Origin of the sequence: Marinobacterium ramblicola (assembly GCF_019084545.1) — a bacterium.
GTDB classification, from domain to species: Bacteria; Pseudomonadota; Gammaproteobacteria; order Pseudomonadales; family Balneatricaceae; genus Marinobacterium_D; species Marinobacterium_D ramblicola.
In genome coordinates this window covers 1-49,862 of the sequence record NZ_JAHREP010000031.1, presented here as the reverse complement: position 1 = coordinate 49,862, position 49,862 = coordinate 1, and the positions used below count along the sequence as shown (strand labels likewise).

General features: G+C 59.9%; 45 protein-coding genes. 25 read left to right on the top strand and 20 right to left on the bottom strand.

Features of this window, described 5'->3' with window-relative positions; translation table 11 throughout:
• Positions 1-162: 162 nt before the first annotated feature.
• On the top strand, positions 163-429 hold the full coding sequence (locus KQ940_RS19755; RefSeq protein WP_217415836.1) for a hypothetical protein: 267 nt from the start codon (positions 163-165) through the stop codon (positions 427-429).
• A 16-nt stretch (positions 430-445) separates the two neighbouring features.
• Here KQ940_RS19755 and KQ940_RS19750 read toward each other — a convergent pair whose 3' ends face one another.
• The 3 genes from KQ940_RS19750 to KQ940_RS19740 are packed head-to-tail and all read right to left on the bottom strand — an operon-like array spanning position 446 to position 2,814.
• Positions 446-1,285, bottom strand: coding sequence for a 23S rRNA (adenine(2030)-N(6))-methyltransferase RlmJ (locus tag KQ940_RS19750; protein WP_217415833.1), 840 nt, complete (start codon positions 1,283-1,285; stop codon positions 446-448).
• Positions 1,286-1,323: 38 nt separating this feature from the next.
• Positions 1,324-2,022, bottom strand: coding sequence for a hypothetical protein (locus KQ940_RS19745; protein WP_217415821.1), 699 nt, complete (start codon positions 2,020-2,022; stop codon positions 1,324-1,326).
• Between the two features lie 12 nt (positions 2,023-2,034).
• Positions 2,035-2,814 carry a response regulator gene (locus tag KQ940_RS19740; protein ID WP_217415819.1) on the bottom strand — a complete coding sequence of 260 codons (780 nt, stop codon included), beginning with the start codon at positions 2,812-2,814 and terminating at the stop codon, positions 2,035-2,037.
• 376 nt (positions 2,815-3,190) lie between these two features.
• Between KQ940_RS19740 and KQ940_RS19735 the strand changes: the two genes are divergently transcribed.
• The 3 genes from KQ940_RS19735 (at position 3,191) to KQ940_RS19725 (ending at position 8,337) form a co-directional block, all read left to right on the top strand.
• Positions 3,191-6,121, top strand: a complete 2,931-nt coding sequence (locus tag KQ940_RS19735) for an EAL domain-containing protein (protein ID WP_217415811.1) — start codon at positions 3,191-3,193, stop codon at positions 6,119-6,121.
• A 3-nt stretch (positions 6,122-6,124) separates the two neighbouring features.
• Entirely contained in the window at positions 6,125-7,405 is a 1,281-nt protein-coding gene (locus KQ940_RS19730; protein ID WP_217415809.1) for an ABC transporter substrate-binding protein, read from the top strand.
• A gap of 158 nt (positions 7,406-7,563) precedes the next feature.
• Positions 7,564-8,337 (top strand): ferredoxin--NADP reductase, encoded by a 774-nt coding sequence (locus KQ940_RS19725; protein WP_217415807.1) that lies wholly within the window; start codon positions 7,564-7,566, stop codon positions 8,335-8,337.
• A gap of 37 nt (positions 8,338-8,374) precedes the next feature.
• On the opposite strand, the gene KQ940_RS19720 is transcribed toward KQ940_RS19725, so the two are convergent.
• Complete coding sequence (locus KQ940_RS19720; RefSeq protein ID WP_217415805.1) at positions 8,375-9,169, bottom strand: DUF5602 domain-containing protein; 795 nt, start codon at positions 9,167-9,169, stop codon at positions 8,375-8,377.
• 289 nt (positions 9,170-9,458) lie between these two features.
• Between KQ940_RS19720 and KQ940_RS19715 the strand changes: the two genes are divergently transcribed.
• Complete coding sequence (locus KQ940_RS19715) at positions 9,459-9,869, top strand: DUF4399 domain-containing protein (RefSeq protein WP_217415798.1); 411 nt, start codon at positions 9,459-9,461, stop codon at positions 9,867-9,869.
• A 123-nt stretch (positions 9,870-9,992) separates the two neighbouring features.
• Here KQ940_RS19715 and KQ940_RS19710 read toward each other — a convergent pair whose 3' ends face one another.
• The 3 genes from KQ940_RS19710 to KQ940_RS19700 all read right to left on the bottom strand — a co-directional run bounded on the left by KQ940_RS19710 (position 9,993) and on the right by KQ940_RS19700 (position 12,083).
• On the bottom strand, positions 9,993-10,724 hold the full coding sequence (locus tag KQ940_RS19710) for an SDR family oxidoreductase (RefSeq protein WP_217415797.1): 732 nt from the start codon (positions 10,722-10,724) through the stop codon (positions 9,993-9,995).
• Positions 10,725-10,730: 6 nt separating this feature from the next.
• A complete protein-coding gene (locus tag KQ940_RS19705; protein WP_246590209.1) occupies positions 10,731-11,162 on the bottom strand; it encodes a GFA family protein in 432 nt (143 codons plus the stop codon).
• Between the two features lie 111 nt (positions 11,163-11,273).
• Positions 11,274-12,083, bottom strand: a complete 810-nt coding sequence (locus tag KQ940_RS19700; protein ID WP_217415795.1) for a DODA-type extradiol aromatic ring-opening family dioxygenase — start codon at positions 12,081-12,083, stop codon at positions 11,274-11,276.
• Positions 12,084-12,470: 387 nt separating this feature from the next.
• On the opposite strand from KQ940_RS19700, the gene KQ940_RS19695 reads away from it, so the two are divergent.
• From KQ940_RS19695 to KQ940_RS19685, 3 genes are all read left to right on the top strand, one after another.
• The gene (locus KQ940_RS19695; RefSeq protein ID WP_217415793.1) at positions 12,471-13,367 is read left to right on the top strand and encodes a LysR family transcriptional regulator; all 897 of its coding nucleotides are present in this window, start codon (positions 12,471-12,473) and stop codon (positions 13,365-13,367) included.
• Positions 13,368-13,504: 137 nt separating this feature from the next.
• Positions 13,505-14,734 carry an EAL and HDOD domain-containing protein gene (locus KQ940_RS19690; protein WP_217415791.1) on the top strand — a complete coding sequence of 410 codons (1,230 nt, stop codon included), beginning with the start codon at positions 13,505-13,507 and terminating at the stop codon, positions 14,732-14,734.
• 264 nt (positions 14,735-14,998) lie between these two features.
• Positions 14,999-15,298, top strand: a complete 300-nt coding sequence (locus KQ940_RS19685) for a DUF1127 domain-containing protein (protein ID WP_217415789.1) — start codon at positions 14,999-15,001, stop codon at positions 15,296-15,298.
• Positions 15,299-15,470: 172 nt separating this feature from the next.
• Here the strand turns inward: KQ940_RS19685 and KQ940_RS19680 are convergent, their stop codons facing one another.
• Complete coding sequence (locus KQ940_RS19680) at positions 15,471-15,821, bottom strand: DMT family protein (protein ID WP_217415787.1); 351 nt, start codon at positions 15,819-15,821, stop codon at positions 15,471-15,473.
• Positions 15,822-16,150: 329 nt separating this feature from the next.
• Between KQ940_RS19680 and KQ940_RS19675 the strand changes: the two genes are divergently transcribed.
• Positions 16,151-17,197 (top strand): HAD family hydrolase, encoded by a 1,047-nt coding sequence (locus KQ940_RS19675; protein WP_246590208.1) that lies wholly within the window; start codon positions 16,151-16,153, stop codon positions 17,195-17,197.
• Between the two features lie 360 nt (positions 17,198-17,557).
• Positions 17,558-17,890 carry a hypothetical protein gene (locus tag KQ940_RS19670; protein WP_217415777.1) on the top strand — a complete coding sequence of 111 codons (333 nt, stop codon included), beginning with the start codon at positions 17,558-17,560 and terminating at the stop codon, positions 17,888-17,890.
• 155 nt (positions 17,891-18,045) lie between these two features.
• Here the strand turns inward: KQ940_RS19670 and KQ940_RS19665 are convergent, their stop codons facing one another.
• Together KQ940_RS19665 and rlmE are read right to left on the bottom strand one after the other, a co-directional pair.
• Positions 18,046-18,390: a cupin domain-containing protein gene (locus KQ940_RS19665; RefSeq protein ID WP_036189746.1), complete on the bottom strand. Its 345-nt coding sequence runs from the start codon at positions 18,388-18,390 to the stop codon at positions 18,046-18,048.
• A gap of 186 nt (positions 18,391-18,576) precedes the next feature.
• Positions 18,577-19,209 carry a 23S rRNA (uridine(2552)-2'-O)-methyltransferase RlmE gene (rlmE, locus tag KQ940_RS19660; RefSeq protein WP_217415775.1) on the bottom strand — a complete coding sequence of 211 codons (633 nt, stop codon included), beginning with the start codon at positions 19,207-19,209 and terminating at the stop codon, positions 18,577-18,579.
• A gap of 164 nt (positions 19,210-19,373) precedes the next feature.
• On the opposite strand from rlmE, the gene KQ940_RS19655 reads away from it, so the two are divergent.
• The 4 genes from KQ940_RS19655 to KQ940_RS19640 all read left to right on the top strand — a co-directional run bounded on the left by KQ940_RS19655 (position 19,374) and on the right by KQ940_RS19640 (position 22,497).
• Positions 19,374-21,011: an NAD(P)/FAD-dependent oxidoreductase gene (locus KQ940_RS19655; RefSeq protein ID WP_217415773.1), complete on the top strand. Its 1,638-nt coding sequence runs from the start codon at positions 19,374-19,376 to the stop codon at positions 21,009-21,011.
• Positions 21,008-21,739, top strand: coding sequence for a TrmH family RNA methyltransferase (locus KQ940_RS19650; RefSeq protein WP_217415771.1), 732 nt, complete (start codon positions 21,008-21,010; stop codon positions 21,737-21,739). The genes KQ940_RS19655 and KQ940_RS19650 overlap by 4 nt, the downstream gene beginning before the upstream one ends.
• A gap of 200 nt (positions 21,740-21,939) precedes the next feature.
• Positions 21,940-22,218 (top strand): damage-inducible protein J, encoded by a 279-nt coding sequence (locus KQ940_RS19645; RefSeq protein WP_217415769.1) that lies wholly within the window; start codon positions 21,940-21,942, stop codon positions 22,216-22,218.
• A gap of 3 nt (positions 22,219-22,221) precedes the next feature.
• Entirely contained in the window at positions 22,222-22,497 is a 276-nt protein-coding gene (locus KQ940_RS19640; RefSeq protein WP_217415762.1) for a type II toxin-antitoxin system RelE/ParE family toxin, read from the top strand.
• A 272-nt stretch (positions 22,498-22,769) separates the two neighbouring features.
• Here KQ940_RS19640 and KQ940_RS19635 read toward each other — a convergent pair whose 3' ends face one another.
• Positions 22,770-22,991 (bottom strand): hypothetical protein, encoded by a 222-nt coding sequence (locus KQ940_RS19635; protein ID WP_217415759.1) that lies wholly within the window; start codon positions 22,989-22,991, stop codon positions 22,770-22,772.
• A complete protein-coding gene (locus tag KQ940_RS19630) occupies positions 22,984-23,970 on the bottom strand; it encodes a GAF domain-containing protein (protein ID WP_217415756.1) in 987 nt (328 codons plus the stop codon). Before KQ940_RS19630 ends, KQ940_RS19635 begins: the two co-directional genes overlap by 8 nt.
• Positions 23,971-24,349: 379 nt before the next feature.
• Between KQ940_RS19630 and KQ940_RS19625 the strand changes: the two genes are divergently transcribed.
• A complete protein-coding gene (locus KQ940_RS19625) occupies positions 24,350-25,597 on the top strand; it encodes an IS4 family transposase (RefSeq protein WP_217415754.1) in 1,248 nt (415 codons plus the stop codon).
• Positions 25,598-25,807: 210 nt separating this feature from the next.
• On the opposite strand, the gene clpB is transcribed toward KQ940_RS19625, so the two are convergent.
• Positions 25,808-28,384 carry an ATP-dependent chaperone ClpB gene (gene clpB, locus KQ940_RS19620; RefSeq protein WP_217415752.1) on the bottom strand — a complete coding sequence of 859 codons (2,577 nt, stop codon included), beginning with the start codon at positions 28,382-28,384 and terminating at the stop codon, positions 25,808-25,810.
• Positions 28,385-28,624: 240 nt separating this feature from the next.
• On the opposite strand from clpB, the gene KQ940_RS19615 reads away from it, so the two are divergent.
• The 3 genes from KQ940_RS19615 (at position 28,625) to KQ940_RS19605 (ending at position 32,062) form a co-directional block, all read left to right on the top strand.
• Positions 28,625-29,062 carry a VOC family protein gene (locus KQ940_RS19615; RefSeq protein ID WP_217415750.1) on the top strand — a complete coding sequence of 146 codons (438 nt, stop codon included), beginning with the start codon at positions 28,625-28,627 and terminating at the stop codon, positions 29,060-29,062.
• 149 nt (positions 29,063-29,211) lie between these two features.
• Positions 29,212-31,116, top strand: a complete 1,905-nt coding sequence (locus tag KQ940_RS19610; RefSeq protein WP_217415735.1) for a PhoX family protein — start codon at positions 29,212-29,214, stop codon at positions 31,114-31,116.
• Between the two features lie 289 nt (positions 31,117-31,405).
• Positions 31,406-32,062 (top strand): hypothetical protein, encoded by a 657-nt coding sequence (locus tag KQ940_RS19605; protein WP_217415726.1) that lies wholly within the window; start codon positions 31,406-31,408, stop codon positions 32,060-32,062.
• Between the two features lie 66 nt (positions 32,063-32,128).
• Here KQ940_RS19605 and tdh read toward each other — a convergent pair whose 3' ends face one another.
• On the bottom strand, positions 32,129-33,154 hold the full coding sequence (gene tdh / locus KQ940_RS19600; protein WP_217415724.1) for an L-threonine 3-dehydrogenase: 1,026 nt from the start codon (positions 33,152-33,154) through the stop codon (positions 32,129-32,131).
• Entirely contained in the window at positions 33,154-34,347 is a 1,194-nt protein-coding gene (locus tag KQ940_RS19595; protein ID WP_217415717.1) for a glycine C-acetyltransferase, read from the bottom strand. Before KQ940_RS19595 ends, tdh begins: the two co-directional genes overlap by 1 nt.
• Before the next feature lie 291 nt (positions 34,348-34,638).
• Between KQ940_RS19595 and KQ940_RS19590 the strand changes: the two genes are divergently transcribed.
• The gene (locus tag KQ940_RS19590) at positions 34,639-35,958 is read left to right on the top strand and encodes a permease (protein WP_343222697.1); all 1,320 of its coding nucleotides are present in this window, start codon (positions 34,639-34,641) and stop codon (positions 35,956-35,958) included.
• Between the two features lie 54 nt (positions 35,959-36,012).
• On the top strand, positions 36,013-36,243 hold the full coding sequence (locus KQ940_RS19585; RefSeq protein ID WP_217415713.1) for a thioredoxin family protein: 231 nt from the start codon (positions 36,013-36,015) through the stop codon (positions 36,241-36,243).
• Positions 36,244-36,374: 131 nt separating this feature from the next.
• Here KQ940_RS19585 and KQ940_RS19580 read toward each other — a convergent pair whose 3' ends face one another.
• Entirely contained in the window at positions 36,375-38,840 is a 2,466-nt protein-coding gene (locus KQ940_RS19580; RefSeq protein ID WP_217415711.1) for an arsenate reductase (azurin) large subunit, read from the bottom strand.
• Positions 38,837-39,364: an arsenate reductase (azurin) small subunit gene (locus KQ940_RS19575; protein ID WP_217415709.1), complete on the bottom strand. Its 528-nt coding sequence runs from the start codon at positions 39,362-39,364 to the stop codon at positions 38,837-38,839. The genes KQ940_RS19580 and KQ940_RS19575 overlap by 4 nt, the downstream gene beginning before the upstream one ends.
• A 231-nt stretch (positions 39,365-39,595) precedes the next feature.
• On the opposite strand from KQ940_RS19575, the gene KQ940_RS23125 reads away from it, so the two are divergent.
• The 5 genes from KQ940_RS23125 to KQ940_RS19550 all read left to right on the top strand — a co-directional run bounded on the left by KQ940_RS23125 (position 39,596) and on the right by KQ940_RS19550 (position 44,331).
• Positions 39,596-40,387 (top strand): metalloregulator ArsR/SmtB family transcription factor, encoded by a 792-nt coding sequence (locus KQ940_RS23125; RefSeq protein WP_217415708.1) that lies wholly within the window; start codon positions 39,596-39,598, stop codon positions 40,385-40,387.
• Between the two features lie 10 nt (positions 40,388-40,397).
• Positions 40,398-41,477, top strand: a complete 1,080-nt coding sequence (gene arsB / locus KQ940_RS19565; RefSeq protein ID WP_217415701.1) for an ACR3 family arsenite efflux transporter — start codon at positions 40,398-40,400, stop codon at positions 41,475-41,477.
• Positions 41,478-41,520: 43 nt separating this feature from the next.
• Entirely contained in the window at positions 41,521-42,531 is a 1,011-nt protein-coding gene (locus KQ940_RS19560) for an ArsJ-associated glyceraldehyde-3-phosphate dehydrogenase (protein WP_217415699.1), read from the top strand.
• On the top strand, positions 42,525-43,742 hold the full coding sequence (gene arsJ / locus KQ940_RS19555) for an organoarsenical effux MFS transporter ArsJ (RefSeq protein WP_217415691.1): 1,218 nt from the start codon (positions 42,525-42,527) through the stop codon (positions 43,740-43,742). The genes KQ940_RS19560 and arsJ overlap by 7 nt, the downstream gene beginning before the upstream one ends.
• A gap of 130 nt (positions 43,743-43,872) precedes the next feature.
• Positions 43,873-44,331, top strand: coding sequence for an ATPase (locus tag KQ940_RS19550; RefSeq protein WP_217415690.1), 459 nt, complete (start codon positions 43,873-43,875; stop codon positions 44,329-44,331).
• A 33-nt stretch (positions 44,332-44,364) separates the two neighbouring features.
• Here KQ940_RS19550 and KQ940_RS19545 read toward each other — a convergent pair whose 3' ends face one another.
• The 3 genes from KQ940_RS19545 to imuA are packed head-to-tail and all read right to left on the bottom strand — an operon-like array spanning position 44,365 to position 49,511.
• Positions 44,365-47,484 (bottom strand): error-prone DNA polymerase, encoded by a 3,120-nt coding sequence (locus KQ940_RS19545; protein ID WP_343222696.1) that lies wholly within the window; start codon positions 47,482-47,484, stop codon positions 44,365-44,367.
• Between the two features lie 10 nt (positions 47,485-47,494).
• Entirely contained in the window at positions 47,495-48,883 is a 1,389-nt protein-coding gene (locus KQ940_RS19540; RefSeq protein ID WP_217415686.1) for a Y-family DNA polymerase, read from the bottom strand.
• 1 nt (position 48,884) lies between these two features.
• On the bottom strand, positions 48,885-49,511 hold the full coding sequence (imuA, locus tag KQ940_RS19535) for a translesion DNA synthesis-associated protein ImuA (protein WP_217415684.1): 627 nt from the start codon (positions 49,509-49,511) through the stop codon (positions 48,885-48,887).
• Between the last annotated feature and the right edge of the window lie 351 nt (positions 49,512-49,862).

Sequence of the window (49,862 nt, the reverse complement as noted above, 5' to 3'; positions counted from 1 at the left end):
CATCGCGTGTCGCACGGAAGCGGTGCCACCGGCCCGGACCGGCACGCATCGTGGCTACGTAGTGCGATTGCCCTGCCGGTTTTCGAGGCAAAAACAGAGCTATAGGCAGCTCTGGGCACTCGGGTTATAGTGGTAGGTATAAGGCGACATGGAGTAGCACTGATGAAAATATCTGAGATCAAGAATAAAGAGCGGGTTATCGACGAGCTGTTGCTGTTCGTTCGCAAGGTGTTCAACGAACCGGAAATCTGCGATATCGCCAAGCAGGTTGCGCGCAAGTACATCAACGAAAAGGACGCGGATCAGCTCATTGCCGACGAAATATCCAACACCACCAACGTCAAGATCGGCATCGAAAAGAGCGATGCAGACCGGCTGTTCCTCGAGCTACTCAAGGATTTGGTCAGGGATGAAAAGGCGCTCTATTGAGGGAGCGCCCTTCAATTTACTGTTCTGCCACCAACCATTCGTTGCGTACAGCCTTCACAGCATCACATCCCAGTGCCTGGGCCAGCAGCGGTAGCGCCAGCTGCAACTGCTGATCGAGTTGCCAGGGCGGATTGACCACCAGCATTCCCGAACCATACATGCCACCGCTGTCGGTGGGCGCGACCTGCAGCTCGCTGCGTAACACCGCGCCCCCGACTCCGGCCTTGATCCCATCGATCAGCGTTCGCCAGCGGTTGGCCGCCAATAGCGGATACCAGATCGCAAATATTCCCGTCGGCCAGCGTCGCTGCGCCTTGCTCAGAAAACGCACCACTTGCGCATACTCCTCCTTGACCTCATAGGCGGGATCGATCAACACCAGTCCCCGACGCGGCGTCGGCGGCAACAGCGCACCCACGCCCTCATAGCCATCTCGATGATGCACGGCCACGCGCTCATCACGCTCGAACACCTGCCGCAGCGCCTCCACCTCGGCCGGGTGCAGCTCCATCAGCCGGATACGGTCGTCGGCACGCGCCATCCCGGCCGCGATGGTCGGTGAGCCTGGATAGTGCGTCAACGCCTCACCGCTATTGACCCGTTTCACCTGCTGCAGATAGGTCTGCAATGGTGCCGGCCATTCCTGTTGCCATAGCCGCGCGATCCCTTGCCGATACTCGCCGGTTTTCTGCGCCTGGGCATCCGCAAGGTCATAGAGCGCACGGCCACTGTGGGTCTCCAGATAGCTCCAGGGCTTCGTCTTGCGATTAAGCGCCTCCAGCAAAGTGGTCAAGACCAGATGTTTGTGCAGATCGGCAAAGTTGCCGGCGTGAAAGCCGTGCTGATAGCTGAGCATGGGAGCAGCCTTTTCGAAAAATCAGGGGCAGTGCCGCGTCACTGGATCCGCGGCACCTGAAGATGGGGGAACAGACTGGCCAGACCCGAGGCGATCTCCTTCAGACGCGGCCAGCTTTCGCCATACAGCACGGTATCGCCGGACTCGGCGTAGACGCCCATCAGTCCCGGCATACCGCTGTAAGGCTGATAGAGCGAGCCATTGGTCTGAGCGCTGCACTCGAAGTGGCCCGGCTCAGTTTTCGAGAACGACCAACCGTTACCACCCCAGACCGGCGGTTGATCGGCGCCCTCAACCAGACAGATACGGGCATGCTTCAGTACCAATGCGTACCCCGGCTGGCCATTACGCACCACATCGAAGGCATTCATCACCGCCCCCGGCGACACCGACAGGGTCACCAGCGCCCAGCGGTTTTCATCCAGGCTGCGCATGGTCACCACGGCCTGATGGCCGTTGGGCGAGTGGATCGCCCCACCGATGCGATAATCCCGGCTCATCGGCAGCGGGTTGGACATGCGGTACAGCGGCGCGCTGAGGTAATGGGCGATCAGTGACAGTGCCAGCTGCTGCTCTACCCCGTAACCACCCAGCATGGCGACATTCAACGGTTTCGGCGTGACCGAGCCGGCTGGTTTGGCCGGCTTGACCGGCTCTACCTTGCCGGCACAACCGGCCAACAGTGCCGCCGCCATGGCGGCAGCAAGCAGAGGCTTGAAATAGTGACCGAGCGGCATGCAAAAGGCTCCTTAACGTACGCTGGCGATATACTTGGACAGGTGTGCCATCTTCTCCGGATCGTCGTCGGCAAACTGCACTCGCACCTCGACATAGGGGGAGTCCTGCCGCGCTTCCGTGGCCTGCACCGACAACACGAAACCGTTCAGGCGCGCCACCGCATCACCGGACAGCTGCTCTATATCCACCACGACCTGGTCGAGCAGCACCGGAAATACCCACTCGTTTTTGATCACCACCTTCACTTCACGCAGGTTCAGGTCCTTGATCGCACACTTGAAGGTCTGGTTGCTGCAGCGCAGCTGCGCCAGCCCCTTGGGCTTGGGCATCGATTTGGAGGTCGGTTCCTTGCGAGTCCCATCCTCCTGCAACAGCTTGGCTGCACGCTCCTGCTGCTCCGGACTTAACCGTCCGCCCTTGCCCAACGCCTTGACGATCTTCTGCACCAGCTGCTCGCTGGTAAAGGGCTTGCCGAGGTAGTCATTGACCCCGGCCTGGATCGCTTTGAGCACGTATTCACGCTCACCACGACTGGTCACCATCAGGAACGGGACCGTATTGTACTCAGGCCGCGTCCGGGTCCACTGCAGCAGCTCCAGGCCGCTCATCTGCGGCATCTCCCAGTCGCACAGAATGATGTCATACTGGCGCGCCTGCATCGCTTTCATCGCATCCCGGCCGTTTTCAAACGCATCGACACTGCTGTCGGGAAAAGCATCGCGCACCATCGATGCCACACGCTCACGGATAAACCGTGCGTCATCGACCACCAACACCTTAATTTTACTCATCGATCAATCTAATTCCGTTTGATAGCGAATTGTGACACTGTCCCATAATCGCGGCGCCGACAGAAGCCCCACAATGCGAAGTCAACAGCGAACAGTGCCCCATTGTACCAGCGATGGAAACAGCTGCTATCGTCACCACGAACGGTTCGTGCTAGGTTGCTCCTACCAAGAGATAAGTGTCTCGGTTCACTGTCGGAGTTATGAGCTACTATGTCATTAACCGGATTCGCAAGCAGGGCGTTTTCGACACGGGAAAGGGGTAGGGCATTACTACAGGAAAGGAAAAGTGAACCCGAGGATCTGTCCGAGCAGCCCCTAAGGGGTAACTGTCGGTTCGGATCCAAACAGCACGAAGTCCGGCGCTGAGGAGTCACCATTGAACCGATGGTTGCAGTTGCTGACAAACCGGCTGCGCTTCAAGGTGCTCTGTGTCGCCTTGGGCGTTGCCGCGATCAGTGGCACCGGCGGCTGGCTGGGCCTTCGCTATACCGATAGCGTTAACACTTCGGTCACCGACACCAATGAACTCTACCTCCCCCTGCTGACCAACGCCGTCAACGCCTCCAACGCCATGCACAATCTCAGCCTGCTGGCACACAATCTGCTGCTGGCCTGCGAGCGTGCGGACGATTCGCACCGGGCGTTGATGAACGGTTCACTGGCCAAAAATATCGCCATCATCGATACCCTCGCACGGTTTCTGCAGGATACGGGGATCCGTGTCTATGAGGTCAAGGTCAGGTCAGCCAAGGAGGAGATGCTGAATGCGTTCGACAGCCTGTCCAACAGCTGCGATACACAGGTTTTGCTGCAGCAGGCATTCGAAGCCCGGCTGAGCGATATCGACAGCGCCATTACCGAGATCAACGGCGTAATCCGCGCACTGCGGAGCGACGCCCCCTCCGCCCCCAAGCCGATGCCCGAGGCGAGTACCGATAGCCGGGACAGGCTGGAGTTACAGCTTGACCTGATGTCGGCACGGCTCGGCGAGATCGGCACTGTGTTGCTGCACAACCACTCCAACACACTGGCCAAGAACGGTGACCAGGTCATCCGGCTGAACGAAGAGAAGATGGCAACGCTCTCGACCCAGTACGAGATCCTGGCCCCGTTGTTGGTCAAGAGCGGATTCACACGGGAGAACGACCTGATTGAGCATGCGTTGACGCAGATTTCGCAGGCGGTGTCTGGCCCGGACGGCATCCACGATATCTGGCGTCGAACCAGCCTGTTCCACTCCGGCACCATCATCACCCGTATGGCGATGAGCCGCACCGACATTGCACTGGCGTCGGCACTCAGTGGCATGGAAGCGGAGGCGCGCGCCCGCTACGCTCAGGCGTTGGCACATACCGGTCGCAGCATCGAAGAAGCGCGCTGGGTCGTGATCGGTGTCACCCTGGCGATCGCCGTGGTCTTACTGGCATCGGGCCTGCTCCTGGCGGCCGGTTTCGTGCGCCCGATCGAGAGCCTGAAAGCCTTTGTCATAAAACTGCGCGGATCGGAAGATCTGTCGCAACGCATGCCCGATCAACTGCTCGCGCGCAAGGATGAGGTGGGCGAGCTGGCGCACTCGTTCAACGAATTGATTGTCGACCTTGCGGATGCCCGCCAACACCTGCTGTCCGAATCCCAAGCCAGGATCAGAACGCAGTACGACCGCCTATCCTCCGCCATCGAGAGCATCCCGCAGGGGCTGTGCCTGATCGATGCCGACAACCGGCTGCTGATGAGCAACAGCCGTTTCATGACGCTGTACGAACTGACACCCGATGACCTGCGCGAAGGCACACCGCTGCAACAGGTGATGGACACCTGCATCGCCCGCGGCGCAAAGCCGATACGCCACGACGGAACGAGCGAACACCCCGAACGCTTCTCCGCCTTTTCGCGTAAACCGCTGGTCTTCAACTTCCGCAACCAACGCACCATCCTGGTGCGCACTGCCCGCACTCCGGAGGGCGGCCTGGTTTCGGTGCATGAGGATATCACCGAGCGCCGTCGTCAGGAGCAGCAGATCGCCCACCTGGCGTATCACGACACCCTGACCGGGCTGCCCAACCGTCGCCTGTTCCGAGACACCTTTGGCAAGCTGCTGGGAGACCCCGAGCAGAAACGCGAGGTCGCGCTGCTGTTCATGGATCTGGACCTGTTCAAGACGGTCAACGATACACTGGGGCACCCGCTGGGCGACCAACTGCTGGTCGCCGTGGCCGAACGCCTGCAGGCCTGCCTGCGCGACACCGACCGGGTCGCCCGCGTAGGCGGCGATGAGTTTGCCGTCCTGCTGACCGACGACTCCAGCACCGAGGAAGCGATCCGGATCTCGCGTCGAATCATCGACAAGATCGGCCGCCCCTACAATATCGAGGGTCATGTAATCGTCGTCGGCATCTCCATCGGCATCGCCATCAGCCCGCGAGACGGCCATGATCCGGACAGACTAATGAAGTGTGCGGACCTGGCGCTGTATCGAGCCAAGGACGAAGGCCGCAACCGCTACAGCTTCTTCGAACAGGAGATGGGTGCCCGCCTCCAGGCCCGCAGAACACTGGAGATGGAACTCAGACAAGCGGTCGATGCCGAGGCACTGGATCTGGCCTTCCAGCCTCAGGTGGATATCGCCACCGGCAAGATCCAGGGTTTCGAGGCACTGCTGCGCTGGCACCACCAGGAGCGCGGCTATATCTCCCCGGAGGAGTTCATCCCCATAGCCGAGGAGACCGGCCTGATCACGACCATCGGCCGCTGGGTACTGATGCGAGCCTGCCATGAAGCCCGCGACTGGCCGCTGCCACTGCAGATCGGGGTCAACATATCCCCGATCCAGTTCCGCGCCAAGACCCTGGCGGCCGATGTCAAAGCGGCCCTGAGCGCTTCGGGCCTGGCGCCGCACCGTCTCGAGCTGGAGATTACCGAAGGGATATTGATGCAGGACACCCTGACCAATCTGGAGCTACTCGAAGAGCTGCGCCGAATGGGGGTGCATATCGCCATGGACGATTTCGGTACCGGTTACTCCAGCCTCGGTTACATCCGCAAATTTCATTTCGACCGGATCAAGATCGACAAGTCCTTCGTCCACGATGTACTCAGCTCCAGTGACAGCCAGGCTGTGGTGCAGGCCGTTTGCGGCCTCTGCGCAACGCTGGGGATCCAGTCCGTTGCCGAGGGGGTCGAAGATGCGCAACAACTGGCGTTCCTGCGCCGCGAGGGCTGCTCCCAGGCCCAGGGCTATTACATCGCCAAGCCGATGACCGCCGCGCAAGCACGGGAAATGCTGACCAACAGGGTGGAGATACTGTAGACCATGACAACCTCAAACCTTACCCGCCGCCACTTCCTCGGCCTGGCCGCCGGCCTGGCCGGAGCTCTCTATAGCCCCGTTTCCCTGGCCGCGGACAACCGGTTGCGCTTCATGTGGTGGGGCAGCCGGGAGCGCGCCGAACTGACCCGCAACGCACTTGCCGCCTTCACCGCCGCCAATCCCGGCGCCGCCGTCGACACCGAATATCTGGACTGGCTCGACTACTGGCAACGCTTTGTCTCGCTGGTTGCCATACGGCAGACGCCGGACCTGATCCAGATGGACTACCGATACCTGAAGCTCTACGCCAACAACGGTGTGCTGCTGCCGCTGGATCGCTATCTCGGCAATCGCCTCGATATCGACTCCTTCGGCCAACACAACATCGACTCCTGCCGGGTTGACGGCAAACTCTACGGCGTAAACCTCGGCATCAACTCCACAGCGGCTGTCGTGGACAGAGAGGGCTGGGCCGCCGCCGGAGTCGAGCCCCCCAGCTTCGGCACCGACTGGGAGGCGTTCCGCGACAAGTGCGAGGCCTTTGCCAAGGGCAACCGGCAACCGAACTACTATGCCACACCGGATGCCGGCGGCATCACGATCGCGTTTGAGAACTGGCTCAGACAAAGGGGCAAGGGGCTCTATGACAGCGAGGGTCAACTCGGTTTCGAAACCGCTGATGCAGTGGAGTGGTTCCGCTATTGGGCCGATATCCGCGCTTTCGGCGGCTGCGTACCGGCCGACATTCAGGTGTTGGACAAACACTCGATCGAGACCTCGGTACTGATCCTCGGCTTCGCCGCGATGGACTTTGCCCACTCCAACATGCTGCTGAACTACCAACAACGCATCGCCCGCCCGCTCGACATCACCGCCTTTCCGGCCGACGCCGGCGGCCTACCCGGACACTACTACAAACCGTCGCAGATGCTCTCCGTGGGTGCCGGCTCGACAGCACCGGACCTCGCTGTCGAGTTGGCCAACTTCCTGGTGATGTCGCCCGAGGCGGTCAGGATACTCGGCGTCGACCGGGGCATTCCCGCCTCCCCGGCCATGCGCGAGGTGTTATCGCCCCAACTCAATGAAGTAGACCGGAAAACGATCGACTATATCGACAAGCTGGCACCCTGGATCGGGCCGCTCCCACCCACCCCACCGCTGGGCGCCGGTGAGGTCACTATCACGCTGCAAGGGATAGGACACGAGATCGCCTTTGGTCATCTGACGCCAAAACAGGGCGGTGAAAAACTGATCCGCGATGCAGCTGCTATCCTATCGAAGTAGCACACACATCGACGTCGATACATCCCTGATCGGCAAGCACCGTTGCCACCCCGGTTTTTACCCATTAAATCGATAATGGATATGAATTTAACCCGTTTAACAGATTTCAGGAGCAGGCGTAGAGTGGCCGGTATTGGTTCTTGACCGGAGGAGAGAGCATGACAAACCTGGTAAAAGAGACGGTGACCCACGTACACCACTGGAACGACACCCTGTTTTCCATCCGCACCAGCCGCGGACGGTCGCTGCGTTTCGAGAACGGTCACTTTGTCATGCTCGGGCTGGAGATCGAGGGGCGCCCGCTGATGCGCGCCTACAGCATCGCCAGCGCCAACTACGAGGAGGAGCTGGAGTTTTTCAGCATCAAGGTGCCCGACGGCCCGCTGACCTCGCACCTGCAGAATGTCCGGGTCGGTGACGAAGTGCTGGTCAGTACCAAGCCGACCGGGACATTGGTCAGCGGCCACCTGCTCGACGGCAAGCATCTCTACCTGCTGGCGACCGGGACAGGCCTGGCCCCGTTCATGAGCATCATCAAGGACCCGGAGATCTACGAGCAGTACGACAAGGTGATCCTGACCCACGGCGTCCGCTACACCTCGGAACTGGCCTACATGGACTACATCGAAAATGAACTGCCCAACAATGAGCTGTTCGGTGACCTGATCAGAGAGAAGCTGATCTACTACCCGACGGTGACCCGTGAGGCGTTCAAAAACAACGGCCGTCTGACCGACCTGATGCTCTCCGGTCGGCTGTTCCGTGACATCGGCCTGCCCCAGCCCAATACCGATGACGACCGGTTCATGATCTGCGGCAGCCCCAGCATGCTCAAGGATACCTGCGCCATACTGGATGGCTGGGGCTTCAACGAGTCGCGTCACGGCGAGCGCTCCCACTACGTCATTGAACGGGCGTTCGTGGAGCGTTAAATGAAGAGCGCCCCGGTAACGCGCCGGAGCGCTCTTTTCAGTGCATGCTCAGTCCGTCCAGAGTGATCCTGTACCGTTTTTTGTCGGCATCGTAATAGGTGCCGTAAAAGGCCGGATAGGCAAAGTCCGGGCTGTAGATCTGGGGCTGCTTTACCGGCGTTGAAACACTGGGCCGGGATTGCAGGAACGCCAGCGTCATCATCGGCTCCATGAAGATGATCCTGCCATCATAAAAGCCGTAGATAAAAGTTTGACTGAACGGCTTACCGTTGAACTCATCGCCGCCCGGATCGATCGCATGCGCCCCCATGTTCGGCACCTCGGTACCCTCTGGCAACACATAATCCACCGGCATATGGCTCGGCTCAGGTTGCCTATGGGCTCGGGCCAGATCCTCTCCGGTGGCGGTAATCGCGCTTCGCGCCTTCCCATCGATCAGGTAGAAATGGAAATCGAAATGGGGCACGTCGTACACCCCCGGGGGAATATGGCCCTGCGGATTCCATTCGACGCTGACATGGTCGTAGCCGCCGGCCTTCGCTTCAGGGGGTAACGTCAAGAGGTACTCTACCGCTCCATGCGACACCTGCTCCGGCAGCCCGTCCAATGCATCTTCGCTCATCAGGATACCAAGGGTCGTCACTTTCCCCTGCTCATCGAGCCTAACATAGGCGCGAGCCTCCCCCTTACCGACCGATACCGGCGGACCTTCATAGGAGCCCGCCAGCCCCTGCTCCTTTTGGAACTGGCTACACCCGACGGTAAAAATCGCCAACACGGCAAGTAACAGCTTGTGCAGAGTAACTGACCTGAATATCGCGATCTGGAACATAGGGACCTCCTTGCTCCATTTTAACGGCCGAGGCGGCCCCGCCCCGAAGCCGGTCTCAGTAAGGATGGTATCGCCGGACCTGTTTTGCCAGCTGACAGCCAGGCCGACCTATTCACCCCGGCGCAATCACGCCCACGCCACGCCTTGCCCACTGTCGATTTACACGGCCGCGCCTTGGCCATGCTCGCCATCACCGACTAGAGTTGTTGTGTTGGAGGGCATTCGCACCCTGCACCACCCAATCAACCTGCATGTAACCCAACAGCATGCCCAATAGGGACATTCAACCATGAAGAAAGCGATCTTCGCCGCAGGCATCGCAGCCGTCATCAGCTCTTTGAGCTTCGCCGAAACCCCGTCACCAGAGGGCGCCGAGGCGTACATCATCGCGCCCGCGGACGGGGCAACCGTACCGCAGACCTTCAGAGTGCAGTTCGGCCTCAAGGGGATGGGCGTCGCGCCGGCGGGTATCGACAAGGAAAATACCGGTCACCACCATCTGATGATCGATGGTACCGAGATGCCGATGATGGGCAGCGCCATGGGCAAAGAGGTGAAGCATTTCGGCGGTGGCCAGACCGAAACGACGCTAACTCTGGAACCGGGCCGACATACCCTGCAGCTGATTATGGGCGACCAGAGCCATATGCCGCACAACCCACCGGTGATGTCACAGAAAATCACCATCACCGTAGAGTAACGCGCCGGTTGGAACCCGCCGGGGTGGCACGGTCCAAACGCCCCGGCTTATTATCCACATCGACCGCCGCGCCGAAGCCACACCTCCTGGCGGAAGGCACCCAAGGCCGGCGGATGCGATGCGCTAACGCCCACCCGCCACATCAATGATCGATCCCGTCACGTAGGATGCCTCTTCAGAGAGCAGCCAGGCGATCGCACTGGCCACCTCTTCGGGTTGACCGCCCCGCTTCATCGGCAGTGTCGGCCCCACTCGATCGACCCGACCGGGCTCGCCACCGTCGGCGTGGATATCGGTATAGATCAACCCGGGGCTGACCGCGTTCACCCTTATCCCCTGCCCTGCAAGCTCGGTAGCCAGCCCCTTGGTCAGAGATTCGATCGCACCTTTGGACGCGGCATAATCGATATATTCGAATGGCGCACCGAGCCTGGCCGCCACCGAGGAGAGGTTGACGATCGCGCCACCGGACGGCAGCCGCCGGGCCGCCTCCCGACAACCGAGAAAGCAACTGATCAGGTTGACCTGCAACACCCGGTTGAACCGCTCCAGATCGATATCCACCAGCCGGGACTGGGTGAACAACACGCCGGCATTGTTGACCAGGTGCGTCACCGGCCCCAGGGCTCGCTCTGCTTCATCGAACAGACGCATCACATCGGCTTCGATCGACACGTCGGCCTGCAACGCCACTGCCTGTCCGCCTGTCGCCACGATCTGCGCCACCACCTCGTCGGCCTGCCGGACATGCGTGCGGTAATTAACACCCACCGCATAACCCCGTGCCGCCAACAATTTCGCCGTCGCCGCACCAATTCCCCGGCTGGCGCCGGTGATAATGACCACCTTGTCCATTACATATCAGCCTTTACTGTTCGGTCTCGGGGGTAACTCGTCGTAGGACGCTAAGCTATCCGGATCGCTAAACCAGATCGCCCGCGACGCACAGAATATATTCTGTGTCGGTCGCAGCTGAGGGTCACCATCCAGAGTACCGGCCGGCACCACCACCGCCTTACCGGTCTGAGCCATCCACGGCAGAGCCGAGCCACAGTGTCGGCAGAATGCGGTGGCGAAGTGTTTCGCCTCGGGCAGCGCAAAGCGTGCAACCAACTCCTCGCCTTTGGTCCAGCGGAACTGCTCGGGCAGGACAAACATATTGGCAGCAAAGGCGCTGCCGGTGAACTTACGGCAGCGCGAACAGTGACAGTACTGGAAGATGCCCAGATTGCCGGTGATCTCGTAGGTTACGCTGTTGCAGAGGCAACTGCCGGACACGCGATAGTCGGACATGGCGAAATTCCCTAGTGTTAACGGCAAGACACACGTCTCATTCTGGCCGCCAATCTCGCCCTACGGCAAGTCAGGGAGCAAAATCACTCAGGAAACTTCACCATCTTTCTGCTATTCAGCGCGCGACCAACGGAATAGCCCCGACTTTTTCCTGAGGATGGTCGCTACAGCGTGCTCATCGCAGGGTCGTCCGGCCATGCCGTAGCAGACATGCAGGGGCAGCAGATGCTCCTCGCGCGGATGACAGAAATGCGCATGGGGCGCGCGTTCCCACTCGATGAAACGCCGGGATCTTTCGGCCTCATCAATATCGGGGTTGACGCAGGTATCCAACAGCCAATCTTCGAAAGCCTGGTTGCGCGCCCGGATATCCGGTGTATCGGGGGCGAAAAACGCCCGCATGTTGTGGAACGAAAAACCGGAGCCGATCACCAGCAGGTTATTGTAGTCCAGCGCCTGCAGCGCCCGCCCGATCTGTAGATGGGTTTCGGCATCCAGGTTGTTGACCAGCGACAGCTGCACACAGGGTATATCCGCCCGCGGGTACATGACCTTCAACGGCACGAACATACCGTGGTCATAACCGCGTTTTTCATCCAACCGCGCGGCAATACCCGCACTCTGCAGCGCCTGGCAGACCTGTTGCGCCAGTGCAGGCTCGCCGGGACTGGGATACTGAATTTCATACGACTCGGGGGGGAAGCCGTAGTAGTCATAGATCAAGCCAGGCGCTGCACCCGAGGTGATGGTCGGCACCGCCTCCTCCCAGTGGGCACTGATCACCAGAATCGCATCGGGCTGGCGCATCTTGGCGGCAAACTGTTCAAGGCTGTTGACCATCTCCCGGTGATCAGGGTCGCCCAGCAGCGGCATCGGACCGCCGCCATGGGAGAGAAACAGGATATCGGTCCGCTTATTCATGATCATCTCACCTATCAAGGTTCACGCGATTCAACTATCTATCGCCAAGTTTAATTCGATAACGGTCCAACCGGCACGATACCGTTGGGGTTGAGCGTTTGAATGGAGTAATAGCCGGCTTTGCCAGGTGTGTCAGGTCACCGCCTCGACAACGCCCCCGGCGTCAGGATTCGCCTGACTCAGCCATGCCTCACTAAGTCTGATGCGGTTGCACTTGAACAAGCCGTGGCAGGCGACATCAACAGATCCAGGCAGGACTGCTGATGATTGGATGTTACCCACTGTACTATCTCCAGTTGTGATAATTAACCGCAAAATTATTGCTTCATTAACAACATAATATTGATAATTAGCGTTTCCCTATGCACTCCGAAGCAGGAGACAGCGATGGACCGTATCGACGCGATGCGCACCTTTATCACCGTCGCAGGCGAAGGCAGCTTCGCTAGGGCGGCGGAACGGTTATCCATGTCACCACAACTGGTCAGCAAATACGTCGGCCAGTTGGAACAGCAGCTCGGTGCGCGGCTGCTGAATCGAACCACGCGCCGGGTACACCTGACCGAGGCGGGCGCGCGTTATTACCGGCGGGCACAGCAACTGCTGGACGAACTGGATGACCTGGAAAGTCAGGTCGGCGATATGCAGACCCAGGCTCAGGGCCTGTTGCGAATTAGCGCCCCGGTCTCCTTCGCCAGCCGCCACCTGGCACCGCTGCTCTGCGCTTTTCAACAGGCGCATCCCGCGGTGGGCATCGACCTGCAGCTCAGCGACCGCAAGGTCGATATCGTTGAGGAGGGATTCGATGTCGCCCTGCGCATCGGCCGATTAAAAAGCTCTTCGCTGGTCGCCAGACGCATCGCCCCGGTGCGGCTGTTGCTATGCGCCTCGCCCGATTATCTGACCCGGCATGGCACGCCAACTAGCCCGGAACAGCTGAAAGAGCATCGCTACCTGCGCTACAGCCATATGGAAAGCGACCCCAGTTCGACCCTGTCCAGCGGACTGCGGCACAGCGCCGGCGACCTGGTCACCAACAATGGCGACGTTCTGGTCCAGGCCGCGATTCAGGGCGCCGGGATCGTGATGCAGCCAACCTTCATCTGCGGCCCGGCCATACATGAGGGCAAGCTCAGGGTGATCCTGCCGGAGTACGAACCCGAGCCGTTGGGCCTCTATGCGGTCTATGCCCACCGACAGCTGATGGCGAGCAAGGTACGCCGCTTTATCGACTTTGTGAGCGGCTATTTCGGCGACATACCCTACTGGGATCGATTCGAGTGATCAGGCCCGGCATCTGGGGTATGATCACTTTTCATCTTGGATCTCGCCTGGCGTTCATCACACGCGATACCCTCGCCGATCGTTAAGTCGTTCAGTTGCGTCGAATAGAGACTATGCTCTGTTGAGCAGCACCATTCATGGAGTCACCCACCTTGTCCGACACGCCCCAGGTTCTGATGGCCCGACAGCCGATCTTCGACCGCAATCTGCGCGTCGTAGCTTATGAGCTGCTCTACCGCAGTGACGACGAAACCAAAGTCGCCAATGTACTCAACGGCCGTCACGCAACCTGCAACGTGCTGATCAACGCTTACAGCAGCATCGTGGATAACCAGACCCTGCGTCAGCTTCCGGTATTTCTGAACCTGCCACGGCAGATGCTGGAAACCGACTCACTGCCGGCGCTATCGCCCAAGCAGGTGGTGTTTGAACTGCAGGAGGAGCTGGCGGCTAACGACGTATCGATCGAATCCATAAAACGCTACAAGCGCGCGGGATACCGCATCGCGCTGGATAACTTCGTTTATGATCGTGCATTCGACGAGTTGCTCGACCATGTCGATATCGTACGCCTCGATATCCGCAAACTGGGCATTGCCAAGATGCATGACCAGGTGCGCTTGTTGAAACGTTTCGGTGCCACGCTACTGGCCGAAAAGATCGAAACCCATGCCGAACTCGAAGATTGCATCGCACTGGGTTTTCAACTGTTTCAGGGCTATTTCCTGAAGCACCCGGAGATTGTTGCCGGTCGCCGTATCGAATCCAATGAGACGATCCTGCTCCAGCTTCTGTCTGAACTGCTCAAGCCCGAGCCGCAGGAGAAGCGCCTGGTCGAGTTGATCGAACAGGATCCCAGTCTCAGCTACCGCTTACTCTCGATCGTGAACTCCGCAGCGATGTCACGTACACGGAAGATCGACAGCCTGATGGAAGCTCTGGTGATTCTAGGTCTTACCGAAGTGCGCAAATGGGTCTCGCTGATCGCTCTCTCCGGACAGAAAGCAAAACCTGCGGAACTGACCCGCCAGGTACTGATCGCCGCCTGCATGTGCGAACAGCTTGCCGAGGAGCTCAAGCTGCCGGGTATATCACCAAGTACAGCCTTCTTGTGTGGCATGCTCGATCGCATCGACGCGCTACTGGATATCGAGAAAAGCGCCGTTCTCGACCAGATCGCGATCAGCGATGCGATGAAAGCCGCGATCATCGACCATGAGGGCGAGTTGGGCCAGCTGCTGACACGAGTCTCCGCATTCTGTGACGGCTTCTGGAGCCGTATACGCATCTCCGATCACCCGCTCTACCATCGCGCCAATCTGGAAGCGATGGGGTGGGCCGATCGAACGCTGGCGATGATGGGCTAAAGATCCGAAGCCAGCCTAAGCGTCCAACCTCCTGTCTCCTGCCCCACCTGGATAAGGCCCTAGCCGGCTCAAACCTCCAGTAAAAACCTGTGCCACTCCTTCGCAAAAATAGATGAAAAAAAGTTAACAAAAAGCGGATTTTTTGTAGTTTGAATTGGTCATTTTTTAGGCGCATCATTCGCTGCAAATATCGATATAAACAACGTTTTATATCTAACTAATGAGCGATTTCCATGAGATATCGCCACAAACGAGGCCCCTCTCATGTCTACATATGATCTTCAGCTGAATTCACAGTCTAACAATCCGTTGTACTGGGATGCGCTGCGCGTCCAGTTTCCGGCAGACAATCTGGCAGTGCGCGCTTACCGCTCACTGGCCCAGCGCCTGACCGAATGGAAATACCGCCGCGCCCTGGTAAGCCTGCTCAACTACGACGACCACGTACTGGAAGATATCGGTATGACCCGTGGCGAGCTGATCATGGCGATCGAACTGCCGCTGACCCAGGATGCCAAGCAGGCACTGGGCCGCTGGCGCGAAGAGCGTCGGATCACCGGCTAAGCGCGCTCAAGGCACCCAGCAGCGCCCGGATTTAAACTGACTGCCTGATCTCCCCCATAACGATCAGGTAGCAGATGCGCCTCACCCGGGACGCTGCTGGTGCAGCTATCTGTATCATCCACCCGACTTAGCTCTCTCCTGAACCACCGACCTCCCTCCCTAGTGCGTCAGTTCAGGCCAACCTGTCCCTGAACATAAAAAACACCGCACCAACCAGACACAAACCCGCCCAGAGATAATCCAGTTTCAACGGTTCCTTCAGGTAAAACAGTGCGAACGGCACGAACACACTCAGCGTGATCACCTCCTGCATGATCTTGAGCTGACTGACGTTCATCACCGTGTAGCCAACCCGGTTGGCGGGCACCTGGAACATATACTCAATCAGCGCAATCCCCCAGCTCAACAAGGCCGCTATCAACCATGGCTTGCCACTCATCTCCTTCAAGTGCGCATACCAGGCAAAGGTCATAAACACGTTGCTGCAGATCAGCAGCAGTATCGAGATGGCAAAAGGGTTCACGAAAGCCTCGGACGAATACGATCAGGAGATGGTGCGGCGGAATCGCCGGCAGACGCTGTCGAAGAAGGTCGACAGCCGGGACTTTTTACCACGGTATCGGATGCTGAGGAACCAGTCCCAGAGCTAATTTATGGTTTGGCGTGAGCCAGCCTGTGGACAATGACCTGCTTGGCCCCCCACCGAACGGTATAGAAAGATATGCAGGGGTCGTAATCAGGCTCATTGTTCATCTCCCAACGCTCTAGCCTCCAAAGTGTTTCACTTTTGTTACACACAACCTCACGCCTATTTATGCGGGCGAAATAATAAGGAAGAACGATATGAGGAGAATGAACAAAATCCTGGCAGGTCTGACGCTGGCGATCGCCAGCCTGAGTGCCGGCGCAACCGAGTTGACACATTGGCCAGCCGACGTTGCCAAGCAGCTGGACAACATGATCAGCGCCAACGCCAACAGCGGCGCCTACGCCGTATTCGATATGGACAACACCAGCTACCAGTACGATATCGAAGAGTCGCTGCTGCCCTACCTGGAGATGAAGGGCCTGCTTACCCGGGAGACCATGGACCCGTCGTTGAAGCTGATCCCGTTCAAGGACACCCCGGAGTTCAAGGAGAGCCTGAACAGCTACTACTACCGCCTTTGTGAGATCGACGACCTGGTCTGCTACCCCTGGGTGGCGCAGATCTTTGCCGGTTTCACGCTGCAGGAGCTGAAGGGCTACGTCGACGAGGTGATGGCCTACAACAAGAAGATCCCGATTCAGTACTACGACGGCGATAAGGTGGTCTCCGGCAGCGTCAACCCGCCCAAGGTGTTCGCCGGCATGACCGAGCTGTACAACCGGCTACAGGAGAACGGCATCGAAGTCTACGTGATGACCGCGGCCAGCGAGGAGATCGTGCGCATGATCGCCAGCGATCCCAAGTACGGCTACAACGTGAAACCGCAGAACGTCATCGGCGTCAACATGCTGCTGAAAGACCGCGACAGTGGCGCCCTGACCACTTCGCGCCTGCAGATCAAGAACGGTAGCTACGACCCGGCCAAGAACCTGTCGCTGGAGCTCACCCCCTACCTGATGAACCCGATGACTTGGTACGAGAGCAAACTGGGCTCAATTCTGGGCTGGATCGACCAGTGGAAAAAACCGGTCCTCGTCGCCGGCGACTCGCCGCTCTCTGATGGCTACATGCTGTTCAACGGCACCGACATGGACAAGGGCGGCCTGCGTATCTGGGTCAACCGCAAGGACAAGTACATGAAGAAGATGGAAGCCTGGTGGGCAGACGCAGCCGCCCAGCAGGAAGCGCTGGGCCAGGCGGTGACTGCCGACAAATCCTGGCTGGTAGTCAAGCCGGATCAGCTCCACTGAGCTGATCGCTAAGGTTATCACTGCATAAACGGCGGACAGCGAAACGCAGGGGCTGGGTAAAACCGGCCTCTTTTTTATGCCGGCCTTCGTCCCCATTATCGGAGTGAGCGCTCCATTCAGATCGGCCCCCGCTCCCCAATTCCCATTCTCGTCAGCTGCTTCAGCGCGACACAACAGCTATTGCCACTCCACCGACAACACACCTAATGATGAATAAAACTTAACCAGTTTTGGACTATTTGTCGTTTGTATCCATTCCGCTTAGGCAGCAAAATCCACCATATATAAGTTTTTAAGTTACATTTACATCCAGATTAATAGAGATATCCACAAGATATCGCCATGAAGAGAGGGCTTACCATGTCCGCATTCGATTTGTACTTAAATGCAGTTGAGTTAAACCGTCCCGTTAACAGCGACGCATCGCACAGCAAGCCGCGTACCCAAGGTGTCGCAACACGGGTCTACCGGGCTTTTCAACAGCGGCTGACCGAATGGAAGTACCGCAGGCAGCTTGCGAGTCTCCTCAACTACACCGACGCAGTGTTGGAAGATATGGGGACTAGCCGCGGCGAACTGATCGCGGCGATCGAACTCCCCCTGTCGGAAGATGCCGGCGAAACCCTGGCCAAATGGAAAGCCGAGCGCCAGGCCTTTGCTGACAAGCCGCTCAATTTTCATCTGCAGGGTTAGGTTTTTTGCCGAGTGGCGAGAGGAGCTCAGCGCGCTTCTCGCCGATAGTGGTCGAGACAAAACGCGAAAAGAGCCCACCGATAGATCAGCAGGCTCTAGAACAGCAGACTTAGACGGTCCAGCCTGGGTAAGGCCCCAAACTCGCCTCTGACCGATCAGGCAAACACGAAGTACTTACGTACCGTCTCCACCACTTCCCAGGTCCCCTTCATACCCGGTTCGATAACGAACACATCACCGGCCTTCAGGTGCTTCGGCTCTTCACCTTCCGGGGTGATGATGCAGTAACCGTCGAGGAAGTGGCAGAACTCCCACTTCTCGTAGTTCACCTCGAACTTGCCCGGGGTGCAGATCCAGGTACCCATGATCTTGCTGCCGTCCGCCGAGGTGTAAGCGTTCAGGTTCACGGTGTGCGGGTCGCCGCCGATGCGGGTCCACTTGGTGGCATCAACCACAGGCGTCGGGCAGGTTTCGCGCAGAACAGTGATGAAGTCGGACATGTCAGCTCCAGATAACCGATGAAAAGGTCCGACATTATGCAAGCTGTCATGTCACGCCAGATGTCTGGCATCGACACTTAAATACGCCGTTGAGGCGATCAAGCCTGCAATCGTTGCCGAGCGCGCCGGGAAAGCTGCCACCAGCATGACTGACGGCTGGCTGTTTGAATCGGGACGGGCGGCCGGTTAACCGCCCCGGAACCCTTTACCAACCAGATAAACCTCTCGCGAACGTGCCCTGGACGCTTCGGGCTTGCGCACGACGACGCTATCGAAGTGCTCCTTCACCGCTTTGACGAACTCTTCGTAACCTTCGCCGTGGAACACCTTGGCGATAAAACTGCCCTTGGGCTTGAGCACCTGACAGGCCATATCCAGCGCCAGCTCGACCAGATAGATCGACGACGCCTGATCGGCCGAGGCCACGCCACTGATGTTCGGTGCCATATCGGAGATCACCACATCCACCGGCGCGCCGCCCACGGCGCTCATGATCCGGTCGAACACCTCCTGCTCGGTGAAGTCGCCCTGGATGAACTCCACATCCGCCATCGCATCCATCGGCAGGATATCGGACGCGATCACCCGCCCCTTGGGTGCCACCAGCTTCGATGCCACCTGGGACCAGCCACCGGGAGCGGAGCCCAGATCCATCACCAACATGCCGGGTTTGATCAGCTTGTCCTTGTCATTGATCGCCAGCAGCTTGTAGCTGGCACGGGAGCGATAGCCGTCGACCTGAGCCTGCTTTACGAAGGGATCATTGACATGCTCATCGAGCCAGCGAGCACTGCTTTTGGAACGGGTAGGACGGGCCATGACTCACAACAACCGGATCTGAATGAAGGGCCCAATTGTACGCGCTCGATGCGGTACAGGCCAACGGCCCAAGCGCCGTCGCTTGCCTGACTTCACCGCCGGCGGCGGGTATAATTGCACCATCTTTTATGCCTTTGCCGGGTCAACCGGCCGGAAGCCCTAGCATGATTCGCCTCACCGAACTCTCCCTGCCGCTCGATCACCCCGAAGCGGCGCTGCGCCAAGCCATTCTGCAACGCCTGTCACTGGCCGATGATCAGCTGCTCGATTTCACCGTGTTCAAACGCAGCTACGATGCCCGCAAGAAGAGCACCGAGATCACCTTCGTCTACATCATCGATCTGCAGACCGCCGATGATGACGCCGTGCTGGCGCGTTTTGCCAACGACTCGCATGTCAAACCGGCACCGGATACCCACTACTATCCGGTCGCGGTGGCACCGGCGGAGCTGACCGAGCGCCCGGTGGTGATCGGTTTCGGCCCCTGCGGTCTGTTCGCGGCACTGATCTTGGCACAAATGGGGTTCAAGCCGATCGTACTTGAGCGCGGCCGCAACGTGCGCCAGCGCACCCAGGACACCTGGGCGCTGTGGCGGAAGCATGTACTCACTCCGGAATCGAACGTGCAGTTCGGCGAGGGCGGTGCCGGTCTGTTCTCCGACGGCAAGCTGTATAGCCAGGTCAAGGATCCCAAGTTCTACGGCCGCAAGGTGATGCAGGAGTTCGTCAAGGCGGGCGCCCCGGAGGAGATCCTCTATGTCAGCAAACCCCATATCGGCACCTTCCGCCTGACCAGTGTGGTCGCCAAGATGCGCGCCGAGATCATCGAGCTCGGCGGCGAGATCCGCTTCGAGTCCAAGGTCAACGACCTGCTGCTCGATGACGGCGCGATCCGTGGCGTGGTACTCGAAGACGGCTCGGAGCTGCACAGCCGCCATGTAGTGCTGGCGCTGGGCCATAGTGCCCGCGACACCTTCCGCATGCTGCACGCCCGTCAGGTGCATATCGAAGCCAAGCCGTTTGCGATCGGTTTCCGCATCGAGCATCCGCAGTCGATGATCGACCGGGCGCGGCTCGGTAAATATGCCGGGCACGAGGAGCTCGGCGCCGCCGACTACAAGCTGATCCATCACGCCAAGAACGGCCGTGCCGTGTACAGCTTCTGCATGTGCCCGGGCGGTCAGGTGGTGGCCGCCACCTCGGAAGAGGGCCGCGTGGTGACCAACGGCATGAGCCAGTATTCACGGCAGGAGCGCAACGCCAACGCCGGTATCGTGGTCGGTATTAATCCCGAGCAGGATTTCCCCGGCGGTCCGCTGGCGGGTGTCGAGCTGCAGGAGCGTCTGGAAGAGATCGCGTTCAAGCTCGGTGGCGAAGACTATAGCGCCCCGGCCCAGCTGGTCGGCGACTTCCTGCGCGACCAGCCTTCGACCGCACTGGGTCAGGTCGAGCCCTCCTACCAGCCGGGTGTGAAGCTGTGCAACCTGGCCGATGCCCTGCCCGATTACGTGATTACGGCGATGCGTGAGGCCCTGCCCGCCTTCGGCAAGAAGATCCGCGGCTTCGATCGCGACGATGCGGTGCTGACCGGCATCGAGTCGCGCACCTCGTCACCGGTGCGCATCACCCGCGATCCGCAGACGCTGCAGAGCCTCAACGTGCGCGGTCTCTACCCCGCCGGTGAGGGTGCCGGTTACGCCGGCGGTATCCTCTCCGCCGGTATCGACGGCATCAAGGTCGCCGAGGCTCTGGCGCTGGATATGCTGCAGCAGCTGCAACAGCAGGGCCCCGAACAGCCATGAAGCTGGACGACATCAAGAAGCTGCAGCAGAAGAAGTACCGCGCGCAGCTGGGCTACTGCCTGGTCGAGGGCGAGCATCTGGTGCTGGAGCTGCAGCGTGCCGCCGCCCAGCGCCCGGCCCTGCTCGGCGCCGAACTCTACCTCACCGACAGCTACCAGCACTGGGACAGCCCCTTCCGCCACCACCTGATCAGCGAACGGCAGATGGCGTCGATCAGCGATACCAAAACCCCGCAGGGGATCGTGGCCCTGGTGCCGATCGATGCGCTGCAACCCGCCCCCTCAAGCGGCGAACCCGCGATCTATCTGCACCAGATTCAGGACCCGGGTAACCTGGGTACCATTCTGCGCACCCTGGCCTGGTTCGGCGGCTACCGCTGCCTGCTCAGCCCCGGCAGCGTCGACCCGTACAACCCGAAGGTGATCCGCGCCAGCATGGGCGCCATCTTCCATGTGCCACTGGAGTCCGAGGTACCGATCGACACCCTGAGCGGTCGTTACCACCAACCTGGTTATCTGGATATGCAGGGCGACCCAATCAGCAGCCCAGGATTTGCCAGCTGCGACTGTTATATCTTCGGCAACGAAGCGCGGGGAGTACCGCATGAAGCGCTGAGTGCACTGAATGCTCAGGCGTTTACCATTCCCGGCAGCGGTCTGATCGAGTCGCTCAATCTGGGTACCGCCGTGAGTCTCAGCGTGTATGAGCGCCAGCGCGGTAAGGCATAGATCTGATCGTTTCGGCTAGATCGCTTTCGCCTGATGGCGAGGTACTCACTGTGCCCTTTGGGTATCGCGTTGCCCGCACAAAGACGGCATCAAGAGAAAGCCCCCCAACGGGGAATACCTGTTCTGGCGCTGTTACTGGCTTCTTTGTTAGCCTCCCCATCCCGTGCTAACATTTGTTGGCACAAAAACAGGAATCGACCATGGATACCCGTATTCAATTTCGTGTTGACGAAGAGGTAAAGCGGCTCGCTCAGCTTATGGCCGAAAGCCAGGGACGCACATTGAGCGACGCCTGTCGTGAACTCACCGAGCAACTTGCCGAACAGCAACGCAAGGCAATGGCACATGACGCTTGGCTGACCCAGCAGATCGATGCGGCTTTCGCCAAACTGGACTCTGACCAGGCGGTCTTCGTCACCCATGACGACGCTCAGAAACGTATGGCCGAACGCAAAGCCAAAATACGAAATCGAGGCTGATGGATGATCTATTGGGAAGAGGAAGCCCTGAACGACCGCGAAAAGATCTTCGAATTTCTATACGACGTAAACCCTGTCGTGGCCGAAAAAACCGATGAGATCATCGAAGCCAAAGTTGAAAACCTGCTCGATCAGCCATTAATGGGCGTGCAGCGTACCCATATTCGCGGCCGGTCACTGATCATCCCCGAAGTGTCGATGATTGTCTCGTACTGGGTGGATGGTTCAGCGATTCGCGTAATGCGTGTGTTGCATCAGAAGCATAAGTTTCCGGGGTGAGGTGTATAGTTTTTCTGGTTTCGCCCTGAAGGGCGAGTTCATTTTCTTTGCTTGCACAAAGAAAACCGAACCAAAAGAAAGTGCACCCCGAGGGGCAGACCTTCGGCTCCCCTGCGCTTCTCGAAGCGACGGGATGGCTGAGAAACTCGTCGCTACGCTCCTCAGACAACTCAGCCATTGTTTCCCGCCACTTCTGCGATGCTCGGCTGCCCCTAGGGGATATTCTGTGCCACAACCAACATAAGTTTACTCTAACACCAATTCATTATTTTCTACCCAGCCGCAAGCTTAGCAGCCACTTTGCGTGCACGAACTTTTATAAGCCTTTTTTTCCTATCTATATCACTTTCCAATTCATCTAACATATCTTTTGCATCAGGTTTATAAGCACTACTCAAAGTTGACTTGTAAAATGCGACCGATACTGAGTAACCCTGACTTGATGAGCCTTTGACTAATTCACCCATAATAACATGAGGATTTTTTCTACTCATCGTCCCCTCCGCCAACGTTTTGAACATTATTGGAATGCTCAAAATATGTCTGAATTTTTTCCAAGAACACAGCCAATAGATTAGCATAAATCTGCAAAAAGTCAGCATCTCTATCTAGCTGAAATTGTGATTCCGAACTACTAGTTATGACCAAAACTCCCGAAGGGTTGAAATCATCAGAACTAGATTCATCCTCACATGGTATAACTGGTATTGCGATAATACTTCTGTAAGTTTCCAAGTCACTTATAGTATTATCGTCATTAACGGCATTTTCTTTAATATCTTCATAATATTTTATACTTTTATGTAAAAAAGACATTCCCGCAACGCCAAAACCTGGTTTCCAAGTTCGATTTCTGGGTTTGATTCGCTCGTCACACTTACGCCAAATAGGTTCTAACTCGTTGTCTGCATTAAGTCCATAAAGCGCTATGTTCCACAACACTCCAGCTTTAAAGCCGAACAAATTCTCTCGATAAACAACTAAAGGCCAAATTAAACTATGAACCATTTCATTAATTTCATCCACAGTCGCCTTTTCACTTTCTAACTCTAAGTTTCTCAACTTACCAATCGCGTAGCTTAATGAGTTTACGGCAAATCTAATTGCTTTTTGCTGACTAGAAAAACACTCAACATCCATTTCATAGAAACTTTTAAGCTCTTCAAAATCTCTAGCCACTTCATTTAGTTTTTTATCTTTTTCTTGATATTCCTTTAACAACGTATCTATAGACGATCCTCGATACTGAAGATACACAACAAACAAATGAATAAAAGTGACAATGACTACCAAAAACCAAATTAATTTACTTACACTTCCCTCTGGATTTTTATTTAATTCCAAAATATAGGTAACAAAAACCGCTATTAAAATTGGAAGCAACAAAGTATTCCAAAAAATAACGCCTGACTGAGATAGTTTATTTATCCTAACAAGCGCATCTATAACATCAGAAACTTTTTTGGAATACATTTTAAAAACCGGAATATTAATTACTTTCAGACAAGACTATAAACCAATATCCCAGCACATTACTACCGAATTTGCTCTTTACCCCTCGAAGCAGCCGAGCATCGCAGAAGCGGCGGGAATCAATGGCTGAGCTGTCTGAGCCGCGTAGCGGCGAGCTTCTCAGCCATCCCGTCGCTTCGAGAAGCGCAGGCAATCCACCCAAGTTAAGGATCAACCGTATCATCGTCAGCCGTCCCGCTGATGGCATGAGCCACAACAAATCCCAAAAATCACTTGACAGTGCCTCCGCATCGCGCGGCCGCCGTCCTGATTGCGTCCGTGTTTTAAGCAAGCAGGACGGCGGCCAATGGGGATCGTTTTCGATCCGAGTACTATCCCCATGTCCCTTGACGAACTGTTTGCCGATTTTTCGCACTACCTGCATTCCGAGGAGTTCCGGCAGAGTGCCCGGCACCCCGACCATCCCAACGCGTTCACTCGACAGCGCAAGCTGCCGCTCCCATCCCTGATCGCCGTCATGCTCACGGGACTGTGCAAGAGTGTGCAGGCCGAGTTGGACCAGTTCTTCGCCCATCTGCGTCGACAGGCGCTGCTGGTACGGGAGGTCTCCGAGCAGGCGTTCGCCCAGGCGCGTGTCAAGCTGTCCGCCGATGCGTTGCCCGGACTCAACCACTATCTGATCGCGCGCGCCGAACAAGAGGGCTGGATTCCACGTTGGCAAGGACTGCGTCTGGTGGCAGCCGACGCGTCCCCGTTGCGTTTTGGCCTGCGGGCCAGCCATGTCCCCCGTGCTGCCGTTCGTGATCGGATCGCGTTCGGCCTCTACCTGCCGGATGCCGAGATGACACTGGCGGCCTCCCTGTACAGCATTCACGAGAGTGAACGGCAGATGCTGTTCGAACACCTCAACTACCTGCAGGAGGATGACCTGCTGCTGATGGACCGAGGTTATCCCTGCCGCTGTCTGGTGTCGGTGCTGAACCAGTGGGGCATCCGCTTCTGCATGCGGGTCGAGAAGAGCGGCAACAGTGGCTTCGGGTGTGTCCGTGACTTCCTGTGCTCGGGGTTGCCCGAGCAGGTCGTGACGCTTCGAGCGCCCGATCCTTGCGATGTAGCCGACTTCGGTTGTCCGGCGACGCCGCAACGCGTGCGTTTGATACGCGATCGGACGCCGAGCGGGAGTGTACGGGTCTTGATGACCAATCTGCGGGACACCGAGGCCTTTCCGGCAGAGCGGTTCGGCGATCTCTATCACCGGCGTTGGCGCATCGAAGAGGCCTTCAAACGGCTGAAGCATCGGCTCAATCTCGAACATGTGTCCGGGCTGTCGGATCAGGCGGTGAAGCAGGACTTTGCCGCCAAGGTGCTCTGCGATAACCTGGCGTCTCTGGTGACATTAGCAGCCGATGACTTGCTGCCGGAGGAGCGACGTATCAACCGTGCTTATGTCCATACGGTGTTGAAACCTCTTCTGCCTGGCGTCTTGCTGGGCGCGGCGGCTCTCTCTTGGTTGCAGGATGCTATGGAGCTGATCGCTCGACGGACATTCCAATACCGTTCGGGCTTGTCGAAGCCACGCAAGGCAAGGCCAAAGCCACATAAGTTCATGAATCAAAAGCCTTGTTGACGGGTACCATGCTTAACTTGGGTGGATTGGAAGCGCAGGGGAGCCGAAGGCCTGCTTCGCGGGGGTGTCGTTTCTTTTGGTGCCTTTTCTTTGGACAAGCAAAGAAAAGACACTCGCCCCAAAGGGGCGAAACCCTAACCACCCAAAACAAAAAGAGCCCACTGAAACATCAGCAGGCTCTTTCACAATCAGGCGGGAACGCCGGAAAACTTACCTGAACACAAACTCCCCAGCCTCAACATCCACCCCAATCTCATCCCCCGGCGCGTAATCGCCGGCCAGGATCTTCTGCGCCAGCGGATTCTCAATCCAGTGCTGGATCGCCCGCTTCAGCGGCCGCGCACCGTAGATCGGCTCGAAGCCGACGTCGACCAGCTTGTCCATCGCGGTGCTGGTCAGGGTCAGGGTCAGTTCGCGCTCGGCCAGACGCTTGCGCAGGCGTTCGAGCTGGATGTTGGCAATGCCGGCAACCTGCTCCTTGCGCAGGCTGTGGAACACCACCACCTCGTCGATACGGTTGATCACCTCGGGGCGGAAGTGCATGCCGACCGCTTCCATCACGGCGCTCCGCATCAGGTTGTAGTCGTCGTCCTCGGTGTAGTTCTGGATCAGGTCGGAGCCCAGGTTCGAGGTCATGACGACGATGGTGTTGCGGAAGTCCACGGTGCGGCCCTGGCCGTCGGTAAGGCGGCCATCTTCCAATACCTGCAGCAGGATGTTGAACACATCCGGATGCGCCTTCTCCACCTCGTCGAGCAGCAGTACGGAGTAGGGTTTGCGGCGGACCGCCTCGGTCAGATAGCCGCCCTCTTCGTAGCCGACATAGCCGGGAGGTGCGCCGATCAGGCGGGCCACGGAGTGTTTCTCCATGAACTCGGACATGTCGATGCGCACCATTGCCTCTTCGGTATCGAACAGGAATCCGGCCAGGGCCTTGCATAGCTCGGTCTTGCCGACCCCAGTGGGGCCAAGGAACAGGAAGGAGCCGTGCGGACGGTTGGGGTCGGCGAGACCTGCGCGGGAGCGACGCACGGCGTTGGAGACGGCGATCACCGCTTCGTCCTGGCCCACCACGCGCTGGTGCAGCGCTTCTTCCATGCGTAGCAGCTTCTCGCGCTCGCCCTCGAGCATCTTGCTGACCGGGATGCCGGTCCAGCGCGAGACCACTTCGGCCACCTCCTCGTCAGTGACCTTGTTGCGCAGCAGCTTGGTCTCGGTCTGCTCATGCTCGGCGCTGTCGGCGGCCTGTAGCTGCTTCTCCAGCTCCGGGATACGGCCGTACTGCAGCTCCGACATCTTGGCCAGGTCACCGGCACGGCGCGCCTGTTCCATCTCGATGCGGGCCTGGTCGAGCTTCTCCTTCACCTGAGCGGAGCCTTGCAGGGTGGCCTTTTCCGCCTTCCACACCTCTTCGAAGTCGGCGTACTCCTTCTCCAGCGTAGCGATATGCCCCTCGAGTTCGCTCAGGCGCTTGCGCGAGGCGTCGTCCTTCTCTTTCTTCAGCGCTTCGCGCTCCATCTTGAGCTGGATCAGGCGGCGGTCGAGGCGGTCCATCTCTTCCGGCTTGGAGTCCATCTCCATGCGGATGCGCGAACCGGCTTCGTCGATCAGATCGATCGCCTTGTCCGGCAGTTGCCGGTCGGTGATGTAGCGCTGGCTCAGCTTGGCGGCGGCAATGATGGCGCTGTCGGTGATATCGACCCCGTGGTGCACCTCGTAGCGCTCCTTCAGACCACGCAGGATGGCGATGGTGTCTTCCTCGCTCGGCTCGTCGACCAGCACCTTCTGGAAGCGGCGCTCCAGCGCGGCGTCCTTCTCCACGTACTGGCGATACTCGTCCAGCGTGGTGGCGCCGACGCAGTGCAGCTCACCGCGCGCCAGTGCCGGCTTGAGCATGTTACCGGCATCCATGGCGCCCTCGGCCTTACCGGCGCCGACCATGGTGTGCAGCTCATCGATAAACAGGATGATCTGCCCCTCCTGCTTGGACAGCTCGTTCAGTACCGCCTTCAGCCGCTCCTCGAACTCGCCGCGGAACTTGGCACCGGCGATCAGCGCGCCCATGTCCAGCGCCAGCACGCGCTTGTGCTTGAGGCCTTCAGGCACCTCACCGTTGACGATGCGCTGCGCCAGCCCCTCGACGATGGCGGTCTTGCCGACGCCGGGTTCGCCGATCAGCACTGGGTTGTTCTTGGTGCGGCGCTGCAGCACCTGGATGGTGCGACGGATCTCGTCGTCGCGGCCGATCACCGGGTCCAGCTTGCCGGACTCGGCACGTTCGGTCAGATCGATGCAGTACTTGTCCAGCGCCTGGCGGTTCTCCTCGGCGTTGGGATCGGTGACCGCCTGATCGCCGCGCACGTTGTTGATCGCCTGAGTCAGCGACTCGCGGGTGACACCGGCATCCTTAAGGATCTTGCCGGCATCGCCCTTGTCCTCAAGCATCGCCAGCAGCACCAGCTCGCTGGCGACATACTCGTCGCCGCGCTGCTGCGCCAGCTTGTCGGTCAGGTTAAACAGCCGCGCCATGTTCTGCGATAGCCGGATCTCGCCGTCCGGGTTGGAGACCACGGGCAGGCGATCGAGCGCTTCGCCCACCTTGCGCGTCAGTTGCATCGGCTCGGCACCGGCCTGTTTCAGCAGCGGACGGATCGAGCCGCCGCGCTGCTCAAGGAAGGCCGCCAGCAGGTGGATCGGCTCGATCATGTTGTGATCCTTGCCGATCGCCAGCGACTGGGCATCGGCCAGGGCTTCCTGAAGCTTGGAGGTGAATTTGTCGGGACGCATAGGCTCTCCTTCTGAACGCTGCGGCGCCGGATTGGAATCCGGTTTTTCTGTTACCACATTAGATGAGGGTGTTTATCCCGGTGTTCAAGAGCCTGGCGTATAAAAATTAGACAACGCTCATATAAATGCTAAAGGCTCAGGTTCACTTATCTGTAGCATAGGCAGTCCCGAACGCCAGCGAGCAACAAGAGCAAACCGCTCTACACTGATGAACACAGCCAACCATCTCCGGAGTCTCCGATGAGCCAGCCCAAGCAAACGATTCACCCCTTTCACCTCGCATTCCCGGTTCGCGATCTGGAGCAGGCCCGTCAGTTTTACGGTTCCGTTCTAGGCTGCAGCGAGGGGCGTTGCGCGCCCGGCAAGTGGTGCGACTTCAACTTTTACGGCCATCAGATCGTCGCACATGTGGCGCCCGAGGAGTGCGGCTGTGACGCATTGAGCGATGTGGATAACCACAAGGTTCCGGCGCGTCACTTCGGTATCGTACTGCCGATGGATGAGTGGCAGGCGCTAGCCGATCGATTGACGGCATTGGGCACCAAGTTTGTCATCGAACCCTATATCCGCTTCGCCGGCGATGTGGGTGAACAGGCCACCATGTTCTTCCTCGACCCGTCCGACAACGCCATCGAGATCAAGGCATTCAAGAATCTGGACGCGCTGTTCGCCAAGTAACGTCCTCCCTCCTCACCCTGCACTTGGTCCCGCTGCGCCGATCCACCAGGTCGGCGCCAGTCCTTATGGTTCCGGTTTCTTAATTCTGTCATCTCCGCCTGTTATCAAATGCGCACGGATTTTTTCTTGAACGACAGGACAACAAAACCATGAGCCACAAAGCCTACGACGAAGAAGATCATATCGAACTCGAGCACAGCGACTTTGACCGTATCATCCAGAAGGGGCTTAGCCGCCGCGGCTTCCTGCAGGGCAGTGCTGCCGCCATGGGGCTGTTCCTGGCCGCCACGCCGCTGGCCAAGGCGGTTGCCGCCGCCACCGAGAGCACACTGCTTGGGTTCAAGCAGATTCCGGCGAGCACCGCCGACACCTTCGCGGTACCCGAGGGCTATATCGCCGAGCCGCTGATCTCCTGGGGCGATCCGATCCTCAACGGCGCACCGGCGTTCGATGAGTCCGGCGTGCAGGATGCCGCCGCCCAAGCCGCTCAGTTCGGTGACAACACCGACGGCATGAGCTTCTTCCCGCTGGCTGACGACCATGCGCTGATCGCCGTCAACAACGAGTACACCAACTACGAATACCTGTTCGCGCATCAGGGCAAGCAGGCGCTGAGCGCCGACGAGGTGAAGAAAGCCCAGGCCGCGCACGGCGTCTCCATCTTCGAGATCAAGCGCAACGCCAAGGGCCAGTGGCAGGTGCAGCCGGGCGCCAAATTGAACCGCCGCATCACCGGCTACACGCCGATGGAGCTGACCGGCCCCGCCGCCGGCCATGATCTGATGAAGACCGCCGCCGACAACAGCGGACGCAAGGTGCTGGGCACGCTCAACAACTGCGCCAACGGTCAGACCCCTTGGGGCACCTACCTGACCTGCGAGGAGAACTTCAACGGCTACTTCGGTGCCACTGATGCGGCCTTCCAGCAGGACAAGCACCAGAAGCGTTACGGCCTGAAGAACGAAAGCAAATACCAGTGGTTCACCCAGGACGAGCGTTTCGACCTGTCCAAGCAGCCGAACGAACCGCACCGTTTCGGGTGGATCGTCGAGATCGACCCGATGGATCCGACCTCCACGCCGAAGAAGCGCACCGCGCTGGGCCGCTTCAAGCATGAAAACGCCGCCGTCACCGTCGACAGCAACGGTCACGTGGTGGTTTACCTCGGCGACGACGAGCGCGGCGAGCACCTGTACAAGTTCGTCTCCAAGCACACCTACAACCCGAACGACAAGGCCGCCAACCGCGACCTGCTGGAACAGGGCACCCTGTATGTGGCCAGATTCAACGCCGCCGACGGCGAACTGAAGGGCCAGGGCGAGTGGCTGGAGCTGACCCACGGCAAGAACGGCCTGACCAAAGAGAACGGTTTTGCCGACCAGGCCGAGGTGCTGATCTTCGCCCGCGAAGCCGCCACCCAGGTCGGCGCCACCACCATGGACCGCCCCGAGTGGGTTGCCGTGCACCCGAACGGCAAGAGCGTCTGCTGCACCCTGACCAACAACAAGAACCGCGGCGTCGAAGGCAAGAACCAGCCGGTGGGCGGTCCGAACCCGCGCGAGAAGAACAACTACGGCCAGATCGTACGCTGGTGGCCACGCGGTGGCGACCACACCTCTACCGGCTTCGACTGGGATCTGTTCCTGATCGCCGGTAACCCGAGCGTGGCCGAAGGCCTGTACAAGGGCAGCAGCAACATCAACGCCGACAACATGTTCAACAGCCCGGACGGACTCGGTTTCGACGCCGATGGCCGCCTCTGGATCCAGACCGACGGCAACTACTCCAACGCGGGTGAGTTCGCCGGCATGGGCAACAACCAGATGCTCTGCGCCGACCCGGCCACCGGCGAGATCCGACGCTTCGCCACCGGTCCGATCGCCTGCGAGATCACTGGCCTGACCTTCACTCCGGACCAGCGTACCGTCTTCATCGGTGTGCAGCACCCGGGCGAAAAACTGGCCCCATCGCACTTCCCGGCCGGCGGCAACAGCAAGCCGCGTTCGACCATCATGGTGGTACGTCGCCAGGATGGCGGCATCATCGGTGCCTGATCGGGCATCGATATAAGGTAAACCTTGTCAGCTTTAGCCCGGCCCTGGGATCAGGGTCGGGCTTTTTTCTGACGCCTCGACAGTAAAATGTCACTGGCCAGCTACTTATTTTTGTTTCAAAATCCGGCACGACATTCAGGACAATATCCACCAGCTGATGCCAGCAAGGAAACAGCGCGATTTGCAGGGAAGCTGATGCCGTTCACCATCTGTCACATCGACTTGCCATCGCAAACGCCCCTCTTCCGCAGGCAGATGTCCCACTATGCCAATGACTCCAGGAGAAGCGATGTACAAGAAACTGGTCCCCGCACTAACAGTGCTCGCACTGACCGGATGTGTCAGTACCAAGAACATGCCCATCGACCAAGCCAGGGTCAGTGAGGCACCGCCAACAAGCATCCAGACCACCCAGAGGAACAAGCCTGACTTTGCGGCAATGACTGCCGGCTCGGCGATGTTCGGCGTACTCGGCGCAATCGCCGCCATCTCATCCGGCAACGATATCATCGAGCAAAACTCGGTTCAGGACCCGGCGACTCAGATCAGCGCCGAACTGGCCAAGGCTCTGTCGCAGAAGTACAAGTTGAGCGTACAAGTTGGTACTCACACTATCGAAGGAACCAAGGCCGATGAGATCGCCAGCGCCTATCCAGACTCCGATTGGGTGCTGGATATCCAGACAGTCAACTGGAGCTTTACCTACTTCCCCGGCGACTTCAACAATTACCGGGTGCTGTACAGCGCGAAGTTGAGACTGATTGATTCACGGGATCAGTCATTGCTCGCGGAGGGCTTTTGCCATCAGCGCTCACACGAGGACTCAGACACTGCCCCCTCGTACGATGAGCTGGTTGAGCAGAATGCGGCGGGGTTGAAATCGGCTCTGGCCACGGTCGCTCAAAGCTGTATTGGCCAGTTTGAAAAAGAGGTGTTCAAGATCTGACATCTGCGGATCGAGCCATCGGCAATGTCCTTCGATCGCCGATGGCCCAGTTTCCAGGATAGTCGACTAATCCCACTCCAGTATCACCTTGCCCGCCTCACCCGAGCGCATCACATCGAACCCCTGCTGGAACTGATCGATAGGGAAGCGGTGGGTGATGATCGGGGTCAGGTTGAGGCCGGACTGCAGCACCGAGGCCATCTTGTACCAGGTCTCGAACATCTCGCGGCCGTAGATCCCCTTGATAATCAGCCCCTTGAAGATCACCTGGTTCCAGTCGATCGCCATCTCGCCGGAGGGGATGCCGAGCATGGCGATCTTGCCACCGTGGTTCATCGCCTTGAGCATACCGCGAAAGGCGGGCTCGGCGCCGGACATCTCCAGCCCGACATCGAACCCCTCGTTCATCTGCAGTTCGCGCATCTTGTCATCCAGCGACTGCTCGGCCACGTTGACGCAGTGGATGATCCCCATCCGCCGCCCCAGCGCCAGCCGGTAGGGGTTCACATCGGTCAGTACCACATGGCGAGCCCCGACATGACGCGCGATAGCCGCCGCCATGATGCCGATCGGACCGGCGCCGGTGACCAGCACATCCTCGCCGACCAGGTCGAACGATAGCGCCGTGTGCAGGGCGTTGCCGTAGGGGTCGAAGATCGCCGCCAGGTCGTCGGAGATATTGTCCGGAATCTTGAACGCATTGATCGCCGGGATCACCAGATACTCGGCAAAGGCGCCGGGGCGGTTGACGCCGACGCCGACCGTATTGCGGCACAGGTGCCGTCGTCCGGCACGGCAGTTGCGACAGTGGCCACAGGTGATATGGCCCTCGCCGGAGACCCGGTCACCGACATAGAACCCCTCCACCTCGGAGCCGATATCGACCACCTCGCCGACATACTCATGGCCCACGGTCATCCCCAGCGGGATGGTCTGCTGTGCCCAATTATCCCAGTTGTAGATATGCACATCGGTGCCGCAGATCGCGCTCTTGTGGATCTTGATCAGCAGATCGTTGTGGCCCATCTTCGGCCGCTGCGTGGTGTGCAGCCAGATCCCCTCCTCGGGGTGCAGTTTCGCCAATGCGCGCATCAAATCCCTCCCAACTCACGCCGAATCCGTGTAAACGCTTCCACCGCCCGCTCCAGTTGCATCAGGTTATGACCGGCCGACATCTGGGTGCGGATCCGCGCCTGCCCCATCGGCACCACCGGATAGGAGAAGCCGATCACATAGATCGCCTCGGCCAGCAAACGTTCCGCCATCTCGCCGGCCAGCGCAGCATCGCCGATCATCACCGGGATGATCGGATGATCGCCTCCGGTCAGCGTAAAGCCGGCACTCTCCATCTCCTGGCGGAAATAGGTGCTGTTCTCCCGCAACCGTTCACGCAGCGCCAAGCCGTGCTCCTCCACCAGTTCCAGCGATTTCAATGTCGCCTGAACGATCGGCGGCGCCAGCGAGTTGGAGAACAGGTAGGGGCGTGAGCGCTGGCGCAACCAGTCGACGATCTCCCGACGCGCCGCGGTATAGCCGCCGGATGCGCCACCCAACGCCTTGCCGAAGGTGCCGGTGAGAATATCCACCCGCTCCATGACGCCGTGATATTCCGGTGTGCCACGGCCATGTTCGCCGACGATGCCGACGGCGTGAGAGTCGTCCACCATCACCAGCGCATCGTAGCGTTCGGCCAGATCGCAGATCGCCGGCAGGTTGGCGATTACGCCGTCCATCGAGAACACACCGTCGGTGGCGATCAGCCGCACCCGGCAATCTTGGGTATCCTGCAACTGCTGCTCCAACTCGGCCATGTCGTTGTTGGCGTAGCGGCAGCGCCGCGCCTTGCTCAGGCGCACGCCGTCGATGATGCTGGCGTGGTTCAGCGCATCGCTGATCACCGCATCCTCGGGACCGAGCAGGGTCTCGAACAGGCCACCGTTGGCGTCGAAGCAGGAGGAGTAGAGGATACTGTTCTCCATCCCTAAAAACGCCGCCAGCTTCGCCTCCAACTGCGTGTGGATATCCTGGGTGCCGCAGATAAAGCGCACCGAGGCCATACCGAAGCCGTGCGTGTCCAGCCCCTGCTTAGCCGCTTCGATCAGGTCCGGGTGGTTGGCCAGCCCCAAGTAGTTGTTGGCGCAGAAGTTGATCACCGTATGACCGTCGCTTAGGTCGATATCCACCGCCTGCGGCGAGGTGATCCGGCGTTCGTGCTTGTACAGGCCGTCGCGCTTAAGTTCTGCGCTTTGCGAGGCCAAGGTCGTTAGAAATTGATCGCGTGTCATACGCTCCTCCCTCTACCCGCTCACCCCATGGGCAGGCTCGATTGTACTTCGCCTTTAAACATAGCGCTTAACCGACCGGGTGCGAGCACGAATCCATACCTCGACACGACTCGGCGAGCAGATTCGGCACAATTCCGGGATCACGCGGGCAAGGCTGCAGATCTATCAACTTGTATATGCAACTTTACGAATATAGCATGACCATCACATACCCTCCTGCCCGGCCCGCTGTCTGGCCTTCCAACGTCTAGACTGAACCCGGGCACAAACGCTATGTCAGGGAGTTGGGACGTGCATACCCGATTACTCGAGCTGTACCGCAGCAACCTGCGTGAAGCTCATCTGTTGCTCTTCATGCTGGCCGCCTTTCTGGTCGTTTACTTCGTGCCGGCCGGCACCGAGCGCTTCGACAATGCCGTGCTGGAAGCGGTGCGCCTGACCAACTGGTACGCCCGCGAGCATGTGATCCTCTGCCTGCTGCCCGCCTTCCTGATCGCCGGCGCCATGGCGGTTTACATCAGTCAGGGTGCGGTAATGCGCCACCTCGGCCCGCAGGCGTCCAAGCCGGTAGCGTTCAGTGTGGCCTCGGTGTCCGGCACCCTGCTCGCGGTATGCTCCTGCACCGTACTGCCGCTGTTCGGCGGCATCTACAAGCGCGGTGCGGGGCTCGGTGCCGCCATCGCCTTTCTCTACTCCGGCCCGGCAATCAACATCATGGCCGTGGTGGTGACCGCCAAGGTGCTGGGTGCCGAAATCGGCGTCGCCCGCGCCGCAGGGGCGATCCTGTTCGCGCTGGTGATCGGCACGATCATGCATCTGATCTACCGCAAGGAGGAGGCGCAGCGTTCGGTGCACAATGGCAGGGGCTTCGGCGGTGACGGCAGCGACAAACCCCTGGGGGTGATCGCCGGTTTCTTCGCGCTGATGGTGGGTATTCTGGTGTTCGCCAACTGGGCCGCGGCCGACAGTGAGCTCTGGATGCGGATCCATGCCTGGAAATGGCCGATCACCGCCCTGCTGGCGGCGGTGCTGGCCGGTCTGCTGATCTGGCGCTGGCACTGGCCCGCCGCCCAGTTGCTGATACTGGCGGCGGTCCTGACGGGCACGGCGCTGGCGCTACCGGGGGTGCCGGAGTTGCCGTTCGCGCTCGGCATCGCCGGCCTGATGCTCATCGCGCTCCTGCGCGAGCAGGACCGGGAGTGGGCACTTCAGAGCTGGGACTTTGCCAAGCAGATCCTGCCGCTGTTGCTGGCCGGAGTGTTCGTCGCCGGTTTCGCGCTGGGCCGACCGGGCCAGGAGGGGATCATCCCGGCGCAGTGGGTCGCGCTGGCCGTAGGCGACAACAGCCTGTTGTCCACTGTGATCGCGTCAGTACTGGGTGCGTTGATGTACTTCTCGACGCTGACCGAGGTGCCGATCGTCGAGGCGCTGATGGGCGCCGGTATGGGCAAGGGCCCGGCACTGGCGCTGCTGCTGGCGGGACCGGCCCTGTCGCTGCCCAACATGCTGGTGATCCGCACCATTCTGGGAACGGAAAAGACGCTGGTCTACTGTGCGCTGGTGGTGGTGATGGCGACGATCACCGGATTTGTCTACGGCAATTGGTGGTAAACGCAACGGATGGGCAGTACACCACCTCGATCTTACTCTAATGAGGAACGCGCTATGAAATTCACGATCTATGGCAGCGGCTGCTCCAAGTGCAAACAGCTCACGGCCAATGCCGAAGAGGCCGCCAGGGCGATGGGGCTGGAATACGAGGTGGAAAAGGTCACCGACGTGAGTGCCATCATCGAGGCCGGCATCATGCGTACCCCGGCGCTGGCGGTGGACGACGAGATCCTCGTCGAGGGCAAGGTGGCCGCCAGCGAGGAGATCAAGGCCCTGCTAGGCTGATCGTCTGACGCACGGACGGGTCGCCGGGGTACGGCACATAGCCGCGAATCATCCAGCGGAGATCGGACTGAACCGGCCCTGATACGCAACGGCCCGATCCAGAGGACCGGGCCGCATAACCACCGCCGGAATCAGACGTAGCGCCGACGCTTGAACGACACGGTACGCTTGTACTCATCCATGCTGCCGACCCGGCGGATATCCGCCCAAGCACCCTTGTAGTAGGGGATCAGGTTGCGGTCGGTCCAGTCCGGCACCACATCGCCCACGTTGCCGTTGAAGTAGCCGAACATCATGAAGGTGTGCCCCGGCTTCATGTCCTGCTCCAGGTAGGCCATGGCGAAGGTGGAGCCGTAGTCGTTGTACACCTCCACCACGTCCCCTGACTCGATGCCCAGCGCCTTGGCGTCCGTCGGGTTGATCTCGATCGGCGCCATCGGATAGCGCTCGGTGCGGAACCGCTGGTACTGGTCATGATAGGCGGTCTGCCAGATATGGTTGGTGCGGCCGTTGTTGATCCAGAAGCGGTACTTCTCCTTCTGTGCCATCACCGGCTCCGGCAGCCCGTTCCAGGGCGCGGGCAGGAAACGCGCCTTGCCGTCGTCGGTATCGAAGCGGTAGTCGGCGTAGATCATCGGCGTACCGATCAACTTGCCATCGCGGTACTCCTTGACCGGTAGCTGCACGCCGTTGTTGCCCAACACCCGCAGCCGGTCGTAGGTGACCAGGTCGCCGGTGGGGCCGCCCTGGCTGTCGATCCCCTCCGGCTTGCGGAAACCGTCATTGAAGGCGTCCTCTTCGGTGGTCCAGTCAAATCCGGCAAAGCGTTCAGCCATGGCGGTATTGCCCTCGCCCTCGTACAGCGCCTTCATCGCGTTGGCGATATCGGCGGCGATCAGGCAATCGGGTTTGGAGGACCCCGGCGGATCCATGAACTTCTCCGACAGCCGCATGCGACGCTCGCCGTTCATCGAGGTCAGGTTCATCTCACCCGGGTGGGTAGCGGGCAGCATCAGGTGGCCGCCGGTGGCGAACTTGGTGGGGTAGATATCGATGGTGGTCAGGAACAGGCCACCCTTGTTGCTGACCGCGTCGTAGATGATGTCGACCAGTTCATCCACGGTGGCGTGGCGGGCTCTGGCCATGGCGTCGCGCACGATATTGACGCGCCGATACAGCACCTCGCGATACTGCTGGGCATTGAGCGTGGTCTGGAAGGCGTTGCAGGCCCAGACCGTGAGCATGCGGCCGCGTCCCTGAATCACCTCCTGGTCGATGTACTTGGCCGGGCGCGAGCCGGGATAGGGTGGCCGTGCGTACCCCTCCTGATGGCCGCCGAGTCGACAGACGCCGGTGCCGCGCCGCCCCAGATTGTGGGTGGCCAGCACCAGATCCACCAGCGCCGACTGGATGCGGTAGTTATCGTTGCCCCAGATGATCCCCTTCTCGTACAGATGGGCAGTGCGCGGGCGATGGCCCGAGGCCTTGGGCTTGTAGGCCCACTCGGCGGCCTGCACCAGTTGCTCGCGGGGTACGCCGGTGATGCGGCTGCACTCCTCCAGCGACAGCCGGTTCGCTTCGGCCGCTTCCTCGAAGCCGCGGGTGTGGGCGGCGATGAACTCACGGTCGATCCACTCCTGCTCGATCACATAGGTCAGCAGACCGTTGAACAGGGCGGTATCGGTGCCCGGTTCGATCTTCAGATGCAGGATACGCTCGGGCGCCACCTGCTCGCAGATCGCCACGGTGAGCGAACGCCGCGGGTCCACCAGGATGAAACGCCCCGCCTCGTGGGACTCCTCCGGGAACCAGCTACGCTTCTTCGCCAGCGTGCCACCCTGCAGGTTGGGCAGGGCGTGAGCCAGGAAGTAGTTGGTCTGGGTCTCGTAGGCGTTGGCGCCGACGAAAAACAGTGTGTCGGCCACCTCACTGTCTTCGTAGCTGTTGTTCAGTTCGCCCACCCCCATGTCGCGGGTGGCGTGGCACTCGGAGTTGTAGGCCGGGCGGTTGTGGATACGCACCATCTGGGTCCGAATGGCGGAGAATGCCAGCTTGCCGGTGCCCCAGGTGTTTTCGAAGCCGCCGCCGGCGCCGCCGTGGTCAAACAGGTTGAACATCACCCCATCGGGGCCGTCGTTGTCCAGCACCTTTTTCATCACCCCGGCATACAGCGCCATGGCGCGCTCCCAGTTCACGTCCACCCAGTCATCGCCGGTGAACAGGCGTGGATGCTTCATCCGCGCCTGGGTGGCGCCACCCTCGCTGTAGAACACGCTGGCCATCTGGCCACCGCGGGTGGAAGAGAGTCCCTGGTTGACCTCGCACGCCTTGTCCGGCACCGCCAGGGTGTAGTATTCGCGGCCATCGTGTTCGCGGATGCGGTTGACCATGGCCGGGGTCAGGATAAGCTGCAACGGCCCCACTTGGCGACGGAAATCCACCCCCAGCGCGTTCTGCTCCGGCGCCAGTCCTCCCTCCTGGGTCACCGGCCACTTGTAGACGTGGTAGCCGCAACCGACGATGCAGAAGTGGCAGGTCATATTGGTGCGTTGGGCGCCGGCGGGCGGCAGCGGGATACGGTCCTTGAAGCCGGTCATGACGCACCTCCCAACAGATTCGATTGCCGTCCGTAGATCAGGCCCTCCACGCTGACCGCGTGAATATCACCGTTTTCGGTCAGGCGCAGCAGGATGCGCGGCAGATTCTCGGTGGCCTGCCCGGTCACCATCTGCCCCGCCTTTTCACTGTCGAACACCGAGAAGTGACAGCCGCACTTGAAGTTGCGGCTGGCCGTGTCGTACTCAAGCGGACAGCCCATATGGGTGCACTGGCTGCTGTAGGCGACGATGTCCCCATCCGGTCCGACACCGCCGGGCACGGCATGGCCCAGCTTGATCAGTTGGCAGGGTGAACTGCTGTCCGGGTAGTGGAACGCCTGGGGCGTGTTCTCCTTCAGCTCCCGCAGGTTGGCGATGCGGCTATCGGGATAGGGCAGATTGACCCTGCCGGCCGGGGCCGGATTGTCCTGCGCGCGGGCACTGCCGAGTACGCCCAGCGATGCGGCGGTGGCGGCACCGCTGCCGGCCAGCTTGAGGAAGCTGCGCCTTGAGGTCCGAGTCATGTGGAGCTCCTGATTTTCTTGTTGTTATTAGTGGGATGCGGACCGGGATCCCGTCGGCGAGACCGGACGCTGCCCCGACATCAGGCTAGAATAGAGAAATACACCTGTAAAATGCATGGCTATACCGATATGGACTGACACTCTTCGCAAATAGGACGATTCGGATATATATAGATTTGAATATCCATATTTTCATATATATGATGTGCCGATACAGTATCGGAGGACAGTATGAAAACGCGCGTTCTTTTCCTCTGCACGGCAAACTCGGCACGATCGCAGATCGCCGAAGCCCTGCTGCGGCATCAGGCAGGCAACCAATTCGAGGTGTACAGCGCCGGCACCCAGCCCGATCTCGTCGACCCGCGAGCCGTGGAAGCCCTGCAGGCGTTCGGAGTCGATACGCGGGGGCTGGCCTCAAAGTCGGTCGACAGTCTGGCCCAGCAGCATTTCGATTTCGTGATCACCCTGTGCAGCAAGGCGCACCAGGAGTGCCAGAACTGGCCCGGCAGCGGTGTAGTGATGGCCTGGGACTTCGATGACCCCAAGACCTCTGCCGACCCCAGGGCGTTCGTCAAGACCCTGCATGCCATCAACAAGCGGATTCAGCTGTTCATCGAGGTCAACAGCAAGGCCACCGGTGAGTTGCTCACCGGCCTGTCGCCGCTGGAGTTCTACAAGGCGCTGGCGGATGAGGTCCGGCTCAAGAGCCTTTTGCTGATCCAGCAGGAGGGCGAGCTCTGCGTCTGCGAACTGATGGAGGCGCTGGGCCAGCCCCAACCCAAGATCTCACGCCACCTGGCGCAACTGCGCCGCAGCGGCCTGCTGCTGGACCGGCGCCAGGGGCAGTGGGTCTATTACCGCCTGCATCCGCTGATGAGCGACTGGATGCGCGAGGTGCTGCGCCTGACCGCCGAACACAACCCCGACCAGTTGGTTGCGCCCAGTGCCCGGCTGGCCGCCATGGCATCACGCCCTGCACTGGGCGGAAACGCCTGCGTCGGTGTCACGACGACCTCCTGAGGAGCGACCAATGGGTATTTTCGAACGTTATCTGACCCTCTGGGTCGGCCTGTGCATCCTGGCCGGGGTGCTGCTCGGCAACTGGATACCGGGGCTGTTCGCGCAGGTGGCGGCGCTGGAGTACGCCCAGGTGAACCTGGTGGTGGCGCTGTTTATCTGGGTGATGATCTACCCGATGATGGTGCAGATCGATTTCAGTGCCGTGCGTGACGTAGGCAAACGTCCGAAGGGGTTGGTGCTGACACTGGTGATCAACTGGCTGATCAAACCGTTTACCATGGCGCTGCTGGGCTGGCTGTTCTTCCGCGTGCTCTTTGCCGACTGGGTCGACCCGCAAAGCGCCGGAGAGTATATCGCCGGCATGATCCTGCTCGGTGTGGCGCCCTGCACGGCGATGGTGTTCGTCTGGAGCCAGCTCACCAGGGGCGACCCCAACTACACCCTGGTGCAGGTATCGGTGAACGACATCATCATGGTGTTCGCCTTCGCACCGCTTGCCGCCTTCCTGCTCGGCGTCAGCGATATCAGCGTGCCCTGGGAAACCCTGTTGCTGTCGGTGCTGCTCTACGTGGTGCTACCGCTGACCGCCGGCATCTGGACCCGGCACAGGCTGGAGCGCCGGGGCGACGGTGTGCGGCTGGACAGTTTTCTGCACACTCTCAAGCCCTGGTCGATCCTCGGTCTGTTGGCAACGGTCATCCTGCTGTTCGGGTTCCAGGCGCAGACCATCCTCGCCCAGCCGCAAACCATCGTGTTGATCGCCACCCCCCTGCTGATCCAGACCTACGGCATCTTCATCCTTGCCTATGCCGGCGCGTACTGGCTGCGTCTGCCGCACAATGTCGCGGCTCCGGCCTGCATGATCGGTACCTCCAACTTCTTCGAGCTGGCCGTGGCGGTGGCGATATCGCTGTTCGGACTGCACTCCGGCGCGGCGCTGGCCACGGTGGTGGGCGTACTGGTGGAGGTGCCGGTGATGCTGTCGCTGGTGGCGATCGCCAACCGCACCCGGCACTGGTTCGATGCCCCGACGCAGGCCGCAACGCCGTCACCGGCCGCGCCGCGTCATGCACCGGCGCACAGCAAATAAGCCCCTTGTTCACAACAACATGGTTCAAACAGGAGAGATCAACGTGGCCATCAAAGTAGGCATCAACGGATTCGGACGCATGGGCCGTCTGGCACTGCGCGTGGCCTGGGAGTGGGACGAGATCGAGTTCGTACAGATTAACGATCCGGCCGGCGATGCCGCCACCCTGGCGCACCTGCTCAACTTCGATTCGGTGCACGGGCGCTGGAGTCATGAAGCCCGCGCCGATGGCGATGCCATTCTGATCGGCGATCACCGCATCGCCACCAGCCGCAACAAGACGATCGGCGAAACCGACTGGTCCGGCTGCGATCTGGTGATCGAAGCCTCCGGCAAGATGAAGAGCAAGGCGGTTCTGCAGACCTATCTGGACCAGGGCGTGAAGCGCGTGGTGGTCACCGCGCCGGTCAAGGAGGAGGGCGTGCTCAATATCGTCATGGGCGTCAACGACGCGCTGTACGACCCGGCCCGGCATCCGATCGTCACCGCCGCCTCCTGCACCACCAACTGCCTGGCGCCGGTGGTCAAGGTGATCCACGAGGCACTCGGTATCAAGCACGGCTCGATGACCACGATCCACGATATCACCAACACCCAGACCATCCTCGATGCGCCGCACAAGGACCTGCGTCGTGCCCGCGCCTGCGGCCAGAGCCTGATCCCGACCACCACCGGCTCGGCCACGGCGATCACCCATATCTTCCCGGAGTTGAAGGGCAAGCTGAACGGCCACGCCATCCGCGTGCCGCTGGCCAACGCATCACTGACCGACTGCGTGTTCGAGGTGGCGCGCGAGACCACGGCCGAAGAGGTCAATGCGCTGCTGAAGGCCGCCGCCGACGGTGAGCTGCAGGGGATTCTCGGCTACGAGGAGCGCCCGCTGGTCTCCATCGACTACAAGACCGATCCGCGTTCGAGCATCATCGATGCCCTGTCGACGATGGTGGTCGACGGCACCCAGGTGAAGATCTACGCCTGGTACGACAACGAGTGGGGCTATGCCAACCGCACGGCTGAGCTGGCGTTGAAGGTGGGGCGGATGGATCGATGCTGAGCCGGCTATCCCCCTCCATCCGGCAGTATCTGGTCGTCACCGGCAACTACTGGGCCTTTACGCTGACCGACGGCGCCCTGCGCATGCTGGTGGTGCTGCATTTCCATACGCTGGGCTATTCGCCGCTGGAGATCGCGCTGCTGTTCCTGTTCTACGAGATCTTCGGCGTCATCACCAATCTGGTCGGCGGCTGGCTCGGCGCCCATCTGGGCCTGAATCGGACCATGAACATCGGCCTCGGCCTGCAGGTCGCAGCGCTGGCGATGCTGCTGGTGCCGGCCGCGATGCTGACCGTGCCCTGGGTGATGGCGGCACAGGCGCTATCCGGCATCGCCAAGGACCTGAACAAGATGAGCGCGAAAAGCTCGATCAAGCTGCTGGTGTCGGAGCAGGCGCAGGGCCAGCTATATAAATGGGTCGCGCTGCTGACCGGCTCCAAGAATGCGCTCAAGGGCGCCGGTTTCTTCCTCGGCGGCGCGTTACTGATGCTGCTCGGGTTTGCCGGTGCCGTCACGGCCATGGCGGCGGCACTGACGCTGGTCTGGCTGGCGAGTCTGGTGTTGTTGAAGCAGGATCTGGGCAAGGCGAAGTCCAAGCCAAAGTTCCGCGATATCCTGTCCAAGAGCCGCTCGATCAACATTCTATCCGCCGCGCGCCTGTGCCTGTTCGGTGCCCGCGATGTCTGGTTCGTGGTGGCCCTGCCGGTGTTCCTGTCGCAGACGCTGGGCTGGGATCACTGGCAGACCGGCGGCTTTCTCGCGCTGTGGATCATCGGCTACGGCATGGTGCAGGCGGTTGCACCGCGCATCACCGGCAAGGCCGCTGGACAGGTACCGAACGGCCGCGCTGCGATGCTATGGGCCGCGGTGTTGACCGCAGTTCCGGCGCTGATCGCACTGGGCCTGGGCATGGAGATCAATCCCGCTGCACTGCTGATCGGCGGGCTGCTGCTGTTCGGTGTGCTGTTCGCGATCAACTCCTCGCTGCACAGCTACCTGATCGTCAGTCTGGCGCGGGCCGATGGCGTCTCGCTGGACGTCGGCTTCTACTACATGGCCAACGCCATGGGGCGACTGCTCGGCACACTGCTGTCGGGCTGGGTATTCCAGGCCGCGGGCTTGGGCGCTAGCGGGCTTGCCGCCTGCCTGTGGATATCCACAACCCTGCTGCTGCTGACAGTCTTGATCTCGATCTGGTTGCCGCGGGATTAAGGCCATCGTCGCTGGTAATCCTGTGCGGCTGGAATATGCTTTAGGTAGAGCGCACCGAGAGCGCGTGAGGCCTTGATGAGAGGCTGTTCGGTAATCCCGCCAATGGCGGAGCAAGCCAAGGAGCGTCACCATGCAGATCGACACCTTCCGCGACATCATCCACTGGACGCAAGCCTATCATCATCAGCTTGCCGAAAGCCTGAAGCACAGCAGAGATGCGAACTTGAACGAGAAAGCGCGGCTGCTATTGGATTATCTGTCGGAGCACGAAGCCAAACTCGCCAAAGCGGTCAGTGCGTTTGAACACAGCGACAATCTGAAAGGGCTCAACACCTGGGTCATGGAATATCTGAACAAAACCCCGATCTTGCCGGATGCCGAGATCAAAGCGCCCTATGCCGACCTCTCCGCCGAGGAGATCATCAACAGGATCGAAGCCGAGCACAGCAATATCATCGAACTCTACAAGTTCCTTGCCGGCCGTGCCGTGGCAACCCCCGCGGTCGATCTGCTGGAGGAGCTCGCCGCGCTCGAAAGACATGAAGCGATGCGGCTGTCCAACGCCTCCAATATGCTCGGCGACCTCTGAGTCGCCCCCCTGGCGGGCAATGTGCAAATCAGCCTAGTGAAAATCCCGGGAGCGGTTGTTCAACCCTCCCCACAACGGGGTAATATCGGTTAGCCGACCGGCGATGACATGGATCAGCTCCCCCTCCCGCTCCAGAATGCCATCCACCTGTAGAATCCTGCTGCCCAGTAGCGCCTTGCGCTGGCCGCGGGCGGTGGCCTGCCACACCACCAGGTTGATCTGGCCAGACTCATCCTCCAGCGTCACGAAGGTGATCCCGGTCGCAGTGCCCGGACGCTGGCGATTGGTGACCAGTCCGGCCACACGGACCGGACGGCCGCTGTCAATCCCGTGCAGGCGATCGGCAGGCACGCAGCGCGGCAGCTTGCCCTGCTCACGCAGCAGCGCCAGGGGGTGACGTCCCAGCGTCAGCCCCAGATGGCGGTAGTCCGCCTGTAGTTCGCTGAACTCATCCGGCACCGGCATGGCAACCCGTGCTTCCGGGACGGCGCTGCCATCAGTCTCCGGCACCCCGGTATCGAGCTGCAGAACCGCGGCGTCATCCAGCAGAGCCCAGCGTGCCTGATGCCGGTGCCCGGCGATCGCCTGCAAGGCGTTGGCCGCGGCCAGAGCGTCGTAGTCCCGCCGACTGAAGCGAACCCTGGCACGCAGATCGGCCACCGAGCGGAACCCCTGCGGCGGACGCACCTCGACCAGCTGCTCAGCTGCACTCTGCGATAACCCCTTCACCATTCTGAACCCCAGACGCAGCACACCCTGCTGCCCGCTACGCTCTCGCGCCGCGTCATACTCAATTGTGCAGTCGTAGGCGCTGGCATTGATGCACACCGGACGCACCTGCACCCCATGCCGACGCGCATCCTGGACCAGCTGCGACGGAGAGTAAAACCCCATCGGCTGGCTGTTGAGCAGTGCACAACAGAAAATTGCCGGTTCGTGGCACTTGATCCAGGCCGACAGGTAGACCAACAGCGCAAAACTGGCAGCGTGGGACTCGGGAAAACCGTACTCGCCGAACCCCTCGATCTGGCGACAGATCCGCTCGGCGTATTCGGCACTGTAGCCCCGAGCCAGCATCCCCTCACGCAGTTTCTGCTGGTAGATCGCGATATGCCCGCTGCGGCGCCAGGCCGCCATCGCCCGGCGCAGCTGGTCCGCCTCGCCGCCGCTGAAACCGGCCGCCACCATCGCCAGACGAATCACCTGCTCCTGGAAGATCGGTACGCCAAGCGTCGGTTCGAGCACTTCACGTACCGCCTCGCTCGGATAGTCGATCGCCTCCTTGCCTTGGCGTCGCAACAGATAGGGGTGCACCATGTCGCCCTGAATCGGGCCGGGACGCACGATCGCCACCTGCACCACCAGGTCGTAATATGTCTGCGGCCGCAGCCGCGGCAGCATATTCATCTGCGCGCGCGACTCGACCTGAAACACCCCCATCGAATCCGCTGCGCTGAGCATGTCATACACCTTCAGCTCCTCCCGCGGGATATCCTGCAGCTGCCAGTCACGGCCGTCACGCTCGCCGAGCAGATGCAGGGCACGGCGCAACGCACTGAGCATCCCCAGTGCCAGCACATCGATCTTCAACAGCCCCAACGCCTCAAGGTCATCCTTGTTCCACTGGATCAGCGTTCGTCCCTCCATCGCTGCATTCTCGATCGGCACCAGTTCGTGCAAGGGGCCGGCCGAGATCACGAAACCACCCACATGCTGCGACAGGTGCCGCGGGAAATGCAGGATCTGCGGCACCAGGGTCAGCAGATGGCGAAGCATCGGCGCCGGGCGTTCTCCCTCCAGGGCGCGTAGTTGCTCCAGCCAGGGTTGCTGGGTATCACGCCGGTCGAGCTGGTTGATCAGCCAGCCCAAGTAAGCTTCGTCGAATCCCAGCGCCCTGCCCACATCACGGATCGCGCTGCGACTGCGATAGCTTATCACTGCCGCGGCCAGGCCTGCCCGCTCGCGGCCGTAGCGGCGATAGATATACTGGATCACCTCCTCCCGCCGCTGATGTTCGAAGTCCACGTCGATATCCGGAGGCTCATTGCGCTCCTTGGAGAGGAAGCGCTCGAACAGCAGATTGACCTGCCGCGGATCGACCTCGGTGATGCCCAGGCAGTAGCAAACCACCGAGTTGGCGGCGGAGCCCCGTCCCTGACAGAGGATCTTGTTCTCGCGCGCAAAACGCACGATATCCTCGATGGTCAGGAAATAGGGCTCGTAGTTGAGTTCGGCAATCACCTGCAGTTCGCGCTCGATCTGTCCACGCACCCGGTCCGGCACGCCCTCGGGGAAGCGTCGCTGCACACCCGCCTCGACCAGCGCACGCAGATGCACTTGCGGCGTCACGCCCCTGGGTACCAGTTCATCGGGGTATTCATAGCGCAGCTCATCCAGCGAGAAATCGCACCGGGAAGCGATCACCAATGTCTGCTCGCGCAACGCCGGTGGATAGAGCTTTTCCAGCTTGGCCAGCGGGCGCAGGTGACGCTCGGCATTGGCCGCCAGTCGCCAGCCCGCCTGGGTGAGCGTCGTACGCAGGCGTATCGCGGTGAGTACATCCTGTAACGGCTGGCGAGAGGGTTCATGCATATGCACATTGCCGGCACAAACCAAAGGGGTAGCGCATTGTTCAGCCATACCGAGCAGACGCCGGTAACGCCAGAGATCATCGCTATCAAGCAAGCGCTCCAGCAGCAACCAGCTGCGCCCGGCATGATATTGCTCCAGCCACTTCAGATCGGATAACAACTGGTTATCGTCGGATCCCGGCTGGAACAGCAGCAGGCACTGATCCAGCCCCTGTTCGAAGTCCGCCAGCGTTAGTAAGTAATTACCTTTCTCAGCACGCCGCCGCCCCCGGGTAATCAGGCTGCACAGCTGGGCGTAACCCTGCCGATTCCTGACCAGCACAACCAGCACTCGCCCCTCTATGCGAAACTCGCTGCCGATCAGCAGCTTGATCCCCAGCTCTTTCGCCTCCTGGTGCGCACGCACACTGCCGGCCAGTGAACACTCATCGGTCAGAGCCAATGCCGAGTAGCCCAGGGATGCGGCCTGTGCCACCAGTTCCTCCGGATGCGAGGCTCCACGCAGAAAGGAGAAATTAGACAGTGCATGCAGCTCGGCATAGCCGCCCCGATAATCAGTCACCACGCCACCTTCAACCGAACCAGCCGTGGATGAACCAACGCCCGTCGGGCTCGCGAAACAACCAGCCACAACGGCCATCCGGCCAGCGCGCCACGAAGTAATCTCGCACAACCGCCTGCTCCCACCAGCCACTGCTGATTCTTTCCGGTCCACTGAGCAACTCCAGTCGACGACGCTGAACAGTCGGCAGATATTGGGGTCGCTCCAATAACCATCCGGGTCGCTTCATCGCCACCGGGGGCGTTTCGCGGCTGCAAAAGCGGCCGCTTAAAACGGATTCCGGACGATGATCGGCATGGTATTGCAGAGGTCGAACCGCATCCGCTCCGAGCCGACTACACAAACGGCTGATCAACTCATCCATGGATCCCTGAGAACGGGTCGACGCAAAGAGGTCACCATTTATCTTCTCATCTGACTCGCTCTCCTCTGCACTCAGCTGCAATGCCAGCACCGGGCCGCGGAGCTGCTCACGCTCAAGCCTCAAGCGACACAGATCCAACCAGTGTGCGGCAGACGCACTGCCACCGGCATGACCGAGCCGGAACAGCTGTGTCGAACCATCCCGCAGTGTCAATTTCAGGCAGATCTGCGAAACCTTCTGCTGCCGTTGGGAGAGATAGCCCTCCAGTGCCGCCAGCAGGCGGCGTAACGGAAACAGCAAGGCTTGGCTGTGGATCACCTCCTCTCCCAGTTCACAACTTTGCTCAAACCGTTCCGGTGGAATGAACGCCTCCGGGGGCGGTACAGCGGGGTCGACGATAGCATCCAGATCACGCAGCAGCATCTGCCCAAAACGCTGAGCCAACTCGCTCCGTAGCAGCTTGCGCAGGTCATCCAAGGTCCGCATGCCGATCCCTTGAAGCTGCTCCATCTGCTCCGGTAGCAGTTGCAATTGATCCACTCTCAGCTCATGCAGACGCCGCCACCAACTTGTGGAATCCGCGCCGGTATAGTTATCCACAGCTGCAAGCAGCTGCGCACCCCGGGGGGTCTCGCCTGTCGCCAGCCGGACTGAGTAGCCAGTATGCTCAAGCGCCTGAACGATATGGGATATCAGTGCTTCCAAGCCGCCGAAATAGTGCAGCATGCTGGCGATCTCCAGCAGCAGAGCCTGAGGTGGACAGAGGCTTATACGGGCGCTGAAACCTCCAGCCCAGAGTGCCAGCTGCTCGAGTGTCGACTGCGTACGCTTATCCGATGTATCAAGCAGGACAAGCTCCGGGCTCAGCGCCAGTGCCGTTGCCAGCGCTTGCCCAACCTCAATGCCCTGATCAGCCGCACTGATATTAAAAGCACGAATCCGCTGACGTTTATCCAGCAATGCCTGAGGCAGCTCTGGCTGCAAGCCGTGCAGTTCCAGGGCTAAATAGGGGAAATTCAAGCAGAGCCAGCGCATCTCAGACAACCTCGGGAATCTTTACGACCAAAGGCGGCAGAGGCCAGCCACCACGGCGCTTGATCAGCGTCAGCTCCACCCCTTTTTCACTGCTGTTCAGCCGTACGCGATAAGCCGCAGGCGAGGCGTGTTCGCTCACCTCCTCCGAACGCATCACCCAGCCCAGCCCTCCCCCTGATTGGGCTGCCAATTGCAGACGTCGAAGTGACGAAGTCGACACTTGGAAGTCAAGCCAGCTCAATACCAGAGGCGAAGCTCCACTTTTCAATGCCTGCTCTATCGCCCACAACCGCTCCTTTCTGGTGTTCGTACTCACAATGCGTTGTGTCGACAGACTAATGCCCGCCTGAAGCAGCGCTAGAGAGTAGGGGTGATGTGGAGGATCGATCCAGAGTACCGCCCGTCCCGCGGATGAAAAGCGCTTTAAAAGCGGCCATAGCAAACGTAGCTCTCCCCGCCCCTCCCCTGAATAGAGCAACTCGATCAGTTGGCCATGCAGCCATCCGCCCCCGGATAACAGCTCATCCAGTACCGGATGACCGCTCGGCTCTACCTCTTCGGCTGGAACAGCGGCCACATGCGATCCACGCCATAGCTGCCCCCGCTCCAACAGATTGACCAGTGCCATCACCACCTCACAAACTGTACATGCATACAGTATTTTGAGTTAAAAAAAATGGTTCCACAAGGTCAGTGATGGCACTCAGCGGCCACTATCAATTAGCCGCCATCTCAGCTGTCAATATACGAAGAGTGTGGGGATCTGAAAGCGGATGGAGAATAAGCTGCTCTGCCCAGCTGAAAACCGAGCGATAGCGAATACAGTTCAGTCTATGGAGAATCTAGGGAGACAGAAAAAGTTGGGGCCCGAACACATCCGTGATCCGGGCCCCTGGAGTGTTGCAGCTTCCATGCCGCGCCCATGTCCTCCATGACATGGGGTGAGGTAAAGCATCCCGCTTTTTCAATACGCATCCTT

Coding starts and splice junctions, on each gene's coding strand:
- KQ940_RS19605 (WP_217415726.1), top strand. CDS start 31,406: ATGTACAAGAAACTGGTCCCCGCACTAACAGTGCTCGCACTGACCGGA.
- KQ940_RS23125 (WP_217415708.1), top strand. CDS start 39,596: ATGAAAACGCGCGTTCTTTTCCTCTGCACGGCAAACTCGGCACGATCG.
- KQ940_RS19550 (WP_217415690.1), top strand. CDS start 43,873: ATGCAGATCGACACCTTCCGCGACATCATCCACTGGACGCAAGCCTAT.
- imuA (WP_217415684.1), bottom strand. CDS start 49,511: ATGGCACTGGTCAATCTGTTGGAGCGGGGGCAGCTATGGCGTGGATCG.
- KQ940_RS19740 (WP_217415819.1), bottom strand. CDS start 2,814: ATGAGTAAAATTAAGGTGTTGGTGGTCGATGACGCACGGTTTATCCGT.
- KQ940_RS19625 (WP_217415754.1), top strand. CDS start 24,350: ATGTCCCTTGACGAACTGTTTGCCGATTTTTCGCACTACCTGCATTCC.
- KQ940_RS19725 (WP_217415807.1), top strand. CDS start 7,564: ATGACAAACCTGGTAAAAGAGACGGTGACCCACGTACACCACTGGAAC.
- KQ940_RS19690 (WP_217415791.1), top strand. CDS start 13,505: ATGGAGTCACCCACCTTGTCCGACACGCCCCAGGTTCTGATGGCCCGA.
- KQ940_RS19685 (WP_217415789.1), top strand. CDS start 14,999: ATGTCTACATATGATCTTCAGCTGAATTCACAGTCTAACAATCCGTTG.
- rlmE (WP_217415775.1), bottom strand. CDS start 19,209: ATGGCCCGTCCTACCCGTTCCAAAAGCAGTGCTCGCTGGCTCGATGAG.
- KQ940_RS19655 (WP_217415773.1), top strand. CDS start 19,374: ATGATTCGCCTCACCGAACTCTCCCTGCCGCTCGATCACCCCGAAGCG.
- KQ940_RS19750 (WP_217415833.1), bottom strand. CDS start 1,285: ATGCTCAGCTATCAGCACGGCTTTCACGCCGGCAACTTTGCCGATCTG.
- KQ940_RS19710 (WP_217415797.1), bottom strand. CDS start 10,724: ATGGACAAGGTGGTCATTATCACCGGCGCCAGCCGGGGAATTGGTGCG.
- KQ940_RS19695 (WP_217415793.1), top strand. CDS start 12,471: ATGGACCGTATCGACGCGATGCGCACCTTTATCACCGTCGCAGGCGAA.
- KQ940_RS19675 (WP_246590208.1), top strand. CDS start 16,151: ATGAACAAAATCCTGGCAGGTCTGACGCTGGCGATCGCCAGCCTGAGT.
- KQ940_RS19585 (WP_217415713.1), top strand. CDS start 36,013: ATGAAATTCACGATCTATGGCAGCGGCTGCTCCAAGTGCAAACAGCTC.
- KQ940_RS19745 (WP_217415821.1), bottom strand. CDS start 2,022: ATGCCGCTCGGTCACTATTTCAAGCCTCTGCTTGCTGCCGCCATGGCG.
- KQ940_RS19635 (WP_217415759.1), bottom strand. CDS start 22,991: ATGAGTAGAAAAAATCCTCATGTTATTATGGGTGAATTAGTCAAAGGC.
- KQ940_RS19640 (WP_217415762.1), top strand. CDS start 22,222: ATGATCTATTGGGAAGAGGAAGCCCTGAACGACCGCGAAAAGATCTTC.
- KQ940_RS19580 (WP_217415711.1), bottom strand. CDS start 38,840: ATGACCGGCTTCAAGGACCGTATCCCGCTGCCGCCCGCCGGCGCCCAA.
- KQ940_RS19715 (WP_217415798.1), top strand. CDS start 9,459: ATGAAGAAAGCGATCTTCGCCGCAGGCATCGCAGCCGTCATCAGCTCT.
- KQ940_RS19720 (WP_217415805.1), bottom strand. CDS start 9,169: ATGTTCCAGATCGCGATATTCAGGTCAGTTACTCTGCACAAGCTGTTA.
- arsJ (WP_217415691.1), top strand. CDS start 42,525: ATGCTGAGCCGGCTATCCCCCTCCATCCGGCAGTATCTGGTCGTCACC.
- KQ940_RS19630 (WP_217415756.1), bottom strand. CDS start 23,970: ATGTATTCCAAAAAAGTTTCTGATGTTATAGATGCGCTTGTTAGGATA.
- KQ940_RS19575 (WP_217415709.1), bottom strand. CDS start 39,364: ATGACTCGGACCTCAAGGCGCAGCTTCCTCAAGCTGGCCGGCAGCGGT.
- KQ940_RS19610 (WP_217415735.1), top strand. CDS start 29,212: ATGAGCCACAAAGCCTACGACGAAGAAGATCATATCGAACTCGAGCAC.
- KQ940_RS19700 (WP_217415795.1), bottom strand. CDS start 12,083: ATGAATAAGCGGACCGATATCCTGTTTCTCTCCCATGGCGGCGGTCCG.
- KQ940_RS19595 (WP_217415717.1), bottom strand. CDS start 34,347: ATGACACGCGATCAATTTCTAACGACCTTGGCCTCGCAAAGCGCAGAA.
- KQ940_RS19705 (WP_246590209.1), bottom strand. CDS start 11,162: ATGTCCGACTATCGCGTGTCCGGCAGTTGCCTCTGCAACAGCGTAACC.
- KQ940_RS19540 (WP_217415686.1), bottom strand. CDS start 48,883: ATGCGCTGGCTCTGCTTGAATTTCCCCTATTTAGCCCTGGAACTGCAC.
- KQ940_RS19730 (WP_217415809.1), top strand. CDS start 6,125: ATGACAACCTCAAACCTTACCCGCCGCCACTTCCTCGGCCTGGCCGCC.
- KQ940_RS19650 (WP_217415771.1), top strand. CDS start 21,008: ATGAAGCTGGACGACATCAAGAAGCTGCAGCAGAAGAAGTACCGCGCG.
- KQ940_RS19615 (WP_217415750.1), top strand. CDS start 28,625: ATGAGCCAGCCCAAGCAAACGATTCACCCCTTTCACCTCGCATTCCCG.
- KQ940_RS19755 (WP_217415836.1), top strand. CDS start 163: ATGAAAATATCTGAGATCAAGAATAAAGAGCGGGTTATCGACGAGCTG.
- KQ940_RS19665 (WP_036189746.1), bottom strand. CDS start 18,390: ATGTCCGACTTCATCACTGTTCTGCGCGAAACCTGCCCGACGCCTGTG.
- KQ940_RS19645 (WP_217415769.1), top strand. CDS start 21,940: ATGGATACCCGTATTCAATTTCGTGTTGACGAAGAGGTAAAGCGGCTC.
- arsB (WP_217415701.1), top strand. CDS start 40,398: ATGGGTATTTTCGAACGTTATCTGACCCTCTGGGTCGGCCTGTGCATC.
- KQ940_RS19670 (WP_217415777.1), top strand. CDS start 17,558: ATGTCCGCATTCGATTTGTACTTAAATGCAGTTGAGTTAAACCGTCCC.
- tdh (WP_217415724.1), bottom strand. CDS start 33,154: ATGCGCGCATTGGCGAAACTGCACCCCGAGGAGGGGATCTGGCTGCAC.
- clpB (WP_217415752.1), bottom strand. CDS start 28,384: ATGCGTCCCGACAAATTCACCTCCAAGCTTCAGGAAGCCCTGGCCGAT.